This is a genomic window from Companilactobacillus sp. FL22-3 (genome assembly GCF_054881455.1).
This window is the reverse complement of record NZ_JBTYYZ010000005.1, coordinates 115,344-173,014: the sequence shown is the minus strand read 5'-3', so window position 1 is coordinate 173,014 and position 57,671 is coordinate 115,344. Positions and strand designations below refer to the sequence as shown.

Below are 57,671 nucleotides of genomic sequence, written 5' to 3'. Positions count from 1 at the left end.
TTAGAGATTAAAGACTTTGCTCAACAAGTTCATCCTAGCCTGATCAAACGTGGCGGTGGCGTCGTCTCGATTGTAGTCAATCAATTAGCTGAGTTCACGGAATTGGAACTGGAAATTGATACCGTCGATGCGATGGGAGCAAATATCGTCAATACGATTTTAGAAAAAACGGCTCACAAAGTGTCGGAATTGCTTAATGGCGATGTTTTGTGCAGTATTTTGTCGAATAGTGGAGCCGGTCAGATCATCAAAGTTCAAGCTAAAGTTGCGTTTGAACAATTGGCAACCAAAACGATGTCTGGAGCTGAGGTAGCTAGTAGGATAGCTAAACTATCAGACTTTGCCCAAAAGTCACTCAAACGAGCTGTTACGCACAATAAAGGCATTATGAATGGCGTGGATGCCGTACTCTTAGCAACTGGGAATGACTTTCGAGCTCAAGAAGCGGCTTGCCAGAGTTTTGCCTCCGATTCCGGAGTTTATCAACCTTTGAGTAAATGGGAGGTTGTTGACCAGCAATTGGTGGGTACCTTGGTGATGCCAATTGAGTTAGGGAGCGTTGGTGGTGCTATTAAAGCCTTGCCAATGGCACAGTTGAGTTTAGCGATTATGAAGATCAAGGATAGTCAACAGTTGCAATCAGTTGTTGGCGCTGTTGGTCTGGCCAATAATTTATCTGCCTTGAGGGCCTTAGTAACCACAGGAATCCAAGCTGGTCACATGGGCTTACAGAGTAAGTCACTAGCGTTATCAGCTGGAGCGGTTGGCAGTGAAATTGGTCAAGTAGCTGAAAAATTGAATCAGACTAAAAATTATACGTTAAAAAATGCAGAAGATATTTTAGAGGAGCTGAGAAATAAATAATGAATATTGGAATAGATAAGATCGGTTTTTATGTTCCTAAGGATTATATTGATATCGTTGAATTGGCTAAGGCTCGTGACGTTGATCCTAATAAATTTACGATTGGGATCGGTCAATCAAAGCAAGCTGTTCCTCAGCCTTATCAAGATGCCGTAACTATGGCCGCTAGTTCAGCCGATAGTATCTTAACGGACGCTGATAAAAAGGCTTTAGGTCTTTTGATCGTGGGTACAGAGAGTGGTGTCGATGAATCAAAGTCTACTGCTGCTTTTCTGATGGATCTCTTAGACTTGCCAGAAGATATTCGCGCTTTTGAAATCAAACAAGCTTGTTTTGGAGCAACTGCCGGTTTACAAGCAGCCTATGACTTTGTGAGTTTGAACCCTGGTAAAAAAGCCTTAGTAATTGCCAGTGATATTGCTAAATATGGAATCAAGACTCCTGGAGAAGTGACACAAGGGGCTGGGTCAGTGGCGATGTTGGTCAGTGAAGAACCACGTGTCTTGCGCCTTGATCACCAATCAGTTTATATGACGAGAAATGTCGGTGACTTCTGGCGTCCAACTTTTTCTAAAGTTGCTTTTGCACGAGGAAAGTTCTCCAATCAAGTGTATGTAGATTTCTTTACAACGCTTTGGGATAAATACCAGGCTAAGTACAATAAGACGGCGGATGACTTTTCAACGATGTTATTCCATATTCCTTACACGAAGATGGGTACCAAAGCCCTAAGAACTTTAGAAGGTAAAGTCTCAGAGGCAAAGTACGCTGAATTAAGTGATCATTATCAAGCTAGCATTAAATTCAGTCGAGATGTTGGTAACCTTTATACGGGTTCACTTTATTTGGGACTATTATCTTATTTAGTTAATGCCGCTTCCGCTAAGGAAAAAGTCTTATTGTTCAGTTATGGTTCTGGTGCCGTCGGCGAGATCTTTAGTGGCGAGATCCAATCTGGGTTTGAAAAAGTAATCGACAAACAGAAGATATTAAATTTACTTGAGCAACGAGAAAAATTAAGTATTGCTGACTACCAAAAAATGTATCAAATTGAATATACTGATGGTACAATCGTTGATCCAGAAGCAGTTACGGAGAAATTTTACTTGAGTGAAATTAAAGAGAACGAACGACTTTATCGAGTTAAAAAATAAGCATTGAAATCGCTTACACTTAATGTTATATTATAGATGTGGTAAGGATGAAATGTCAGGAACTGTAGCCCTAAAAGATTTAGATAAGAAAGTTTTATCGTTTCTAGGAGATGGTAGGATTAGTAAAACCCATAAATTGATAGGCATTACAGTTCAACGGCATTTTAGGAACTAGCGATAAAAGTTAACATAAGATCGACCTAATTAGTTAGTCGCACAAATCTCAATACATAATTCGCTAGGATCCTTTAGTTGAACATACTATAAGTTGTACACATTCATATTAGTAAGATATGTTTCAGGTAGTAAGATTCATTTAAGGTTTAGATTCATTTAACGTTGATGAAACTGCAGTAAATTTCATCTTACCACTTATATCTAACTAGGGACTCTCAATCATCGAGAGTCCTTTTTTAGTATTCAGATAGTATATAGTAAAACATTGTATCCGCTTTCGAAAGATGATATATTAAAGACGTGGTAAAGATGAAATGTCAGGAACTGTAGCCCTAAAAATATTTGCATATGAAAGTTTTATCGTTTTAGAGAATGGTAGAATCAGTAAAAACCAAAGGATTTAGAGTCTGTACAGTTTAAAGACATTTTGGGACTAGTGCCAAAAGTTAACATAAGATCGACCAAAAAAGTAGTCGCACACCCTCAACATATGTTGTGCTAGGCTCCATTAGCTAAACATATTACTAATCTTGGTAATATGCTTACGGTAGTAAGGTTCAGTTAATACTTAGATTCATTTAACGTTGATGAAACTACAGTGATTTCATCTTACCACTTAAGTTTTACCAGGAGAGTCCTCAAGTGTATGAGGGCTCTTTTTTTGTAGCAAAAAAGGATTGAATCCCCTCAGATTCAATCCTTTTTAATAGATAATTTTAGCCAATTACTTGAACAGTCACATTTTGGCGACCGAATTGTAAGGCTTGTGAATTTGGCATTGCGATATCCAATTGGTTAGGATTGCTGTAAGCAAACAAACCAGTATCATTAACTACACGGTCATATGTTTGACCATTGCTTGCAGTGATTCTTAAATGAGTTCCCTTAGGGAATTTTGATAAGTTAGCGGCCACGCCACTGTAACCCATGCTTGATCCAAGAACAGCAGGATCATAAGCAGTTGCTGACATTGTTAAAGTTTGTTTAACGTTGTCATTTGATAAGTATTGGCCGTTGACCCATTGGTTTCTACCAACATCATACCAAGTAGCACCATTGGCGTCAGTTTTACTTGCGTAAACGTGAACCATTGTACCACCAGTAATTGAATTACCATTAAAGTTACCATTTGGAGCGTCATATAGATTAACGCCACCATTGGCTTTAACGTACATATCTTTATCTAAAGAAACTGCTGGAGCTTGTGTAGTTACGTCATAGGCTGAAACCCATAGGTTAGTAGCAACTTGATAATATGTTGCACCTAAGACGTTAGCAATTTTGTTAGTCCGCCAACCAGATTTGCTTTGTAAACCAATTCCGGCAAGCTTCATATTTCCTTGGCTATCTGGAGTCGTGTAAAGTTGAGCTCCATTGGTATTTGAGACATAAATAACACTACTAGTATCTGACGTTGTAACTGATGCGGCGTCAACTGTTTGAGCTGGAATTACGAAACTATCTAAAGCAATTGAAGTAACGGCACATAGTGATGCAACAATTTTTTTGATCTTCATTATAAAATGATTCCCCCGAATTAAAAAACTCATAGATTTTATTAATTTTCTCAACGAGTGTAATCATATAACGTCTAGACCAGAATATGTTGAAAATAACCCAACTGTAAATTAGTTATAAAGTAACTGTAAAAAATATGTAATCGAATTGAAACGGAAATTTGTCAAAAAACAAAAAATTATTTATTGGAATATTTTTTGATACCTTCTAGCATATCATCAATATTATCGACCATCATGCCGTTCATCTTGATCAAACCGATAGTGTAATTGTTAATATAGGCGAAGGGGTTTTCACCGATATGCTTGACAGCTTCGAGTTTTTTAGGATTCTCAAAACCACTTTGGCGGAGGTCAGTATAGACTCCGATGATAGGAATTTCTTTACCAAAGGCTAATCCGATTTCTGAGGCTACACCATCATCCATTGTGTCACCATCGAGAATGGCAACAACTAAGTCAGAGGAGAACAATTCTTTGTTATCTTCTTGGGCGATCTTGATTGAATCGGCATAGTTCATTTTATCGTTGATATCACCATTTTCTTGGGGTAAATAAACTTCGATCGAACTATCCATTTTTCTAATTTTATCAACGACATATTCGTTGAACATCCGATCTGCTAAAGCAAATAAACCGTTGGCAAAATAAATTTTCATGTAAAAATCCCTCTTTCTATTAATATCTGCTAATATCTTATCATTCCTGCATTAGCAATACTAAGAAAACTTAAAGCATCAGATAAATATAATGATATATATCAGAAATCTATTGGCTTAGGAATGAGGTTTACCATAGAAAATGACTGATAAAATATTCCACTTTTGAATAATATTTTTTAATAATCTTGGATAACATTTTTTCCAGGAATAAATATATAATATTACTTGTAAGGTTTCAGAGATAATGTATCTCGGTTTATCAATTAGACGTTTTCAATAGAATACTCAACAATTCTGGGGGGACGGCGCTGATAGTGATTAAATCGACCACTTGAAAAACTGAGGATTTGAGGGCATTGTCGTGAATCTTACTACCTCATAGCCAGTTATAACACGATTCTTCCAGCTTACCCTTCTTTAGGATAATTTATGAGTGTTATAACTAATTTTCCCAATAATATGACGAAACACAAAAAAAGCTTAACTTCCCCGGTTAAGCTTTTTTATTTTGCTAAAATTTTCAATTATTACTCAACGACTTGAATCCAGCCCTCTGGAGCCTCAACGGTACCAAATTGAATTCCAGTTAAGGTATCGTAGAGCTTCTTGGTTATTGGACCAACTTCCGTTTCACTATAGAAGACGTGTAAGTTGCCGTTATGTTCCAAACCACCGATAGGTGAGATAACTGCAGCAGTACCACAGGCGCCGGCTTCTTTAAATTGATCCAATTGGTCGATATAAACGTCGCCTTCTTTAGCTTTGAGTCCTAAGCGATGTTCTGCTAGCCAGAGCAAGGAATACTTGGTGATACTTGGTAGGATAGAAGGTGACTTAGGTGTCAAGAAGGTGTCATCCTTAGTAATTCCAAAGAAGTTAGCGGAACCAACTTCTTCAATCTTCTTATGTTCGATAGGATCAAGGTAAACACAATCTGCGAAGCCTTGTTCGTGAGCTTTGGCCCCAGGATATAAACTGGCAGCATAGTTACCGCCAACTTTACTTTGACCAGTTCCTTTATGCGCTGCACGGTCATATTGAGAAGTGGTGAAGTTAACAGGAGTTAAGCCACCTTTAAAGTAATTACCAACCGGCATGGCAAAAATCGTAAAGATATATTCTGGTGCAGCGTGGACACCAATTTGTTCACCTGTTCCGATAATCAAAGGACGGAGGTATAAAGTTGCTCCGGAACCATATGGAGGAACAAAATCAGCATTAGCCTTGACTACTTCTTTGACAGCTTCGACAAACTTGTCTTCTGGGAAAACGGGCATCAATAATCTTTCACATGATTCTTTCATACGCTTGGCGTTACGGTCGGGACGGAACAATTGAATTTGACCTTGGGGATTACGGTAAGCTTTCATACCTTCAAAAGCTGCTTGACCATAATGCAAAACTGGTGAAGCCTCACTAATATGTAGCGTACTGTCTTCAGTCAGTCCGGCATCTTGCCACTGGCCGTCTTTCCAATGAGCTAGAAAACGATATGGTAAGTCCATGTAGTTGAAACCGAGATTGTTCCAATCGATTGTACTAGGGTCTGCTTTAGTCATATAAATATCTCCTTGGTTAAATTATTTTTAATAAGATAAGAAAACTTATTATTATTAAATTTATCTTAGTAGTCGCTCGACCAACTGTCAATGTCAAAAACTGATTAATAATTAAAAAATACTACTTGAAAATTTAAAGAGTTTTTCTTAGGGTAATTGACATTCAATCGTTACAATAGGTAGTAAAAGTGTAGGAGGGCAGCGGGATGCAAAAGAAAAAATTGAGTCTCTCGATTCTTTTAATAATTCTTTTAACCTTTGGGGGATTAGTCGCTTGCAGTAAGAATAATCAAGCTGTGGATTCCAGCAAGTACGTCCAGACTAATACACCAACACTCTTTTTCCATGGATTTGGCAGCAGTGTCAATGCAGAAACTCAAATGACCAATGCGGCCAAAGAGGCAGGCGTCACGAATAGAATCGTTCGAGTAAATGTCTCAGATAATGGCTACGCTAAGATGATTGGTTCAATTCCTAAGAGTGCCAAGAATCCAATCGTCGAAGTCAATTTTGACAACAATAAAATGGGTAATTCCTATAAAGCCAGTCAGTGGGTCAAGAATGTCATCACTTTGCTTCAAAAAGAGTATAAATTTGACAGCGTTAATTTCGTAGCACACTCAATGGGCAATATGGCGGTCAATTATTACATTATGGAGAATGCTGGGAAAAAAGGTACTCCTAAAATTAATAAAGTCGTCGATATCGCTGGTCACTTCAATGGTATCTTGGGCATGGGCGACAAGCCTAACCAGGTAAAGTTAGCTAGCGATGGCAAACCAGATAAAATGAATAAGTCTTATCAAGAACTTCTTCCTTTACGAGAAATTTATCCAACCAATACCGAAGTGTTGAATATTTTTGGTGATATTGAAGATGGGACTCATTCAGATGGCCGCGTCAGCAATTCCTCGTCACAGTCACTGAGATATTTGGTGGCCAACCGGGCTAAGTCATATCAAGAAAAGAAGATCAAAGGGAAGATGGGACAACATAGTCAATTACATGAGAATAAACAAGTTGATAAGTTGTTCATTAATTTTCTTTGGAAAAAGTGAACTTAGTATCATACATTAATATCCAACAGAGGCTGTGACAAAACAGTCTTGAAATTGAAAATACTCGATGTGAAATTGTAAAAATTCCCCATCGAGTATTTTTTTGAGACTTATGTCAAAACCCTTTTGATTGATTAAAATTTTAATGTTGAACAAAAGGATACCAACCGGCTAAAGCAAAGCCGATCAGGGCGGTGACTAGGCAAAAGACCACCACGATCCAAATTAAATTCTTATTAAGTCTCTGTTGATTTTTGCGTGCAAAGGCAATCTCAACTAGTCCGATAAAGACCAGAGCCACAATTATTTTGACGATTAACAAAGTGGGTTCGACTGACCAAGCACGAATAGCCAATTTTATTCCCGTAATGATGATCACTAAATAACCGATACGTGTAATCATTTCGTAAATTTTTGTATGCGAATTGGTGAATAAGGCTAACAAAATCATCAATGCCATAATCACCCAAGTTAATAAATGAGTCCATAACCAAATCATAATCTTCCTCCTAAAGCTCAATCATAACATTTAGATAGTGCTTTGACGAAAGACTAATTTGGTAGCTAATTCCATTCTTTTAGCGACATGGCGGGGATTATTCAACAGGTCTTGCATCAAATCGACCGCAGCCGCACCCATTTGTTCAGTCGCTACATCGACGGAACTCAATTCTGGGTTAACGTAACTGGCTAAAGCGGTGTTATTGAAACTGAAGAGACTGACTTGTTGAGGAATCTTGATATTAGCTTCTTGGAGAGCCTTTAAAGCTCCAGCAGCCATCAGATCATTTGAGATAAAGAAAGCTTGAGGCAGAGCTTTTTGAGCGGTTAGGGCTAATTTCATTTGTTGATAACCAGAATCTTTCGTGAAGTCGCCTTTGAAACATAGATCGGGGTCGAACAGCTGGTGCTCTGTCATCGTTTCCTTAAAACTTTGATAACGAAAATCAGGAATAACCCGCAAGTCATCAGTCGATTTCTCTTCACCATAAATGAGGCCGATACTTTTTAAGTTATGTTCGATAAAGTAGTCTATGACTTGTCTTAGGCCATACTTAAAATCAGTGACGATCGTATCGAAACCTTGAGGAAATTGGTCATCATCAATGAAAACGAGATTGTGGCTGATTGAAGTCATCTGATCAACTTGCGAACGACTGTATTTTCCGACTGCAATAATGCCATCGATATCGGCTGGAATCTGGTCTAATTCATTGTGAAAAATGCGACTGATCTCAAAACCGTAAGTCGGTGCTTGTTGTTCAATACCTTCACGAACAGTCATGTAATAGAGATCGTCTTGTTCTTTGGACTCAGAATACCATTGCACCAAGGCAATATGTTTGAGAAAACGGGCATTGTGGCGACTGGCCTTTTGGTAATTCATTTCCGTGGCGATCCGTAAAATATTGGCTCTTGTTTGGTCAGTAACTGATAAGGTCAAATCGTTGTTGAGTACTCGAGAAACTGTTGCGGGTGAGACTTGAGCTTTTTGAGCAATATCACGTAAAGTTGCCATTATTCTAAACTCCTAATAAATTTATCAAAGGCAGTTTGTCCGGATTGATCCCATTTGAAAACCCCAGCATCTTCTAAAACCCGAGCAAAGACTAAACCAGTTTCTTTTCTGACTAATTGAGAAACATTTTCAGCCGTAAAGTGGTATTTTTTAGCCAATTGATCAGCCCAAGTTTGATGATAATCAGCCATTTGATTAGGTTCATTCAATAAATATAGTTCGACTTGATGCAACTCGTTTTTCAGACGAGCTGGCAAAATTGCCCGGCCCATAACTTCAATCAAACCAATATTTTCTTTTTTAATATGCTGAACATCTTGATGGGGATGAAAAATACCATCAGGGTATTGTGCAGATGTTTGATTGTCACGCAAAACGATATCGAGCACATATTGGTCATTAACTCGATAAGCAATTGGTGTGACCGTGTGATGACGTGTTTCGTTAGAGTAAGCCTTGATCTGAACTGTTTCGTCGGAATAATTCATCCAATTTTCGTGAATCAAGTTGGCTGCTTTGACTAGTTGTTCTGGACTCTGGCTCGTTAGGCGAATAGTCGACATTGGCCACTTAACGATTCCCGCTTTGACTTGATCGACTGGTAAACTGATTTCTCGATCGATTGGGGCTTTCATCATTGGAAAGACATGCCGGCCACCTTGATAATGGTCGTGGCTAAGCATTGAGCCGCCCACAATTGGTAAATCGGCATTACTCCCGACAAAATATTGAGGGAAAATTCTGATGATTTCCAACAAATTGTTAAAAGTATGTTGATTGATGATCATTGGTTGGTGTTTTTGATTGAGGAAAATAGCGTGTTCCTTAAAGTAGGCATAAGGCGAATATTGAAAGCCCCAAGTCTGACCACCCAATAAGAAACGGATGACCCGATGATTGCTTCGAGCAGGGTAACCAAGGCGTCCCAAGTAGCCTTCGTTTTCAAGACAAAGTTGGCATTTAGGATAGCCAGTTTGAGCTTGACGACCGGCAGCAGCAATTGCTTTAGGATCTTTTTCAGGCTTAGAAAGGTTGATCGTTATTTCTAAATCGCCATAATCAGTGGTGACAGGAAAAGAGATATTTTTAGCAATTGCTTTGGTCTTGATATAATCGTTATCTTGACTCAAATGGTAGAAATAATTAGTTGCCGCTTCAGGACTATTTTGATAAAGATTCCAAAATTCTTGATTAACCTTTGAGGGCCGTGGAGTCAAAAAGTCCATCAATTGATCGTTGAGGATCTCTTGAGAAGTGACACTACCGTCAATTTTTTTATTTGTAATGGCAGTATCAATCAAGGCTTGTTTTAAGTCTGGGTTAGTCTGATGATTATCGTCGCCAACTAGGGCACAGATTCGATTATAAAGATAGATGCGGTCCAACGCTTGATAATCGTTGTCCGCAGTAATAATTTGTTCCACAAAATCGTCTACGCAAGACATTATTCTTCCACCTCGGTAAGAGCAATTTCTTTAGGTCCGTCCGCAATTTCAGCAATATAGAAGTCAGCTGCATAGCCAATTTTATCTTGATAAATTTGACCGACATTTTGTTTGAAGTCATCGAGTTGATCTTTTTGAACAAAAGCAATCGCACAGCCACCGAAACCAGCGCCAACCATCCGAGCTCCCAGAACTCCAGGCTGTTGCCAAGCTGCTTCAACTAAAGTATCCAGTTCAATTCCGGTAACTTCATAGTCATAGTGTAAGGAAATATGTGAGGCGTTGACTAGTTTGCCAAATTCAACCAGATTATTGTCCTTTAAATATTTGATAGCTTTTAGAGTCCGTTGATTTTCAAAGACAGCGTGACGAGCCCGACGCAACAAAATATCATCGTTGATCAAATATGAGTTGCGGTCGAATTCGTCGATCGAAAGGTCGCCAAGAGAATTGATATTTAATTTAGTTTGTAGACGAGCTAAAGCTTGTTCACATTCGCTACGGCGTTCGTTATATTTAGAGTCGGTCAAAGCTCTTTGCTTGTTGGTATTCATGATGACGATCACGTGATCCCCTAACTCAACTGGGGCATAGTGATATTCCATTGTATTAGTATCTAGTAAGATGGCTTGATTTTTTTTACCCATACCAACCGCAAATTCATCCATGATACCAGTATTGACACCGATATATTGATTTTCGTTTTGTTGGCCCATTTTGACGAGATTTAATTGGTCGATGCCTAAATTAAAGACATCGTTTGCAATGTTACCCATCAATAGTTCAATTGAAGCTGAAGATGATAACCCAGCACCGTCAGGTAAATTACCATAAATATAGAGATTGAAGCCGTGAGTCAATTCAAAGCCAGCTTTTTGTAATAAGTAAAGCATCCCTTTAGGATAGTTAGCCCAATCGTCTTCTTTTTTAAAACTCAAATCACTCAAAGAGACACTGATCACACCAGTATCAGGTAAATTCTTGGAATAAAGTTTTACTAATTGATCATTGCGAGCTCCATAAGCTGCATAAGTTCCTAAACTGATAGCACAAGGGAAAACATTGCCACCGTTATAATCAGTATGTTCACCGATCAAATTGATCCTTCCTGGTGAGAAGAAAAGTTTTTCGCAAGCTTCTCCAAAAGTTTCTTGATAGCCAGATAGAAGTTGTTTTTTATCCATAATTTCACTCCACTTTTACTAAATATTTACTTAACAAAAATGATAGCGCTTTCTAATGTGAAAAACAAGGCCTATAGATTTAATAATTTCAATAAAATGTTATTATTATAAGCATGAGCGACCACAATGTGGTATGAAGAGGAGAGATCGATGAAGACAGCAGTAGTTACTGATACGGCATCTTATTTAACACCAGAACAAATCGAGAAATATAATATTACTGTTTTACCAATTACCGTTATTTTAGGAGACAAGCAGTACAAAGAGACCGAAGAGTTATCTGATACCAAGTTCTTCGACTATTTGCGGACCGAACCGGAGTTACCAACTACCGCACAGGTTTCGATGGGACAAATTCAAGAGGCGTATGATCGTTTAGTTGCCCAAGGTTACGAAGCTATTATCTCGATTCATTTATCTTTAGGAATCACTTCGTTTATGGATAATTTGCGGATGTTTGTAAAAGACTATGATAAGGCTAAGATCTATCCATTTGATTCAATGGCAGCTAGTGCAGCTGAAGCAGATTTAGTTATGCTGGCCGGATCGATGGCTCAAAAGGGCCTTGATCCCGATGAGATCGTAGAGAAGTTAAAAGTTCAACGTGATTCGACTCAAGTTTATTTTGCAGTCGATGATTTAAAGCATTTGTCCCGGACAGGGCGTTTGAGCAATCGTTCAGCAGTTATTGGCAGTCTACTAGATGTTAAGCCATTATTGACTTTTGAAGATGGTAAAATTTATGCGATTGCTAAAGAGAGAACCATGCATCGAGCATTTCACAAAATTCAACTTGAAATTCAAAAATATACAGACGTACACCCAGATTGGCCAGTTCATATCACGATCGTGGACTCAAATAATCGTGAGATGCTTGAAAAATGGGCCACTGATTTTCAAACAGCATTTCCAAAAGCACGGGTTTCTACGAGTCATTTAGGACCAGCTATCAGTGTTCATACTGGAGAAAAGACGTTGGGTGTCGTTTGGGATAGGGATTTAATCAATGAAAACTAGAATTATGATTTATGTCGACGATGTTGATATGAGTGTGGCATTTTGGACCGATGAGTTTAACGCCACGGTGGTTGCACGCCAAACATTGAATGGTGGTTATCAAAATGTCATCGTTGGGATTTCGTCAGAAGTAGAACTGTCGATTTTTCCACGGGACTATATTAGAATCTATTCGCCAGAAGTTTCGGAAAATGTTCCTTCATTGATGTTTTTCTCAAGTGATTTTGACCGCTTACACGACGAAATTTTAAGTGCGGGTGAAATTACTGAAGTTAATGGTGTTTTGACCTTTAATTTTCAAGATCCAGAGGGCAATTATTTCGTCCTCGCTAAAGCAGCTGAGTAAAGGTATCTTGTTGTTAGATTGAGACTTGATTTTGAGTAATTTAAAAAATTTTGACCATATTAAAAGCCCCTTAGTTTGTTTGTATCCAGACTAAGGGGCTTATTTGGTTGGCTAGTTTTCTTCGTATAAAAATACTTCTTCAATGGTTCTGTGGAAAACTTTTGCTAGCTTGAAGCTCAGTTCAAGTGTTGGCTGCGAGCGACTATTTTCGATCGATACAATTGTTTGGCGCGAGACGTGAACTAATTGTGCTAGCTGTTGTTGCGAATAGTGATACTCAGCTCGTAGTTCTTTGACACGATTTTTGATCATCTTGAATACCTGATTTCTATCTTGTCTATGGTTTTAAGTGTAAAGCCAACCTGACTAAATATCAAAGAATTGACAGAGCTAAATATTTTTAGCTTTCATAAATTAATTTCTTAAAAAAACAAATTCAAAATAGTTTTAGATAATAAAATTTTAAATAAAAAACTCAAATTTTCGATTGATTATTTCAAGTATTATGACTTGACGATAATAAACTTCTTTGTTAATTTTAAGTCATAGCTATATAACTGACGGATGTAGAATTGACTACAAGGGAATATAGCCTGAAATCGTCGACCGTCTGGGCACCTCAATTAGCGAGGTGCCTTTTTTGTATCGTAAATAAAGGAGCTAACATGTATCGAATCAAGATAAATAATATGAAATTCCATTCCCACATTGGAGTTTATGCCGCTGAAAAACAATTGGGACAAAACCTGGAAATTGATTTGTCAGTTGAATTAAAAGAAGTTCCTTTAGATGATGACCTCAATAATACGCTCAGTTACGGGCAGTTTTATCTGACGGTCGAAAAAGTCGTTCAAGCAAGCCGAGTTGACTTGATTGAAACGTTAGTTCAAACAATCATTGCGCAGATAAAGGCTTTAGACCAAAGTAAGATTACCAAGGTAAAAGTCAAGCTTCGTAAGTTGGCAGTGCCAATCGATGGGATTTTTGACAGTGTAGAAGTTGAGATGGAGGGATAGTGATGCATGAAGTCTATTTAAGTTTAGGCAGTAATTTGGCCGATCGGGTAGGTAATTTAGAAGCAGCAATTTCACTGCTGAAAGATGATATAAAGATTGAGATTACAGCCATTTCGTCAGTTTATGAGACTTCACCTGTCGGCGGGATTGAGCAGAATAATTTTTTGAATCTGGTTATCGGTTTACAAACGACCTATTCTGCGACGGAATTATTGCAATTGATCCACCGAATCGAACAAAAATTACATCGAAAGCGAGTTATTCATTGGGGTCCACGGACTATCGACCTCGATATTTTATATTTTGATCAAGTAAAAATTGCAAGTAAGCAATTGACGGTTCCTCATCGAGAAATTGGTCAACGGTTGTTTGTCTTAATACCAATGCTAGAGATATCTCCGGCCAATTTTTATCAGCATGATTATTTGGTCAAACAAACCCGAAAATTGCTTCACACCGATCAAGAAATAACTAAAAAGGAAGATATGATAATTGGAAAGTGATATCGAGACTTCAGTAAAAAACATCATTAAAGCAACCGGCGATGACCCTGAGCGTGAAGGACTGTTAGAAACCCCAGCTCGAGTAGCTAAGATGTATCGTGAAATTTTAACTTATCAAGGCCAAAGCCAATTTACGGACTATAAGATTTTTAATACTGAGAAAACTAGTAATTCACAAATGATTTTGATCAAAGATATACCTTTTTATTCTATGTGTGAACATCACATGTTGCCATTCTTTGGTACAGCCAATGTCGCCTACATTCCCCAAAATGGACGCATTATTGGACTTAGCAAGATTCCTCGACTGATCGATTTTGTTTCCAAAAGATTGAGTGTTCAAGAAAACATTACTCGAGATACCGCTATTATTTTAGAAGAGATTCTTGATCCATTGGGGGTGGCTGTCGTCGTTGATGCACGTCACATGTGTGTTGAAATGCGCGGGGTTAAAAAGAATCACGCCGTGACCAGAACTTCCTTTTATCGGGGTATCTTTGATGATGACAGTACGAAAAGATTTGAGTTTTTACAAACTCTATAAGATAGGTGGAAATTATTTTGGAGCAGCAAGTCTTACATTGGGTGGGAAAGCGATTTGATTTTGATTTAACTGATGAACCCATTATTTATTCAATCATCAACTGCACCCCGGATTCTTTTTTTGACGGCAATAAGTATCCTGACTTAGCCGCAGTTTTGACACAGGTGTCGCAAGATTTAGCCAATGGTGCTCAAGTAATTGAGATCGGCGGCAAATCTACCAGACCGAATTTTCAAGAAATCGGTGCAACTGAAGAATTGCGACGGATTTCTCCGATCCTCAAAGCTGTTAAACAAGAGTTTCCACAAGCAATCGTAGCTGTTGATACGACTGACTCGGTGGTAATGAGAACAGTCTTATCCAAATTCAAAGTCGATATTATTAATGATATCAAGGGCTTTGAAACGACTGAGAAGTTAAGTATCATTGAACAATTTCAACCAAGCGTCGTGGTGATGAATAATGGCCGGGATACAACCAATTTGTTGGAAGATCAAATGGCTTTTTTCAAGCAAAAACAAACTCAATTACTGCAAGCTGGCTTAACAACTGCACAAATCGCAATCGACCCTGGAGTTGGCTTTTCGACTAGCCATCAAGTAAAAGAGAACCTTTTACGAGTAGAAATGACCAAGAAGTTAGCCAAACTTAATATGCCAGTGATGATTGCCATTTCTCAAAAGGGCTTTCTCAGTAAACTCTTTCAAGTCGCTGAAAAAGAACGGCTCATACCGACTCTCATCTTAGAATGTTTGATGATTCAAGACGGAGGGCGAATTTTACGGGTCCACAATTCACGGGAAACGAAATTATTATTAGACATTATGAAGTGTTACAAAATTTAGTTTGGAGAAGATCAATGGAACAATTAGTTAATGATTTACTGACCGAAACGGATAGTTTGGCTGAGACCGATCGCATAAAAAAAATCAAATCATCATTACGATTTTGGCAGCCTAAACTGTTACGATCGAATAATAATTTGATTCATCTTTCAGCAAGTTGTGTTATTAAACATAACCAAAAAGTTTTGTTTGTCGAACATCCTTATTTGAAAAAATCCTTGTTACCGGCAGGACATGTTGAGCCATTCGAAACGCCGTTGCAAACTGTTCTTCGTGAATTGACAGAAGAAACGGGTTATAACATCAAAGACATATCAAAGATAGAATTGGTGGATGTAAACTTGATTCGTATTCCAGCTAATCCGAAAAAACAACAACCAGTCCATGAGCATATTGACTTTCGTTATCAGATTGAGGGGACGTTGATACGAGAAACTCCAGGCGAACTGCCTAATTTTTGGCTTGAAAAGTCAAATGCTCCGGAAGAGTTTTGGAAGTACTTTTAAAGTTTAACGTCTGATTAACTTGACCACAGTTTCAACGTGTGGCGTTTGAGGGAACATATCAACTGGTTGGAGATAAACGACCCGGTATTCCTTAGTCAAAGTCACCAAATCTTTGGCCAACGTTGAAGGATTACATGAGACGTAAACCAGCTTATTAACAGGATGGCGGTTCAAAGCGGTTAAAAGTTTACCATCTAAGCCAGTTCGAGGCGGATCAACGACGATGGCATTGATATTTTTACCATCATTGAGCAATTGAGGATAGATTTCATCAGTTGAACCAACAAAGTAATCCGCATTTTCAACCTGATTCAACTTGGCATTTTCCTTAGCATCTTCAATAGCTTCGGGGATGATTTCAATTCCATAAATTTGCTTCACTTTGTCAGCCATGATGATACCAATCGTTCCAACTCCACAGTAAGCATCCAGTAAAACATCAGAGGCATTGGGTTCCAAAGCTTTTGTAACTAAGTCGTACAATTTATCAGTTTGTAGAGAATTCAGTTGTAAGAAAGCCCGTGGTGAAAAGTTGAAAATGTAGCCATTGATATCTTCTTGAAGATATTTTTCACCCCACAAAAGCTTTGTTGTCTCGCCCCAAACACCGGCTTTGTCTTCTTTGTTGATATTTTGAGAGATAGAGCTTACTTCTGGGATCTGTGCTTGAATCCGTTCCAGTAATTGGCGCTGTTTGATGAATTTTGGTGAGCGGGTGATAAAGGTGACTTGTAATTGATTGAATTCCACAGACTCGCGAATAACGATCATGCTCAAGATACCTGATTTAGTCTCAGGATTGAAAACAGGGATTTCTAAGTCTTTGATCAATTGGACGATTTTTCGCATAGCTTGCATCGTCAAATCCATTTGTGTGGGCATTTCTGTCAAGTTAACTAATTCTTGAGTACCAGTTTTGTACAGTCCACAGCGAATTTCACCATCGATTTCTTGAATTGGAAATTGAGCCTTATTCCGATATTTTTCTTGTTGAACCGAGCCAACCGTCGGCTTAATTAAATATTTATCGAAAGCATAAGGCTTATATTTAGCCAAAGATTCTCGTAAAATGTCAGCTTTGAAGTTCAGCTGATCCTCGTATTTAATGTGAGCGAATTCTAAGCCCCCAACCTCATTAGCCAATTTAGGTGTTTCTGGATTGCGATAAGGACTAGCTTTTCTGATTTTGTGAATGCGACCGTTCAAAAACCTGTCGTGGACATCAGTAATTTCACAGACAATCACATCTTCTGGAACTGCTTGAGGGACGAAGACAATCACATGTTTGAAAAAGCCAATTCCCTCACCATTGATACCGATTCGTTTAATTGTCAGTGGAAAACGGTCACCGACTTTTAGTTCTTGCGTAATATTATTTGTAGTCATAAATTTTTCCTTTGAATGTTTTTGCGATAAACTCATATTAGAGTATAACATGGTGAGGTAATCTATATTGGCAAAAGTAACGAAAATCCAAGCTCAGAAACGTAAGGGACGTTATAACGTTTATCTTGATGGTAAATATGCGTTTCCAGTTGCTGAGGCGACTTTGATTGAATTCAGATTGATGAACGATGTCGAATTAACTGACCAACAAATCAAAGAAATCAAAGACCACGAGAACGTCAACAAAGCTTATGGCGATGCCGTCAATTATTTAAGCTATCAACTTCGGACCAAAAAAGAAATCAAAGAATACTTATATAAGAAAGAATATCATCGTGATGCAGTTGACGAGGTAATTGCACGCCTAGAAGATTTGCATTATTTAGATGACGCAAGTTACGCAACTAGTTTCATCAACACTCAATTACGAACAACGGCTAATGGGCCCAAAATCATTGAGCAAAAATTACATCAAAAAGGCGTCCCCGAAAACATCATTCAAGACAAGATCTTTGAGATCAATCCTGATACCTTATTAGAAAATGCGACCGACTTTGCCATGAAACAAGCCCGAAAACAAAAAAGAGCTTCATTCAAACAAATGCTGACGAAAATTCGCCAGAGCCTTTATCAAAAGGGCTTTGATAATGAAACGATAGAGGCAGCAATCAAGAGCTTGGATTTGGAGCCAGATGAGGACGAAGAATTGGCCAAGTTACGCAAGTTAGTCGAAAAAGTTCAGCATCGTTATGATACACCAGCCAAATTGATTAATTATTTAATGACCAAAGGTTATCATTTTGATGAAATCAAAAAGGTTCTTAGTTCTTCGGAAAAATAAAGAATTTAATTGTTGATTGGTTGGTGGGTGGTTCACTGCCGGCTTACGTTCTGCTCTGAGGGGTCTGGAACGCCATGGGCATCGCTTTGAACCAATTGAAGTTCGCAATTGTTTCAAAGTCGAGCCTTGTTCTAAGTGCGCTTCGCCCACTAAGAACAATTTCATGGCTGAGACCCCTCAGAGCTCTCACTACAGCCTGGGGTGTTAAAACATGTTTGGATATCCCTCAAGGGAACAAGTTCAAGAGCAAAATATAAAGGTCAAAAACTTAAAAGCCTAAAAGCAAAATGAACTGATGATTTTAAATGGTTTGGTGGATGGTTCACTGCCGGCTTGCGTTCGGCTCTGAGGGGTCTGGAACGCCATGGGCATCGCTTTGAACCAATTGAAGTTCGCAATTGTTTCAAAGTCGAGCCTTGTTCTAAGTGCGCTTCGCCCACTAAGAACAATTTCATGGCTGAGACCCCTCAGAGCTCTCACTACAGCCTAGAGGATTAAAACATGTTTGGTTAACCCTCAAGTGAACAAGTTCAAGAGATAAAGCAAGTTTAAAGGCTAAAGATTAGAGTCAAAAACTTAAATCCTAAAAGATAAAATTAGCTGGTGCCTTAAAATGAATTAATACCTTTGATAGAAATTAAATAATGTATTGAGTTGATATAAAAATAAGTCAATTCAATACATTTTTTTGTCTTGCCCTTTATCTTTTGCCCTTAAGCACCAAGGCTTTCCAGCTTCCACTCCTACCAAGCACAGTCAAAAATGTAGAGTCCTCATATATATCATTAACAAAAAAATATGCAGAGGCCCTAGTCAGGAGCGGAAGTTCTGGGGGATATCAGTGGTGAAATTTTACTTAATTGGCGAACCATGCCAATTTAGTAAAAGGTCGAGCTTGAAGACAAGCGGTTTTCTTGGCTCCAAGTCGGCCCACCACGTTCCATATCCCCCAGAACTGGAGCGGATGACGGCAGTGAACCAAAACCACCGCCTCCACACCATCCCCACAAAAATTTTAAAACTAAATAAACCTCAAGATAGCTTTTATTAGTTTCACAGCTCTGTTATAATTTTTTTGGATAAGAATTAGGTATTAGAGAAAGCTGGTATGTTATGCAGATTCCTAAAGAAGGGGATTACGTAGCAATCCAGAGTTATAAGCATGATGGTCATTTACATCGTACTTGGCGTGAAACAATGGTGCTAAAGACAAGTGAGAACGAAATTATTGGTTGTAATGAGAATACTCTTGTCACTGAAGCCGATGGGCGTCGTTGGGTAACTCGAGAACCCGCTTTAGTCTACTTTCATAAGAAATATTGGTTCAATATCGTGGCTATGATAAGAGACAGCGGGGTTTCGTATTACTGCAATTTGGCGACACCATTTGCTTTGGACAAAGAGGCCATCAAATATATTGATTACGATTTAGATGTTAAGGTTTTCCCTGATGGGGAGAAGCGCTTGCTGGATGTGGATGAATACGCTGCACACAGTAAATTGTGGAATTATCCACCAGAAATAGACACAATTTTACATTATAATGTCGACGTTTTAATTGATTGGATCGATAAGGGTAAAGGGCCGTTTTCACAGGCTTATATTGATCTTTGGATGCAAAGATATAAGGAACTGTCACACCATTAGGATTGCTATATCCTAGAAGGCTGCCGCAAAGGTGGTCTTTTTTTTATTTATATTTTCACGAAATTATTAGTATACTAAAAATGTTTTAAAGTAATTAAATTTTCTATAGAAATAATTTCTTGGAAAAGTCGCTTGTTATACTAATAGGTAGACTTTAATAAAGGGGAATTATTGTGATTATTGATAATTTATTGTCTAACCTGCTACTCGTGGTTGCCTTGATGATGGCGTGCGACACGCGCATGAAGTCAAAAGACAAGGGCTTTGTGCCTTATCTGGCAATTACCTTAGCATTCGTCATTAAATTGGCCACTCAACCATGGTCGGCATTGGGGTATAACATTTGGTTAGTTTTGTTTTTAGTGATTTTGATTCAGAGCAATGCGGTGGTTCAAAATATGGTAATCAGTTTTCGAGCTGAATTAGGTTTTGGACCGTTTCTATTTGTAATTTTTGTCGGACTAGTAGGATTTAGTATCTTGTCTGAAATGGTGCGTTTGCTGTTACCATTGGCAATTATTATCTTGTTATTTTTCTTGATCAGCACCAAAAAATCCAGTCAACGTTAAATTGTTGGCTGGATTTTTTTAGTTACTTAGTGATCGTACTATCATCAAAAGTTATTCCTGAAAGGAAATCTCTAATTCTAGTGGTTGGATGATTGAAAAATTCATCTGGTGTGCCTTCAAAGAGGATCTCTCCGTCTTCCACAAAGACAATTTTATCGGCAACTGATCGTGCAAATTGCATATTGTGGGTAACGATGATCATCGACTGGTCCATCTTACTTAATTCTTCCAGAATTAACAAGACTTGCGTTTCTAGCTCAGGATCGAGGGCACTAGTTGGTTCGTCTAATAAAATATATTCAGGGTCCATTGCCAAAGCTCGACAGATGGAGATCCGCTGTTGTTGTCCACCGGATAGCTGGCTAGGATAACGATCAGCGTATTCAGCCAAACCGACTTGTTGCAAAAGTTTCTTTGCCTTGGCCTCTGTTTCAGCTTTCGGAGCCTTGAGGACGGTTAGCGGTGCGGTTGTGATATTTTGCAGAACCGTTAAGTTAGGGAATAAGTTCCAATTTTGGAAAACCATGCTAGTTTTCTTACGAATATCAAAACTCAATTTTTTAGAAACTGGTTTAGCGTAATCTAAGTTCAAGTCCTCAAAACTCAAAGTGCCACTTTCTGGTCGAACTAAGAGATCTAGTGAACGCAACAAAGTTGATTTACCAGAACCAGATGGTCCCAAGATTACAGTTGTTTTGCCATCAGGGAAGTCAACCGAAATATTTTTGAGAACTGACTTGCCATTGTATTTTTTAACGACATTCTTTAATGAAATCATTAAGCTTCACTTCCTTTAACGTATTTTGAAGTACGACGTTCTAGGTAATGTTGTAAGAGCGTGAGAAGTGAACAAATGATGGCATACAAGAAGGCGGCTAAAGAATACATCAACAGTGGCTGGAAGTTCTTCGCAGTGATCTGTTGACTGACTTGGAACATTTCCAGAATCGTAATGGAACTGGCCAAAGAAGTATCTTTGACTAAACCGATAAAGGAATTGGATAGTGGAGGTAAAGCGATTCTAACTGCTTGTGGCAACACGATCTTCATCAATGTTTGTCTAGTCGTGAAATTCAATGTAAAAGCAGCATCCCACTGATCCTGAGGAACTGACATCAAAGCAGAACGAATCGTTTCTGATGCATAGGCACCAGTATTTAAAGAGAAACCAATCGTAGCTGCTAAGAATGGCGCTAGTTGGATACCGGCATTTGGTAAACCAAAGAAGATGATGAACAGTTGAACCAAGAGTGGAGTAGAACGGAAAAGCCAGACGTAGAAGTCAGCAATTGCCCGCAAAACCATCCAAGGATACTTGATCAATTTATTTTCGCTTGGTTGAATGAATTTGATAAGAGCAGTCAATACGGCTAAGATCAAACCAAAGATAAAAGAAATGACGGCTAATGGAATTGTATATTGAATCATCGCCGAAAGCATTTCTGGTAATGACGTTATGATGATATGCCACATGAATTAAAAACCCTCCTTAATGAGTTAACGATTATTTTTTAGTAATATCCTCACCAAAGTACTTGATGGAAAGTTTCTTCATTGTACCATCTTTATAAAGTTCTTTGATAGCCTTATTTACACGGCCACGTAAGTGAGTTGACTTCTTATTATAGATAGGAGCAATCTTTGATGGAGCTAGTTTGCTATCAGGAATAGTGATGTACTTCAAATCAGTACTCTTGTGACTCTTCTTCCAATATAAGAAAGCTTCCTTTGAGTTAAAGGCACCGGCGACACGTCCTTCGTCGATCATTGACATGTCAGTTTGGAAATCAGCAGCAGGCACTACTTTAGCACCGAACTTTTCGGCATGGTTGTAATTATCTGTCCCAGTACCAGCCGCAATCTTCTTGCCTTTGATATCGTCGACGGAGTTAATACCTGTACCATCTTTAGTGATGATAACTGATTTTGAGTAAATGTAAGGTGTTGAGAAAATATAATGTTTCTGACGTGATGGATTTTCCGCCACGTTGTTTAGCACAACATCAAAGGTGTTTGAGTTCAAACCAGCAATCAATGAATCCCACTTAGTTGGGACAAATTTAGCTTTGAGGCCTAATTTCTTAGCAATATCTTTGCCTAGGTCAACTTCAAAACCTTTCAATTGACCATCATCACGGTATGAATATGGAGCATAAGTACCCTCAAGTCCAATTGTTAACGTACCGTCAGTCTTAGTGTCGCTTGAAGCTTTATTACTTGAGCAACCTGTTAAGACCAAGATAAGTGCTGCAAGTGTTGTTAAGATTAAAGCAATTCGCTTTTTCATTTTTTATAAATCCCCCTTAAAAAAATTACCATTGTCTATTTTCGCATAAATTAAAGATTGTTAGAAAGAATATGTCTCCTAAAACTTAAATAAATCAGTTGAAAGATATCTTTCGCCATTATCTGGGGCCACAGTAACAACTGTTTGACCTTTTTTTAGTTCTTTAGCTAGTTCGATAGCTCCAAAGATATTAGCTCCACTGGAAATCCCTGGTAGAAAGCCTTCTTTTTGACTGACAGTTTGAGCCATTTGGATAGCTTGTTCACTAGTTACTTCTATTATATTGGAGTAAGCCTTTTGATCGAGAGTATCGGGAATGAATCCCGCACTGATACCTTGAATCTTGTGGGCACCAGTCTTGCCATCCTTGAGTAGTGGTGATTCCGCTGCCTCCAAAGCATAGACTTTAATATTAGGATATGCTTTTCTTAGAGCATGGCTAACACCAGAAAGGGTACCGCCTGTACCAACTCCAGCAATAAAGCCATCGACTGGGGTTTCACCAAAGGCGTTGATGATCTCTTGACCAGTCGTCAATTCATGGATTTGAGGATTGGCAGGATTTTGAAACTGCATGGGCATGAAATAGCCATTTTCATTTGCTAAATCAGTGGCCTTTTGAATTGCTCCTTTCATACCCGCTGAACCTGGTGTGAGGATCAATTCAGTTCCGTACCCTTGCATCAATTTACGCCGTTCGATGCTCATTGTTTCAGGCATCGTGATAATCAAATGATAACCTTTAGCCGCAGCAACCAGTGATAAGCCGATGCCTGTATTTCCTGAAGTGGGTTCAACTAGCGTATCTCCCGGCTTGATCTTGCCAGCTTTTTCGGCGGCTTCAATCATGGATAGAGCAATGCGGTCTTTGATTGAACCGCCAGGATTAAAGAATTCTAATTTCACATATACGTCAGCAGCGTCTTCTGGTACAACGTGATTTAGCTTAACCAGCGGTGTCTGTCCGATTAGTTCGGTAATATTGTTTGCAATTTTAGTCATGATAATTTCTCCTTAGCAAGTAGTTAATTTATGTTCAGTCACGGTCTGTAACCAGTTTTGATAAAAGGCCCTTTGAGTTGACTGCCAACTAAAGAGTGGCCGATGATCTAATGGCGAGTAATAATTGGCAGCTGCAAAAGGATGCTTAACTTTAGGACTTTTAAGTTCACGATGATATTCATTATCTAAACCATTTCGTTGGTATTCCAAATGTGAAAAGATAAAAGCTTGATGTCGCTTCTTGGCTTCCACTAAAGTTAACAAGCCGTTGTTACTGACAGCAGATATTTCCAAGTTAGGCTCTTCGATGATTTGTTGATGATCCATTTCCGCAAAACGAGCGTGTGGAGCTGGGAAGTTATTACTGATGTTTGTTAATAGCGGTGACTGAGAAAGAATTTGGTTTTGAAAAATGCCAAATGTTTTATGCGGTAAAATTCGTTTGTCTATTTTATAAAAATGATTAAGGGCAGCCATGGCGCCCCAACAGACGTATAGTTGCGGGATGTTTAACTCGTCGAGCTTATCTAAAAGCTGATTGATTTCATCAAAGTAAGAAACTTGAGGAAAGGCGAGCTTTTCCACCGGACTGCCAGTAACGATAAAACCATCGAGTGTTGATAGATCATTTAAATCAAGTGGTGACATTTGTTCAGTGATGTCAGATGAGAGATGCCGGTTCACGTAACGAGTGGCCGAGTAGTAAAAATGTAATTCAACTGAATCATCGAACAAAGACTGGAAGTTATCGATAGTTTCCAATTTGTTTTGCATCAGATTCAAGATACCGATTTTAAGAGGTTCCACAAGTAACTCCTTTCTAAGTGGTCTAAACACAAAAAAAAGCGAAGCTGACTAATGTCAACTTCGCTTGATAAATTTAGGTTTAACTACTTGATTATCAATTGAGTGGGATTAGACATGCTGAAAAAGTATAGTAATGTTCGTTCATTACTACACAACAACATGATTCAACTTGTGATTGATTAAAATTCAACATGTCTAATTCCTCCTGCAATTAAGTTGTCTCAAATTTACAATTATTAAATTAATAAGTCAAGCATTATTTCTTTTTTTCATTGTAAATAGACAGTGATTCGAACTCCATATATGAGGCTAAAGTCAAAGAAATTACGAGTAATAAAACTAGCCATCCCAATGTCCGACCCAAAATAACTGTTAACGGTATAAACTTGGCAACCAAATAAATACTTGCAATTGAGAGACAGAAGTCGACTAAGAGATTAGCGCCGATAACAACTTTGCTCCGTTCCAAAATAAAGAAGTTGAGCAGCTCTTTTAACACTTTACCAGTCGAGGAACGATACATGATCAAAACTGGACGCTGAGCTATAACCTTGACTGCAAACATACCAAAAGCACCTACAATTCCGCCTACGACGATGCGCCAGGTAATTGCATGTAGGACCAAAGAGTTATATGCAACCCCAATAATCGATAAGCAGAGAATATATGGGATGATAAAGAAGAAGACGTAGATCACAGCAATTTTTTTGTTAGACATTTTTGATTACTCCCTGTATACTGATAGTCTTATTCTATCATTAAAAACGTTTATTGTTGAATACATTAACACCTGTTATAATTGTTTTGTTTATATTTAAGTTTACATACGAAAGAGAGTGCGAGTTAAATGAGTGGTGACTCTTCTGGAGCGTCGCTTTCCGGACAGCTGATTTTAATTATTGTTTTGACAATATTAAATGCTTTTTTTGCGGCTGGTGAGATGGCGATTGTTTCTCTCAATAAGACGTCAGTCGAGGAAAAGGCAAAGGATGGTAATCGCAGAGCCAAGAAGGTTCTAAAGATCATCAGTGAGCCAAATAAGTATTTGTCAGCGATTCAGGTCGCTATAACGGTGGCAGGATTCTTATCATCTGCTAGTGCAGCAATGAGTTTGAGTGCAGGTACCGAAAAATTGATTGGGGATTTTCAAGGTAGCCGTGAGATTGCTGTGATTATCATAACGATTGTTTTGTCGTTTATAACACTGGTTTTAGGTGATTTATATCCGAAGAGGATAGCGTTACAACGCCCGTTTCAAGTTGCTAGTTTTACGCAACCATTTATCAGTTTTGCCAACTGGTTTTTGAAACCTTTTGTGTGGTTAATGGATAAATTAAATAATGGACTGATGAAAATAACCCCGATCAATTTTGACCAAGAGCACAGTTCAATTACTCGTAATGAGATGATTGCAACTTTGAAAAAGTCCCGCAACAATGGAACGATCAATTCGGATGAATATCAGATGTTGCAAGGAATTATCAGTTTTAGTGATAAAACCGCTCGAGAGATCATGGTGCCAAGAACGGATACTTTTATGATCGATATTAACGAACCAGTTGATGACAATATCGATGAGATTCTAAGTCAGCCTTATTCGAGAATTCCCGTTTATGGTGGTGACAAAGATAATGTCATCGGAATCGTTCATATCAAAGATTTGTTGAAACGTTCGCGTGAAGTCGGCTTTGACAAGATCAATTTGAATTCGATCATGAAAGAACCACTCTTCGTTCCTGAAGCTACTAGCATCGATAGTTTATTATTAAAGATGCGCAGTACGCAGACTCAGATTGCAATGGTCGTGGACGAGTATGGGGGAATCGTTGGTTTAGCAACAATCGAAGATGTCTTAGAAGAGATTGTTGGTGAAATCGACGACGAGTACGATCCCGTCACAAAGAATTTCCAACGATTAGGTTCAAATAAATTCTCGGTCGTTGGTTTGATGACAATTGAAGATTTTGATGAATTATTTGAAGAAGACATTCACGTTGAAGATGTGGATACGATTGCTGGTTACTTGATTATGAACCTCGGTGAAATTCCCGACGCTAGACATCCGCAGTCGTTTACATTAAATGATGGAATTGTCTTGACTTCTGGGGAGCTGAACGGTTCAAGAATTGAAAATGTGATCGTGACAGTCCCTGATAGTAAGCTTAAAAATGTAACTACTAACATGTACAAGAAGAAATACTAAAGTGTATTTCTTTTTTTTCGAGGAAATAAGGTTATAAATATTCTTGGTTAAAAAGGCCAACTTAATATAGATTGAAAAAGGAGCACAACGGTTCAAAATGGATCAAAAACAATTAGAGCAAGAAGTTAACAAACGTAGAACCTTCGCCATCATCTCTCACCCGGATGCTGGTAAAACAACAATTACTGAACAAATGCTTTACTTTGGTGGAGTTATTCGTTCTGCTGGTACGGTTAAAGCTAAAAAGTCAGGTCAATTTGCTACCAGTGACTGGATGGAAATCGAAAAGAAACGTGGTATTTCTGTAACGAGTTCTGTGATGCAATTTCACTATCGAAATAAAGATATTAATATCTTGGATACCCCAGGACATGAGGATTTCTCAGAAGATACTTATCGGACTTTGATGGCAGTTGATGCCGCAGTCATGGTCATTGACTCAGCTAAAGGTATCGAGCCTCAGACTAAGAAATTATTCAAAGTTGTTAAAAAACGTGGCATTCCTATTTTTACTTTTATGAATAAATTGGACCGTGATGGTCGTGACCCGCTTGATTTGATCGCTGAACTAGAAGAATTGCTCAATATCGAAGGCTGTGCTATGAATTGGCCTATCGGTATGGGTAAGGAACTCAAAGGTTTATATGATATTCATAACAACCGCTTGGAATTTTATCGTAAAGATGGTGATGATCGTTTCTTGCCATTAGATGATGAAGGACAATTGGCAGAAGATAATCCAATCAAGGATGAGGGTGTCTATGAACAAGCTTTGGGTGAAGTTGATCTGATTAAAGAAGCCGGTAATAAGTTTGATTTGAGTAAAATTCAAGCTGGTGATCAAACACCAGTTTTCTTCGGCTCAGCCTTGACTAATTTTGGTGTCGAAACCTTCTTGAATACTTTCTTGGACATGGCGCCAGCTCCTAGTGAACATAAGCAAAAAGACAGTGAAGAAGTCGTTAAACCTGATGATCCAGAGTTCTCAGCCTTTGTCTTTAAAATTCAAGCTAATATGAATCCTAATCATCGAGATAGAATTGCTTTTGTTAGAATTTGTTCTGGCGAATTCGTTCGCGGCATGGATGTTACTTTACAAAGAACTGGTAAGGTAATGCGTTTGAATAACGCTACTGAATTTATGTCAGACCAAAGAGAAACCGTTAAAACAGCTGTAGCCGGTGATATTGTTGGTTTGTACGATACTGGTAATTTCCAGATTGGCGATACGATTTATACAGGTAAGAAAGCAGTTCAATTTGAAGACTTACCACAATTTACGCCTGAAATGTTTATGGAAGTTCAAGCTAAGAATGTCATGAAACAGAAGTCATTCCATAAAGGGATGCAACAATTGGTACAAGAAGGTGCCGTTCAACTTTATAAGAAATATACAACTAATGACTATATCTTAGGTGCTGTTGGTCAACTGCAATTTGAAGTCTTCCAATTTAGAATGAAGAACGAATATAATTGTGACGTCGTGATGAAGCCGATCGGTTCACGAATTGCACGTTGGGTCGATCCTGAACAATTGGATCAATCAATGTCATCGACTCGTAATATGTTGGTTAAAGATATGGATGATAATCCTTTATTCTTATTTGAAAACAAGTTTGCGGAAAATTGGTTTGCCAACAAATATCCAGATGTTAAGTTAACTTCAAAATTATAGGAAATCGCTGAATGGCGGTTTTTTTTATTGTAAAATTTTAGTGGTAGTGTAAAAGCTCACGAAAAAAGGAGGCGAAATCACACTCAATAAAACCGGTAAACAAGCAGTTAGGGGCTTGTTGGAATTGAAAAGAAGTAATTACTACCGTTTATTTAGCTTACGTTCGTTGCCGATAAATTGTTTATTTTGTTAAAAAATATTCAATATGGACTTTTTTGGCTGTTTAAATATTTAGAAAACTTTAGAATCTTAAGAAATTCTTAATGTCAAGCAACAAAAAATTACAATTTATTTTCGAATGTTTAATTCTTGTTACAATTTCCAGGTTTTATTGAAAGTGCTTTTTTTAAATAGTAGTCTATAACTAGATTATTTATTAAGGGGAAACTATTCTATGTCTAAAAAAAATCTATTAACAAGTGCTTTAGTACTTGGTACTCTAGCTGCAACCGCTACACCATCCGTAGTGTCAGCTGCAACAACTAATGACGCTGATTCTCCGGCAACTTCAAGTACCGAACAAGTGAATAATAAATCTCAAGACAATAATACAGTCATCGCTGGTTCTCAAGTTAAAAAAGCTGATACTACTGTTGCTAACTCAGCAACTGTGCAAGCTGCTAGTGAGTCAGTTAACAATGCTTTAAACACTTCTGCAATTATTCAAGCCGCTACTGGTGCAACTTCAGCTCAACAACAAGCCTTTTTGAATCAAGCCGTTCCAATGGCTCAAAAAGCTGCTTCACAATATGGCTTATATACATCAGTTATGTTGGCACAAGCTATTCTTGAAAGTGGATGGGGTACATCAACTCTAGCTACACAAGGACATAACTTATTTGGTATTAAGGGTGACTATAACGGTGCCTACGTTACAATGCCAACTTCAGAATGGAGTTCAACTCAAGGTTGGTACACGATTTATGCTAACTTCAGAAAGTATCCTAGTTACTATGAATCATTTGCTGATAACGGTGATAAGTTGCGTAACGGCGTTTCATGGGATTCAAGTTACTACAAGGGGACTTGGGTAGAAAATACTAAGTCTTATAAAGATGCTACTGCTTGGTTGCAAGGTAGATATGCTACAGCACCTAACTATGCTTCATCATTGAACAACTTGATTCAAACTTACAATTTGACTCAATACGATGGCAATGCTGAAACAAATGGTGGATCACAAACTAACAACAATGTTATCAAAGTTAATAATCCAAACGCTGGATATGTTAAGTTGGTAGCTTTTGGTAGTGATGGTTCAGCTAAAGATGTTGCTAACCGTGGTTTAGCTAACAACACACCTTGGTATACTGATCAAACAAGATCTTACAATGGTCACACATACTACCGTGTTGCTACAAACGAATGGGTTGAAGACACATATTTAGCTTAATATTTTTTAAGAAATGAGAGATGCGCATTTTCCAATCTTTGGAAGTGCGTATTTTTTTTGTAAAAATAGTTGTTCAATTTTACGGACTCCCTTATTATTATTAGATGGACTTTTTTTGAATGAGAGAGAAATATACATGAATGAAAAATTAACTTGGAAAAATCTATTTTTTATTGGCTCCATGCTCTTTGGACTTTTCTTTGGAGCTGGTAATTTAATTTTTCCAGTCTTTTTAGGTCAACAAGCAGGAAGCAATGTTTTATTAGCCATCATTGGTCTTTTGATCACGGGAGTCGGTTTACCGCTACTAGGTGTCGCCAGTATGGGATTGACGGGTAGTAATAGTGTCTTTGATTTGGCTGGAAAAGTTAACCGACCATTTGCTTATGTCTTTACAATTTTATTGTACTTAACTATGGGACCATTATTTGCGATTCCTCGATTAGCTACAATCTCATTTCAATTAGGTATTGCTCCTTTTGTTGCCCCAAAACAACAGAATTTTGTGCTCTTGATCTTTTCGGCAATCTTTTTCTTAATTACTTTTCTCTTAGCGAGGAAACCAAGCAAGTTGATGACTTATGTCGGTAAGTGGTTAACGCCGATCTTCTTAATTTTGTTAGGAATTTTAGTTGTAGCCGCTTTTGTCAAACCGATGGGGAATCTTAACTCATTGCCACAAGGACAGTACGCCAATAATCCAGTACTGACAGGTTTTACCGAAGGGTATAATACGATGGACGCCTTAGCTTCATTAGCTTTTGGCGTAGTAGTGATCGATACGATTAAGTCATTAGGAGTAAAAAATCCTAGTCAGATTGCAAAAGATACGATTAAATCTGGTTTGATCAGCGTAATTTTGATGGGAGTAATCTATACCTTTTTAGCCTTGATTGGAACAATGAGCGTCAATAAACTACCACTGGCTGCCAATGGAGGAATCACCTTGGCGCAAGTATTCCACTATTACTTCGGTTCATTCGGAAGCGTTCTGTTGGCATTAATTGCAATCATTGCTTGTTTAAAAACCTCAATAGGCTTAGCTTCAGCCTTTGGAGAAACAGCTACCGAAATGTTTCCCAAATTTAATTATCAGATAGTTTTAACTGTAGCCACCGGCTTGTCATTTTTAGTAGCCAATATCGGCTTAACAAAATTGATCAATTATTCAACACCCGTGTTGATGTTCCTCTATCCAATGGCAATGATTTTGATATTGATTGCAGTTATGAAACCAATAGTTGGTGAGTCTAAAGTAGTTTTTGGCCTGACAGCATTATTTACCGTTGTGCCCGCATTATTTGCCGGTATCAACGCTCTACCTAAGAACTTGCACAGCAACAATCTAGTTCATCAAGTTTTGTTGTGGAATAATCATTTGCCATTAGCCACTATGAGTTTAGGCTGGGTTGTTCCAGCGTTAATTGGACTGATTATTGGAGTGGTAATTAGTAAGTTTTCTAAGGGGGAGTTTTGAAGTATACAGGGTAATGGGTTCACTGCCGTCATCCGCTCCAGTTCTGGGGGATATGGAACGTGGTGGGCCGACTTGGAACCCCTCAGCAAGCTGACGGTCTTCAAGCTCGACCTTTTACTAAATTGGCAAAAACCGCCAATTAAGTAAAATTTCACCACTGATATCCCCCAGAACTTCCGCTCCTGACTAGGGTTACTGCATATTTTATTTTTTTGTGATATATATATGAATCCTACGTTCCTTATTTAGCTTGGTAGGAGTGGAAGCTGGAAAACCTTGGTGCTTAAGAGCAAAAGATAAAAAGCAAGACAAAAAAATGTATTGAATTGACTTATTTTTATATCAATTCAATACATTTTTTTAATTTCTATTAAAGATATTAGTTCATTTAAAGGCATTAATTCATTTTATCTTTTAAAGTTTTAAGTTCTTGACCTTAATCTTTAGCCTTTGAACTTGCTATTGCCCTTGAACTTGTTCACTTGAGGGATATCCAAACATGTTTTAATATTCTAGGCTGTAGTGAGAGCTCTGAGGGGTCTAAGCCATGAAATTGTTCTTAGTGGGCGAAGCGCACTTAGAACAAGGCTCGACTTTGAAACAATTGCGCACTTCAATTGGTTCAAAGCGATGCCCATGGCGTTCCAGACCCCTCGGAGCCGAACGGAAGCCGGCAGTGAACCATCCACCATACTACTCCACACCAATCAAGATTATAGTTCGGATAAAATCTTGTTAGCAGTGGGTTCATTCAAAATAATATCAGTGAAATAATCCCCCAATAGAGCAGCCTTTAGCGCCGATGACTTAAACTTATCATTAACAATACCAACTCGAGTGGGAACTTCTAGAACTTGAGCAAGAGTTATCCCAAAAACCTTGTCATCTTCCGGTCTAATCAGTTGATGACCGTCTTTGTCGATTGGCCGACCATAAACCAGTGCCGCAATAGAATTGGGATTAACTTTGGGAAACAGAACATCTTTGCTCGTATTCCAAGAGTCGATACTGTTGATCGAATCTAATGTCCCCACACTAGTGAAAATTAGATCCAATTGTTTAGCTGTAGCTAAACTCGGCTTAATGGCTGGCTCCAAGGCTAATAATCGTCTGACATCTTCATTGACGATATAAAGTGGGGCGTCGATCGTAAGATACTTTCCGTTATAACGGGTTGCAACTTTTTGAACCATCCGCATAGTACCAGCCAAAGAGTTATGCTTTCCGTTTTCACCGATAAATTGGGTGAAGACCATATTGTCTTTGGCAGTACTTTGAAATGAATCGATCACATTATAAATCGTGTCTCCCCAGGTGAGACCGATTATTTTTTTGCCCTCAATTAAATCTTGAAGATATTTTGCTGCGAATGAATAAAACCGATCGTTCTCATGTGCAATATCTTCGGTATTTTTTAAAACATAAAAGTTGGGATTAGGGAAATGGGTCTTGAGACGATTTTCCAAATCGTTACTTCGTGAAAAAGGTGAACTTATACTAATTGTAACAATCTTTTTGTCGACCGCTTCAGTTAAATATTTTGAAATTTTGTAACGGCTGATATTGTATTTTTTTGCAATATCGCCAAGGTTCAAATGGTTTAAATAATAGTCCTGAGCCAGGTCAACTAATAATGAAGTACTTTCTTCCTGTGGCATAGCGACTCTCCTTTGATATATATAAGTTACCTTATTTGGATAGGTATTTCAATTTTAAAAGTTTGTGAAATATGTGAAAGTATTTACAATATTTGAAAAAAAGCGTATCATTTGCTTTGAAAAATATTAAATATAAAGCGATATTTTTAAAAATTTAAAAAGGGGCGACGTTTATGGACAAAGAATTAATCAAAAAAATACATCAGGCTCATACCGGCGTTTTACAAATTGACGGAGAATTACCGGTTTCAACTATGGAGGAACTTGGCGAAGCGTATACGCCAGGGGTCGCAGAGATCAGTAAGATTATTGCGAAGGACCATGAACTTGCTCAAAAATATACTGTCAGTGGAAAATTAGTAGCAATCATTTCTGACGGTTCAGCAGTTTTAGGCTTAGGTAATATTGGTCCCCAAGGAAGTTTACCTGTGATTGAAGGTAAGGCTTTGCTTTATAAACGTTTAGCCAATGTAAATGCCATTCCTTTGGCAGTCGACCAAGTTGATGTGGATGAATTCGTGCAAACAATTGTCAACATCAGCAAGAGTTTTGCCGGGATTCATTTGGAAGACATTGCCGCACCAAAGTGTTTTGAGATTGAAAGAAAGCTCGCTCAAAAACTTGATATTCCCGTTTATCATGATGATCAAGAGGGGACAGCGATTGTAGTCTTGGCAGGTTTGATCAATGCAGCTAAAGTCGTTAATAAAAACTTGTCGGACCTAAAGGTTGTTATTAACGGAGTTGGAGCATCTGGTTTAGCTACTGCGGAACTATTATACAAATATGGTATCAAGAAGTTAATTTTAGTTGATCAAAAAGGTGTCATTGATAGTGAAGCAACTAGTTTGAATAGTTATCAATTTGAATTGATGAAGAAGATCAACTATCAAACGGATGCTAAAACATTGGCTGAAGCAATGAATGGAGCTGACGCTTTCGTTGGCTTGTCCGTAGGTGGAATTGTTACTTCTGAAATGGTTGCTTCGATGAATGATGGAATTATTTTTGCACTAGCTAATCCCAAGCCCGAGATCGAACCAGATTTGGCAAAGGCAGCAGGAAGTAAAGTTATTGCCACAGGTAGTTCACAACATCCTAACCAAGTTAATAATATCTTGGCTTTCCCAGGCTTATTCAGAGGCTTGTTGCAGAATCACGTGGAACATTTCAGTGCAGAAGTTGAAGCTAGTGTGGCTGAAAGCTTGGCTAATATGATTGCTGAACCAACACCCGAAAAAATTATTCCCAGAGTTTTTGATAAAAATGTTGTTAAAACAGTTTCAGACGCTGTAACAAACTTTGTGAGAAGTGAGGATTAAATTATGAAAATTGATTCGATGCCTGATGAAGATCAGAACAAAAATATCTTTCAAAAATTTATGGCTTTGAATATTGGAATAGTTCCAATGCCATTGTACGTTTTACTCTTGATTGCTTATGTTTTATTGACTGTGACTAATCAAATGCCTAACGACATGATTGGTGCTATCGGAATCATGACCTTGTTTTCTTTTCTACTAGAGGAAATTGGTAAGCATATCCCAATTCTTAATTCCTTAGGTGGAAAGGTTCTTGTGGTAACATTTTTGCCATCATTTTTAGTTTATATGAGTTGGTTACCCAAGAGTACGACTAAAGTAGTTACTAGTTTCATGAACAACAATAATTTTCTAGCCGTTTTTATTGCTTTATTGATTGTTGGTAGTATTTCAGCTATGAATCGGAAGACTCTGATTCAAGCTAGTATGCGGATCATCGTTGTTTTGTTGATTTGTGAAGTTGTTGGACCATTAGTTGGTATGGGAGTCGGAATGTTATTAGGACTTTCAGCTTATAAAGCTTACTTCTTCGTTGTTGCACCAATTATGGCTGGTGGTGTTGGTGAAGGTGCTTTGCCATTGTCACTTGGTTATGCCGCTATTATTTCAATGGGCCAACAAAATATTTTCGCCCAAATTTTACCTTGTGTTATGTTGGGAAGCCTAGTTGCCGTTATTGAAGCAGGAATTCTTAGACAAATCGGTATTTGGAGACCAAATTTGACTGGTAACGGTCGTTTAGTTGAATCCGATGGAGATTCTGATGAATTAGGCAGTCTTTCTTCGAAGTCAGATACAGCTAACATTACTAAGATGTTAGTTTCTGGAATTTTAGCTATTACACTTTATCTCTTAGGTGTTTACGTTAACTCAATTATCCATTTACCTGCACCAATCGTTTTATTGATCGTGGTTATGGTCGCAAAGATGTTGGGCTGGATTCCTGATTCCGTTCAAGAAGGTGGAAAATCACTTTACAGTTTGACAGTTGCTGGTATCTCACCATTATTGCTATTTGGTGTCGGTGTTGCGATGACACCTTGGAAGTCATTGATCACGGTCTTTACCAATATTCCAATGTTAGTGACGATCTTTATTACCGTTACGGCTATCGTTGCAGCAGCGTTCTTCAGTGCTAAATTCTTGCACATGTATCCTGTCGATACAGCCATTGCTGTTTCTTGCTGTTCCGGACAAGGTGGTACAGGTGCCTTAGCAATTCTAGCTGCTGGTGATCGGATGAACTTGATGCCTTTCGCCCAAGTTGCGGTTCGTTTAGGTGGTGCCATCACCGTTACACTTTCAATTTTCCTAATGAGAATTTTTGCTTAGAGGCGATATCTTGGAAACAACAACTTTAAACCTAAAAGATCCTTATTATTACAAGCAGTGGCAAACTTTGATTCAAAGTGAAGGTCTAGTAATTGAGAATTTAGCTGATATTTCTGAAACATTGGGAATCTATCAAGATGATCAATTGATTGCCACGGGCTCCTTTTTTCAAAATGTATTGAAATACTTGGCAATCGATCCTCAGTATCAAGGTGGTAATACTTTTAATAAGTTAGTTTCTGACTTGATCAACGATTTGGCTGCTCAAAATATCTTTCATGTTTTCGTCTTCACGAAGCCAAATTATCGCCAAAGCTTTGAGTATTTAGGCTTTCAAACTATTGCTCAGACTGATTCAGCTGCATTGTTAGAAACCGGTGATTACTCGATCGAGCAATATTTAGACACGGTGCCAAAAGTTAATGGCAAAAAGATCTCAGCCATCGTTATGAACGCTAATCCGTTTACTCTGGGCCATCGTTACTTAGTTGAACAAGCCGCTAAAAAAAGCGATTACGTTTATCTCTTCGTAGTTGCTCAAGATGCATCGTTATTTACCACGGATGAACGTTTAAAATTAGTTCAGCAAGGGACAAGCGATTTGTCGAACGTGATCGTGGTCAATGGTGATCAGTACATGGTCAGTTTTGCCACTTTTCCATCCTACTTTATTAAGAGTCGAACCCAAGTAGTCGATTATCAGACACAACTAGACGCACAGGTTTTCAAGCGCATCGCTCAAGCGTTACATATCACGAAGCGCTATGTCGGCCAAGAGCCATTCTCTCCAACAACCGAGATTTATAATCAAACTCTGCAACGAGTGTTGCCACCTGAGCTTAAGTTAGAGATTATAGAGCGAAAGGCAGTGGCAAACCAGATTATCAGTGCTACCAAAGTTCGTCAGGCGATTGAAAAGAATGACCTTGAACTGATTCAAAAATTTGTTCCAGCAACAACTTTTAACTTTATCAACAATAATTTAAGCAGTTTACAAAGGAGGATTCACGATGGAAATTAAACACACAGCCTTAGCAGGTACATTGGAATCAAGCGATATCCAATTTACTTTATCCAAAGGTAATGGAATTGAAATCAATTTAGATTCACAAGTAGAAAAGCAATTTGGTAAACAGATTCGAAAAGTGATTACGGATTTGTTAGCGGAATATGATATTAAAGATGTCAATGTCCGTGCCGTCGACAAAGGGGCCTTAGATTGTACGATCAAAGCTCGTTTGATTGCCGCCATTCAAAGAGCCACAGATACTCAAAATCAACCAAATTGGGAGGTATTGGGATAATGGAACGATTAAGAAGAACGATGATGTTTGTTCCTGGTAATAACCCTGCTATGATCAAAGATGCTGGTATTTACGGGGCTGATTCAATTATGTTTGACCTAGAAGATTCAGTTTCAATCACAGAAAAAGATACTGCCAGAATGCTAGTCTTTGAAGCTTTACAAAATGTTGATTATGGTAATTCGGAATTAGTCGTTAGAATCAATGGTCTTGATACTGATATGGGTAAAGCCGATATTTATGCCATGGTTAAAGCTGGAGTTGAAGTTATTCGTTTGCCTAAGACAGAAACTCCGGAGGATGTCGTTGAAACAGAAAAGGTCATCGCCGAAGCTGAAAAGTTCTTTGGCATTGAAGTGGGTCGGACACATATGATGGCAGCTATTGAAAGTGCTGAAGGTGTTTTGAATGCACCAGCCATTGCAAAAGCTTCTGATCGTTTAATCGGAATTGCTTTGGGAGCTGAAGATTACGTCACAATGATGAAGACTCGTCGTTATCCTGATGGAGCTGAGTTGTCATTTGCTAGAAATATGATTTTGCATGGAGCACGTGCAGCTGGAATTGCCGCCTTTGATACTGTTTATTCAGATGTTGATAATACTGAAGGCTTTAATCATGAAGTGGAAATTATTCATGAACTTGGTTTTGATGGCAAGTCAGTTATCAATCCTCGCCAAATTCCTTTGGTCAATGCAATTTATGCACCAACTGAAAAAGAGATTCGTAATGCTAAAGATGTGTTGAATGCCATTGAAGAGGCCCACAAGAAGGGCTCAGGAGTTATTTCCTTACGTGGTAAGATGGTCGATAAACCAGTTGTTGCCAGAGCTCAAAGAACCATGGCTTTAGCTAAAGCTTCACACTTAGTTGATGAGGAGGGCAATCTTTATGCTGAATAAAGTAAATCGTGAAATACCTGATGATATTTTGAAAGAAAAGAACTACAAACCATTTGAGACTACTGAAATTGGTCACCCAGAGACAACTTACGTCAGTCACCAAGTCAGAGTTTCCCAAGGAACGGATAAATTAGTTGATTCAATTCCTGATGTAATTGCTAAAGCTGGTTTAAAGAACGGAATGACGATTTCTTTCCACCATCATTTTCGTGAAGGTGACTTTGTCTTCAACATGGTGATGCAAGAAATTATCAATGAAGGATTCCAAGATTTAACCTTGGCTCCAAGTTCTTTAACTAATGTGATGAATGATATGGTTATCAAAGCCATTAAAGCCGGAACAGTTTCACACATTACTTCTTCTGGTATGCGTGGCAGCTTAGGAGACTTCATTTCACACGGCGGTTTGAAAGATCCCGTTGTCTTACGTTCACACGGTAATCGGGCACGTTCGATTGAAAATGGCGACATCAAGATCGACATCGCTTTTCTTGGAGTTCCGAATGCTGATGCCGCTGGTAATGCTAATGCAATTCATGGTGATGCTGTTTTCGGTTCAATGGGTTATTCATTGATGGATGCGAAATATGCAAATAAAGTTGTATTGTTGACTGATACAATCATGCCATATCCTAATACGCCAGCAAGTATTGAACAAACACAAGTCGACTATGTTGTAAAAGTTCCCAAAGTCGGAGATCCTGACAAAATTGGATCAGGGGCAACTCGTTTTACAAAGGACCCCAAAGAATTAAAGATTGCTGAAATGGTTAACCAAGTTATTACACATTCACAATATTTCAAAGATGGCTTTAGTTTCCAAACTGGTTCTGGTGGTGCTGCTTTGGCCGTCAGTCGTTATTTGAGAAATTCAATGTTGGCAAAGAATATCAAAGCTTCATTTGCTTTAGGTGGTATTACTAAGCCAACAGTTGATTTATTGGAAGAAGGACTTGTTAACAAGATCTTAGACGTACAAGATTTTGATAAAGGTGCTGCCGCAAGTATGGCTAACAACGAGAATCAACAAGAAATCGATTCTTCTTGGTACGCTGATCCTTATAATAAAGGGGCTGCGGTCAATCAATTGGACGTCTGCATCTTGTCTGCCTTGGAAATCGATACTAAGTTCAATGTTAACGTTATGACGGGTTCAGATGGAGTTTTGCGTGGCGCTATTGGTGGTCACCAAGATGCTGCTAATGCAAAATTGACAATTATTTCAGCTCCATTGGTTCGTGGTAGAATCGCTACTGTCGTCAATGACGTTACAACCGTTGTAACGCCTGGTGATAGTATTGACGTTCTGGTTACAGAAGTGGGTATTGCCATCAATCCTAAACGCCAAGATTTAATTGACGCCTTGAAGAATATCCCTGGTGTACCAGTTTATACGATCGAAGAATTACAAAAGAAGGCTCAAGCCATTGTGGGTAAGCCAGAACCACTAGAATTCACCGATCGTCCTGTAGCTTTGATCGAATATCGTGATGGAAGTTTGATCGATACAGTTTATCAAGTAAAAGATTAGGAGTAGATAGATGGTTGAAGTATTTTCAAACGGAGTCAAACAAGACATTGCCCAAGTATTACGTAATCGTGATGCCCGCGTTATGGAACAAAGTCGTTTGGCCCAAATAGTCCAAAAGCATCAATCATTGATCAATGCTAAGTTGAATATTCCTGGACCGATTAAGAATAACTTTTATTTAAGCCGTGTTTTTCAAAAAGGTGTAGCTGATTTTTTGATCAATCATATGGTTGATTGGCAATTGCTGTGGGATGTTGCAACAGGACCGGAAATCTTTGCCATCGTTGAAGGTGAACCTACTAGCGTGAAAGAAAAGGCTATTAAGTTTGAGAATAATGACGCCTTAGGTAGACTGTTTGATATTGATATTTTAGAGTCAAAAGATGGGATGATGGTTCCATTGAGCCGCAGCCGTTTTGAACTGCCTGAACGCAAGTGCTTGATTTGTGATCAACCCGCTAAAGTTTGCGCAAGGAACCGAACTCATTCTGTTCAAGAAATGCAAGCTTATATCAATCAACTTATCAACCAACAATTGGAGCTTTCATGAAACTAGAGATAAAATTAGCAGATATTGCCTTGAAATCGTTACTATATGAAGTCGATGTCCAACCAAAGCCTGGTTTAGTCGATCCAGTCGACCACTCAACGCACTCAGATATGGATGTTTTTACTTTTATTGATAGTGCAGTGGCTCTTAGACCATACTTTGTTCAGTTTGCGGAAGCAGGAGAAAAATTTAGAGGAAATGATTTGACCAAATTATTTCAGTTGATCCGCCCCATGGGAGTTGAAGCTGAAAAAATGATGTTTTTAGCTACTGATGGAATCAATACCCATAAGGGAGCAATCTTTTCTTTAGGAATCTTGTTAGCCGCAACTGGCTTTGACCGCACTGATATACGTAATACTGTCACGCAGATGTTGCGTGGGTTAACTAAGAATGATTTTGATAATCTGGAAAGTAAGACTCACTTATCGAATGGCGAAAAGCTATATTTGAAATATGGAATCACTGGAATACGTGGCGAAGCTGAAGCAGGTTATCCAGTCGTTTTCGAAAAGGCTTTACCTTATTTAAAAACTCACTTTGACGGCGATTTTAACAGTTCACTTTTGGATACTTTGATGGTGATTATTGCTGAGTCTGATGATTCAAATGTCATTAAACGAGGTGGTCCAAAGTCACTAAAACAAATTCAAAGTTATGCCCAAGAGATCTTAGATGCAGGCGGTTGTAGTCAACCTAAAGGGCGAGAGCTTTTGGGAACAATGAACGCTTATTGTAATCAACACAATTTGAGCCTTGGTGGTAGCGCTGACCTGCTGATTATTACGATTTTTCTATTTTTAATTTAAATAATAATGTAAAAATAGCCTCTGATTTTTTTATCAGAGGCTATTTTTTGTAAGGATACTATTTTTCCACCGTTACGTTAGATGCTTTGACGAATTCGTTCTTGCCAACTTTATAATAGTTGCAGTTCTTAATATTCTTCTTTTCAGAAGTTTTCTTCGTTGTACCTTTGGTTAGACAGCGAGATAACTTTTTACCTTTTTCATTATACAATTGAGCCTTTGCTTCCTTAACCTTGATTTTGGTGGAAGCTATTTTTTTGACCGAACTGGTAGCAGCATCAGCTGTTATCGTGGCAGTCACTGTTGGGACAGCTGCACCGGCACCGACTGTTAACATTGATACTAATAAAAGGCTCTTTTGAATTAACTTCATGATATTATTTTTTCTCCTTTGTCTGACAAACGTACATTTTAAATCGTGATAACAATGCATTTTTAAATTAATAATTTGTTATCGATATAATAGTAACCTAATTTTAATTTTTGATGTTGTAGAGTAGATAGCCGTTATGTATATTGAATTATCAATTGATAAAGCAAGCTTAGACTTCACTAGAATCGTCGACCGGGACCAATTTACCATCGGAGGCCCGATAATAAGTACGTTGCATGAATGTACCTTCGCCGCCTAAATCATAAATAGTGTCTTTTGACAGTTTGCGGTGAACTTTTTTACCGGCAAGATTGTACAATGGGGCATTATTTTTAACGACTATCAAACGAAAAGTATTCGGAACTTCCGTTTGAATCATTCCTGAGTCTGTTTCTTCATTTTTGTAAAGAATATTGATATCGTCTGCTTTGACAAAACGATTTTTTGAAATACGATAGTAAAAATCTTCAGCGTTCAAATTAGTTAGATCATTTGATGAGGCCGCTTGAACGATGCCATTGCCTGCAGTAATTGCGGGAATAGTGGAAATTCCCATTCCCAATCCTAAGAGTGCAGCGGATAAAAGACTTTTTTGATATAATTTCATGTTGATTATCTCCCTAGATTTCAATGTACCAATGGAGAAATCTATTTTTGTCATTGATAACAAGAGATCATTAATATTCTGCTATCGAAAACATAATAATATATCCTAGTTAGGCTGTCTTATTCTTTGTGTAGCCATTGTGTATAAGGAAAACAGTTGATGTAGGGCAAAATAATACCCTCTGATTAGGCGTCAGGGGGTATCAATGTTAATTTCTATTTTTAATTAGATGTTTAAAGAAGACGAACAACATAATCAAGAAACCACTGATCATCAAAGCTAAACCATTTGCGTCACTAGTCTGTGGGAACTTTCCAGCGCTGAATTCGATGTCGAATTACTTGCACTGCCATTGACCTGAGGAAGTACACCAACGGTCTCTGGAACAGGTTCATCACCTGATGCTTCAGGGTTAACTGGAGGGATCAAGTTACCTGGTTCAGTTGGAGAGATTGGTTTGCTTGGTTCAGTAGGTAATTCAGGCTTACCGGGTTGAGGGACAATCGGTTTGACTGGAGGATTTGGCTTACCAGGTTGAGGAACAGTTGGTTTAACCGGAGGATTTGGCTTACCAGGTTGAGGAACAGTTGGCTCAACCGGAGGATTTGGCTTACCAGGTTGAGGGACAGTCGGTTCAACTGGAGGTTCAGGTTTACCAGGCTGTGGCTCGGTAGGTTTAACTGGTGGTTCAGTCGGCTCAACTGGGGGTCCAGGTTCATTAGGTTCAACTGGAGGATTTGGTTCAGTTGGCTTTGGCTGATCTTTTGCCTCTAAGTCGCTGACGATATCTTTACTTACGGTAAAGTTGATTGGAGTTTTGTCCAATTCGTAGCCTTCAGGGGCCGCGATTTCAACAAAGGAATAGTTTCCAGCTTCAAGGTCAGTTACTGTAATTTGACCGTTCGCATTAGTCGTTAGACCAGTTTCAATAACCTTGCCGTTACCATCCAAAAGTTCAAAGATGGCTCCAGGTAAGAGTTTATTGAGTGTTGCGTCAACTTTGGTTAAGACAACATTACCTGTATTTGGAACAACAGTTGTGGCAACGTTGAACTTTTCCAATTCTACTGGAGTTGTTTGACCAGCAACAACAGTGAATTCAATTGGTGTTGTGTTGAGATCATAACCTGCAGCAGGTTGGGTTTCCACAAATTGATAAATACCAGCAGGTAGGTCGCTCACAGCAATTTCACCATTGTCATTGGTTACAAGACCTTCTTTAACAAGCTTGCCATTTTGATCCAAAAGATTGAAGGTTGCTCCAGAAATTGAATCTTTAGTATCGGGATCAATCTTTTTCAAAACTACTGCGCCGGCTTCTGCTTGATCCTTTTGAGTTGAGGTGATATCAACTGACGAATCAGAGATCGTGAAGCTGATTGGGGTTGAATCTAGGATGTAACCATTAGGAGCTTTGACTTCTGTCAAAGTATAATCGCCGTAAGGTAGGTTTGTTAGAACGATTTTACCGTTTTGATCGGTCATGGCATTGGAAATCAATACTTTCCCTTTGCTATCTTTGAGCTCATATTCGGCACCGGCAAGTAGTGCACCAGAGACTCCATCAGTCTTGGTAAAGGTCATTGAGCCAACTTTTTGGCCTCCAGTACCAGTACCAGAACCTCCCCAAGAAGTTTCAGTATCGACTTGTTGATTACCTTCGCTAGAAGCCATGGTTGCGTGGTTAGTCCAAGTTGTCGTACCACTGGCTGAAGTTCCAGTAACTTTGACACGATAATAAATATCAACTGCAGTAGTAATATTACCAGGGAAACTGATAATTACTTGATTGCCGTTAGTTGTCACTTCGGGAGTCAATTGATGACCATTGCTCTCGAAACCACCAGGGCCATAAGAACCAGCAATGGCAGTGAGTGAACCAGGGATATACTCTTCATTAGGTCCTAAAGTATCAGTAATGACAACGTTTGTTAAATTATGGAGGTTAGGATTGAAAGCGATGTTCCAAGTTAATTGGTCGGGAATACCAGTCGTAGGATCATAGCCAGAAACCCAGCCATTCTTGTTAAACATCCAATTCTGACCTTGATTGCCATTACCGTTATTAGTACCTTTAGCGATGAAGCTTAAAGTGCCGTGACGGTCGATGGTCGTTTCACTCAAAACGTCATTAAAGGTAATTACACCTTTGGCCTCGCCATTTTTAATCGTGGCATTCCCAATCTCGACTCCATTGGAATCATAAATTGGGAAGGATAGATCACCTGATGAAACTATTCCGGAAGGTAATTCAAAAGGAATAGTATCGCCAGATTCGATTTTGACATTATCAGGGATGCTCCAATTATAACTAACATTAAAATTTAACCAGCTGTACAAGTTATCAGATGGTTGAATCAAAACGCCGTTCATATCGGTAATTTTTGCATCACTGCCAGTTAATCCGTTGACAGTAAGTTCAGCTTTAGGTTCAATCGTGGAATTTGATTGAACAGTTGAACTAGTCGTCGGTGGGGCAACGGTTGCAGCATCAGTAACTTGTGTCGGTGCCTGAAAAACAAACCACAACGCTATAAATGCTCCAAGCATTGATGCAACTATTAATAATCTTTTTAACAGTTTCATATTTAAGCCTCCAATAAGTAATGGAGTTATTTGTTTAATTGAAAACAGTGTAATAAACTTGTTCGTTATTACGACCTCAGTATATGGCCCTGAACCTGCGGAGTAAAATAAATAGACCATTGAGTTACTAATGTTGACATATCATCTACTTGTATGTATACCAATAAATAATGAAGTTGTTTTTTATTAGCAAATTAGACTAATTAATTAATGATAAAGTTATAAATACAATCATATTTTGATAAAAATGTGCTATAGTTTGAGGCAAATAAACCAAAAATCGAAAATATCAGACAATAGAAGTGGAAAAATGAAAAAAGTTGATCGCAGAGTTCAGAAAACCAATCAAGCCCTACAAAAGGCCTTTCAAGAACTGGCCCAAGGCCAAAACTATCATGATATTACTGTTAAAGCTTTAACTGAAAAAGCACAGATCAATCGCAAGACTTTTTATTTACATTATGATTCGATCGATGACTTTGCGGATATGGTTGCACATGAGATTGCTCAACGGTTATTTGCTTCAATTATCGAAACGCCGCTCGATCAAAGTCTGCCAGTCTCAGGGTATATCTTTGATCGTTTCTTTGATTTTTTTGAAAAATCTCGGCAATTTTATACGTTCTTAATGACTTCAAATGAGTATTCGTTTCTGGCTCGAAAAGTTGAAACTGAAGTATCGGTGCAATTAGCGAAAGAATTTAACGATAAATATGAAATATCGCGTCTGGATGCTTATATCTGTGCTAATTTTATCTGCCGGAATACTTTGACGCTCTTTCGAATTTATCACCAAAATAGTCTGGACATTGATCGGAGCCAATTTAAGAATCGGTTGATTAGATTAAACACGACAGGGATAACAACCTTTATTGCAAAGAAATCTGTTCCTAAAAAATTTTTAGAAGAATAAATACAAATTTTGTAAAAAGCGCTATCATTAATATGATAGTTAATTTGGAAGCCTTTTCATTTTTCGGAATGAATAATCTTCAACAATTTAACTAATGGAGGGAGGGTAAATAATGAAATTACAAGAAACTTTAAATCAAAAACAAGTTCAAGGAATAACTTTGACACAAGGAATGCGACAATCAATTTTGATTTTGCAATCGGATGCGATCGACTTGGCAGACTACTTAAACGAGCAAAGTTTAGAGAATCCTTTATTCGATGTGCGGATGAATTTAGATATGCCATTCGTAAGTAATGATGTGAGGAATTATCAAATAAAAGATGAGCAACAATCGCTGTTTGATTATTTATTGGATCAAGTTCAATTAACGATGCGTAAAACACCTTTGCGGGACTTGGTAGTCTATTTGATTGAGCAGTTAGATCCTAATGGTTATTTAACGTTGTCTGATGAGGAGATTTATCGAGAATTACCAGATATTACGCCCATCATGCTGTTGGATGCTAAAACTTTGCTGCATCAATTAGACCCACCTGGGATTGGAGCCAAGGATCTAAGAGAATGTCTTTATTTGCAAGCCGAAGCTGATTCAGCTAATCCAGCCATTCTCTCAATGCTGAGTGATAACTTTGAACTGTTCGTTAAGCATGAATGGAAAAAGTTAAGAAAGGTTTTGAAGTTGTCAAACGCTGAATTACAGGCTGATGCCGACTTCATTCAATCTCTGTCGGCAAATCCTGGTCAAAGATACACTTCGCAAAATGAGCAGTATGTTGTGCCAGAATTGGCTGTCAAAAAAGAAAATGATAAATTAACTTTAGCAGTCACAAAGTATGGACAACCCCAATTGATCTTCGCACAAGAAACATATGACAATTTGAGTTCATCAAATGATAGTGAAGTTCAAGAATACATTAAACGTAAGTATAATCAATACAAGACTTTGGAATACAACTTGCAACGTCGAATCGATACGATTTCCATAATTGGTCGCTGTATCGTTAAGTCCCAATATAAATTCTTTATGCAAGAGAGCGATTCTTTGGCACCACTATTGATTAGAGATGTGGCTCAAAAATTGCAAGTCAGTGAGTCAACAGTTAGCCGTACGATCAATGGTAAGTACATTCAAACTGACTTTGGTATTTTCGAATTGAAGAAATTCTTCTCCCGTCGCAGCAAAGTTACAGTGGGTCAAGATCAATCAGTTGATCAAGTCAAAAATAAAATCAAGATCATCCTGAATGATGAGGATAAATCTAAACCTCTGAGCGATCAAAAGATTTCCGATATTTTACAAAAAGATGGTCTCCAAATAGCACGACGAACAGTAGCAAAGTACCGTGAAGAATTAGGCTTTCCAGCCACTAGTCGTCGTCGAATTTAAAAAGCGTCCTTTTTGAGGGATGCTTTTTCTTTTGGAGAGAATTATTTGTATAATTAACTAATTGAGGGGAGTAACTAAATGAATATCGGACAATTAGTTAATCAAATTGTGTTAATGTTTGGCTTGATGATGATCGGGGTATTGATCAATAAACTTGGTTTCATGCATCCCCAGACTTCCAGCGACTTAACCAATGTTTTATTGTATATTGTATCGCCATGTTTGATCATCAATGCCTTTGAGCAGCCTTATTCGAGTGATCGTTTGCGAATGTTTATGCTCGCAATCCTGGCAGTCTTTTTGCTGTATATCATAGAAATCATTGTGGTCAAAATAGTTTTTCATGGTTTAAAGGATACTAATTTGAAGCAAATCGCTCAGTATGGCAGTATTTATTCCAATGCTGGTTTTATGGGAATACCGTTGATCAGTTCACTTTTTGGTGCCACGGGAGTTTTTTATGCCGTCGTGTCATTGGCAGCTTTTAATATTTTTAGTTGGACGCAGGGGGTATCACTGTTCAAGAACAACGATCAGACAAACGAATCGGCCGACTGGCGCGAAGTTTTACTGAATCCAAATATCATTGCGATTATTCTTGGAATCGTGATCTTGGGTTTTTCTTTTAATTTAGGTGGTTTTCCAAAAGAAATTATTAAGTATGTTGGATCGATCAATACGCCCTTATCAATGATTGTGATTGGGAACAGTCTGGCTAACATCAAATTTAGTCGGCAAATGTTAAATAAGTCCTTATTAATGACGATTTTATTGCGAAATCTACTTTTCCCGATTATTGGGATCTTTTTAATGAAGATAATTGGTGTGACTGGTGTAGCTTTTTATACGACGTTAGTTATGGCCGCATGTCCGGTCGCAGGACTAGTTGTTTTGTTTACGCTACAGGCAAAAGGGGAAACAACTCCGGCAGTTTCTGTGATGAGCTTATCAACTGTTTTGAGTTTAATCACGATTCCTATCGTTTTTGCACTAGGAAGTATTTAGGTTATTAGTTTTGGAAAAAGTAAAAACCCTTGAACGACTAAGTAATAGTCATTCAAGGGTTTTATTTTTCATACACGATATTAGCTTGACTAACTAAAGTATCAACTACCAATTCTTTAGTCTGTATATTGCTGGCAGCTGACTCAATTAATTGGGAGATCTCCTTATTATCAATGCAATTCATGAATTCAAGGCTCAACCAGCGTGTCTTAGTTTCATCTAAAGTCGCTAAATAATATGTGACATCCTGACTTTTTATCGCTGAATAAATTTCTTGTTTAAAAGTATCAGCCGTTTTTTCAGTAAGATCAAAGGTCGTCAATCTCAATGAATAATCATTTTTACCATTGACAATTAGTTCTTGCCGATTTGTTTGTAAATATTGTGGATATAATTCTTGAAAATCCTTCTCTTGCACAACTTTTTTAGCCACTTGTCCATAGTTTTTAAATTGAGGAGAAGCAGCATGTATTTGATATGCCGATTCATTTTGGTAAAGTTCAAAGACATAATTATCGGTACCGGTTTTATCCAAATGTGTTGCATACATCGCAAAGGTACCGGGTTCAGACTGATGTGAAGTTAGTAGATTATGAACACCAGCTTCGACAAAAGTGTCACGTTGAGACGAATCAATTGTTAGATGATACATTCTAAAAATTGGTAACTGCGTTAATTTCATGACCATTTCCTCGCTTATTAATCTAGCGGTGCCAATTGTTTAATGATTTTGGCTGGTACACCGCCAACGACACTATTATCAGGTATATCTTTCACGACCACAGCTCCAGCACCGATAATGACATTATCTCCAATATGAACGCCACCAATAATTGTCACGTTGCCACCAATCCAAACATCGCTACCAACTGTGATTGGTTTCGTATGAGTGATTAGATAATGACTGCCATCTGAACGAGTGCCAAAACGTTGTCTAGCATCGAGGGCGTGTTGTCCGCAGTAAAACTTTGTATCAGGAGCGACAATGACACGGTCGCCAAAAGTAATTAAATTGGAATCTTGGAAAAAACAGTTGCCATTGATAAAGTCATCATCACCAAAACTAATATGTTTGCCATAGATTGCTTCGAAACGACCATTGATAGTCAAATTTTTGCCAACGTTTTGAAATAATTGTTGAGTTATAGCTTTCTTTTCACTTAGATTTGTTGTTTGGTTGAGTCGTTGAACCAACTTTTGACCATCATGCAACATCTCCTGTAGCATTGGGTCACGATAATCATAATCTTCGCCAGCTAATAGCTTTTCATGTTCAGTTTTTGTCATTTAAAACTTTTCCTTCCCATTATCTTATTTCTCTAAAGACCTCTATTCACAATTATCATAAAATTGTTCTGACTCACTGTAAAAGACTCATAATGAATACCTATTCATGCGTAAAAGTTATAGCAGAAAAGATTATCGCTTTAACAATTAAAAAACTGGAATCTCTTGGACTGAAAAGTATCTCCAAGAAACTCCAGTTTATTCTAAATGCTTAAACTACCAAACCAGGCAGACCTTGATGTGAGGGGCAGTAATTGAAAATTACTTTCTGATTTAATACTAGTTCTTAAGGATGTCATGCCAAAAGGCAAGAATTAAATCCAAGATTGGTTTGACGATGGCTAGTCCCATTAATCCTAAATCTACTAACAATAATTTGATCATCCAGGCAATTGATAAGTTGGTGGTGAAGTGAAAGTAGAGGGCAAAGATACTCAAAAAAACAGCCACGAAGGCGAAGATATAGATCACGACTAAGCCAATTAGTTCTTCAGTTTTATTTTCTTTAGTTTCCATACAATCACTCCTTTTGTATACGCTTTCATTATAACCCTAGCTTGGTTTTGAAAAAAGCTCGAAATAAAAAGAACCTAATCTGAAATCCGGATTAGGTTCTTTTGCTTAAAGATTTAAATATTTACTTTCAATGTAATAACCGTCATCCAATTTGGCCCAGACGCTGTAGTTATCTAATTGAACTAACTTTTGTACATAAACTTGTTGTTCGCCATGAAAGCGGTGATTATCCATATCGCCGTAAGGTGTTTTCCAAGCAGTGATATATTGATCGGCATAATACATGATTTTGACTTCACGATTGATATTCATTTGGTCGATCACTGAATAGGTATAGCTAATATTGTTAGCATTTTCAGTCAAGGGACTGTTTAATAGTGCTTTACGTAAAGAAGGCTGTTTGATAATAGTAGTTTTGACTGCTTCAGTATTTGGAACCCAAATGTTTCCCCCCAAGTTGTACCAAATTCTACTATTATATGTCTCCTTCATTGCACGATAAATTTTCCAAGTCGTTCCAAAGGGCAAGGTTTTTTCCAAAGGAACGTTGCTCAGTGGTTCATTGAAGACGTGTGCGTTGTTGATGGTTTCAATATAGAGGTTATCTTCAATTTTAATTGTTTTGATCGGAGTGACATTATAAATATATTCCACTTCTTGTACTTCAGAAGTAAATTTACCAGTTGAAGATTTAGGTGCTTTTGTCAGAAAGCGGCTAGCTTCTTCTAGAGGATGAGTATCGAATTTTTGGTTGAGTTTACCTTCGAGATACTCAGGATCAGAAATCAAATTACCATCAGTGTTTCGATGATAAACGATCACTGGAGCCGACAATTGACTGGAGTAGACTAAATAGATCCCATCATCGTTGGGAATAAAAGTTTGTTGGAAATTGTTAACTGATGACAAAACATAACCAGGGACTTCTTTCCAGGGGATTTCAAGCTTATCCAAGTAATGTCCTTTGATTGTCGTTGCTGGTAGGATATCGTTCCCCAATGAGTCGACGTAGTTAACTTTGATCTCGATATCGTCACGAGCTATTTTCTTTATTTTAGGTGAGAGTACATTATTGTCCATAGTTCTTTCCCCTTTGTGAGAAATATTATGTTTTCTTGCCATAATAATTTCCTTCTAACATTGAATTAAAGCCATTCTAACATGAAAAAAAAGGCAAAAGCCTTTTATATAGGTATCTTAAAGATAATTAAGAAAAATTTAAATTATCTTATTTTTTAATATTTTTTTATAGAAGGATTCGATTATTTAACACGAAAAGTTATTCAATATTGTAAAAAAAAAATTGTTGAATATGAACAATGTGGCCATTAAACAGATGATATAATTCATGTGTAATAATAAGAAAGGGGTTACATCATGAGAAATGCAAAGGTTCGGTGGTTACTAGTAATCATCTCTATTTTCATTTTGTCAGCCTCCACGTTTAATAGAAGGTACAAGGATGTTAATGCTGATGATGCAACAACTGAAGTAAAACCTTATAAAACCCCTAGTGGGAATGCAGCTTATTTTATTGGTTTTCGTACTCGTAGTGGATATATCCAGCAACCTGCTAAGGACACATATATTGAAATTAATAAAACAAAAAATATTTATGCTGATGCTAGACGTTCCGTTGGTGATCAACTACTTGGGGCTGCCTTAACAAGTAGAAACTATCAATGGTATGAATCTAGTGATGGTCAAAATTGGTCAAAAGTAGATAAAAAAGCTGGGGGTACTAAGAAAAACCTCCCATTAACTCCGAACGCAGTTGGAACCAAGTATTATCAATTGGAAACATACTGGTCAGATTTGTTTGGACTGGTTAAAGGCTTCTACCTATATTCAGATGTTGCGGCAGTTCATTGTGTACACGGTCCCACAGATGCTACCGATGGTTCAGTGACAACAGATGATGATTATCTGTATAATTCTAGTAATGATCTTGTCAATACAGATACTTATGCTCGTGCTATTCCAATTCCAGAATACTTTACAGGTTATGTAACTTGGAGTGTTGATAATACTAACTTAGCTACGATTGATTCTGAAACGGGATTACTTGAAGCTAACACTAAACGTATATCAGGAGTAGTGAAAGTCATAGGTACTTTCCATAACCCATCAGGTTCAACGTTTGAAAGAGAAACCACGGTAACTATTGGTGAGGGATTGGAGGATCAAACAGTTCATGCTGGAGAAACTGCAACCTTTAAATTTATGGGAAATATTGGTGAATTAGATGAAGATGATGAAACTTCGTATACTGTTAAATGGTACAAAGAAGATCCAATTACGCATGTAAGAACTCAAGTTCAAAAAGATTCACCAAAGGCATTATCCTACTCAATACCAGACACCACTTTGGATGACGATGGGATGATTGTATTGGCAATTATTTCCATCAAGTATAATGGTAAAACTTATTCATATACTACAAATGAAGCTCTGTTACACGTAATACCAAATGGGGGACCGGATTTATCTTTCACTAATACTTTGAGTAACGAAACTTATAATGATGGGACTAACACAGATAATTCCCTTTATGGTGTCATAAACGGTGATACAGTCAAGTATAAGGATAAAGTAACCAATCAAAGTACTAGCGGGACTCTAAAGAATGGTATATATACGATGCCATTACGCAAAGGAACGACAGTTTCTAATGTTTTAGTAGACGGACAAAGTACTACAAATTATCAAGTGGCAGATGATGATCAAACTGGCAATACAAATGTCACGATACCTGGTCTTGATTTTAAAATAAATCAGAGCCATACGATTGAAATTGATACAAAGGTCAACGGGATTGTCTCCAGAACTAGTTATTCTTCAGTTCCGTATGTTACTGGAACAAATGATAGTAACGAAGATTACAGGGCATTTGGACAAACTGATATCCTGAATTATACGACTGATACAGCAGTAATTGAGAATGTTCAAGATATTGATTATGGAAACGTTGAATCTTATGGAAGGGCTAAACTTTTATCCCGGGCAAATCCGGACTCAAGTTATCCTAATAATGGAATTACAATCGATGATATGAGACGTTACAAGGACCCAATTCAACTAACAGTGAAACAAGGGCAGGCATTGGTTAATTCAAATGGTACCCAATTTGCCGGAGAATTACGCTACTATAACAGCAGCGGATATCAAACACTCGGATCTCAGCCGGCTATTATTACCACTACTACAGCTAATCAACCACTAGATTCGATGAGTTGGAATGCTAATGATGGGCTCTTGCTCTATCAGTTTGCTGGTATGAAAGAATCAGGACTGTATACGGGAACTGTCGACTGGACAATTACCCAAAGCATACAATAATAGTTACAAAAAAAGGCTCCTAGTAATCATTAATTGATTACTAGGAACCTTTGTCTTTGCACCACTAATTATTCTTCAGTATCAGGTGCACTATACTTAGAAACTTTAATTTCGTCTTTATCAAGGTGTGCCTCTAGCTGTTTATCCTTAGGATGATCTAAGAAGTAATCAGCTACTTTGTCTTCAATCTGCTCTTCAATCACACGACGGAGTGGACGGGCACCCATTTTTGGATTATAACCGAGGTCAACCAATTTATCTTTGGCATCCTTAGTTACGTGGATACTTAAGCCTTGATCAGCAATCATCTTATTGGTATCGTCTAACATCAAATCAACGATCTTCAGGAGATTATCCTTCGTTAATGAGTTGAACTCGACAATACCATCGAATCTATTCAAGAATTCTGGTTTGAAGAATTCTGACAAGCGATTCAAGATCGAGTTCGTGGTACCACTTGCTTCAGCACCGAAACCGACATTAGCTTCCTGCAAACCTTGTCCAGCATTTGAAGTCATAATAATGATCGTATCCTTGAAACTTACAGTCCGACCTTGAGAATCTGTCAAACGTCCATCATCAAGAATTTGCAAGAACATATGCATAACATCGGGATGAGCTTTTTCAATTTCATCCAAGAGTACTAGGCTATATGGATTACGACGAACTTGTTCAGTCAATTGTCCAGCTTCTTCATAACCAACATACCCTGGAGGCGAACCGATCAACTTAGAAACTGAATGCTTTTCCATGTATTCAGACATATCGAATCTGATCATCGAGTCCTCTGAACCAAATAGTTCTCGTTCTAATTGTTTAGCTAGTTCTGTTTTACCAACACCAGTAGGTCCAACGAATAGGAAGGAACCAATTGGACGACCAGACTTGTTAAAACCAACTCTGTTACGACGAATGGCTCTGGCAACATCAGCAACAGCTTTATCTTGTCCAATAATGTGGCCCTTTAAATCGGATTCCAAGTTTTTTAGTTGAGCTTGTTCATTCGATTGAAGTTCACCTACAGGGATGTTAGTCTTCTCTTCGATAATCTTTTCAATTTCTTTATCTGTGACAATATTTTGACCCGCAGGTTCGTCTTTATTGTCGTTCTTCATGTTCTGATATTTAGTTACTTGATCACGATAGTAAGCTGCTTTTTCGTAATCTTCATTGCGTAGGGCAGCTTGTTTTTGAACTTCAGCATCAGAGATCTTATTATCTAAATCGGCCATATCAACGTGATTGATCTGCAAATTCTTTTTAGAACCAGCTTCATCGATCAAGTCAATGGCTTTATCAGGTAAGAAGCGATCTTGAATATAACGTGCTGATAATTCAGCTGCAGCTTTAATTGCTTCATTAGAATATTTTACATGATGATAATCTTCATATTTAGGTTGAAGACCCTTGAGAATTTGGACAGTCTCCTCAACGGTTGGTTCATTAACTTGGACAGGTTGTAGACGACGTTCCAAAGCTGAGTCTTTTTCAATTGTGCGGTATTCATTCAAAGTTGTTGCACCGACAAGTTGAAGTTCGCCACGAGCTAGGGCAGGTTTCAAAACGTTACCTGCGTCCATGCCGCCTTCCGCATTACCGGCTCCAACAATTTCATGAATTTCATCTATAAATAGGATGATATCTGTTTCTTTTTGTAATTCATTGATCAACTGTTGCATTCTTTGCTCAAATTGTCCACGTACGCCAGTTCCTTGAACCAGTGAGACTACATCCAAACGGATGACCCGTTTGTGCTGCAGTTTTTCTGGAACATCGCCATCAACGATCTTTTGAGCAAGACCTTCAACAACAGCTGTTTTACCAACACCAGCTTCACCAATTAAAACTGGATTGTTTTTTGTTCTTCTATTAAGTATTTCTATTACACGACTAATTTCCTTGTCACGACCAATAACAGGATCGATTTGGCCCTTTTTAGCAAGAGCAGTCAAATCAACGCCATATTGATCTAAGACTCCGTTACCTCTAGGTCTGCGACCATTACCGCCACCATTGCCGGTTTGAGTTTGGGGACCTTGTTGTTGGAAAGCATTTGGTTGTTGTCCACCATTCAAGGCGTTGAACAAGTCTTCAAAACTAGAAAATCCGCCGTTTGGATTTTGTGCCATATTATTCATACCTTCGTTAGCTTGATTTCTTAATTTTTGATAACAGTCTTGGCAGAGGTTAATTTCTGTTCTTTGACCATTAACACTAGTGTATAGATGAATTGTAGCTTCATTTTTATGACAATTCTGACATAACATTCGCACCCCACCTTTCCTTTATTACAGGATACAACGGTAGTATATAATTAGCACTCGAGTAATGCAAGTGCTAAGTCTTGAAAATTGAATTTTTGTCTTTTTTAAAAATTTTAAAAAAATTTCTTTCAAATCTCTGTGAAAAAGCATTGTAATATAAACGCTTTCAGGCTGTAGCGATGTAAGCGTTAAACGTCTTATCGTACTTGGCTTATTTGAATATTTTTAGTTCAAAGCACTTGTGAAAATTAATAGATAATGGTAAATTAATTAGTGAATATTTGTAGTTTTACTACAGAATTTTATAATTATATGGTGAGGTATTATTATGGAAAAGAAAGATTTTCACATTATTGCAGAAACAGGTATCCACGCACGTCCAGCTACTATGTTGGTACAAACAGCAAGTAAATTCAGTTCAGATATCAACATTGAATTCTCAGGTAAATCAGTAAACTTGAAGTCAATCATGGGTGTTATGTCACTTGGTGTTGGCCAAGGTGCTGACGTTACTATTACTGCTGATGGCGATGACGCTTCAGAAGCTATCGTTGCTATTTCAGACACTATGACAAAAGAAGGTTTGGCAGAATAATGGTTAAGACTATTAAGGGAATTGCAGCTAGTGATGGTATCGCTACTGCAGAAGCATACCTTTTAGTTCAACCAGATTTGTCTTTCACAAAAAAGAGTATTTCAGATGCTGATGCCGAAGTTAGCCGTCTTAAAGATGCTATTTCAACATCAGATGACGAATTAACAAAGATCAGAGATATCGCTAAAGAATCTCTCGGTGAAGAAGAAGCTCAAGTTTTTGATGCTCACAAGATGATTTTGGCTGATCCAGAATTTACGGGTGCAGTTGAACAAGAAGTTAAAAACAATAGTGTTAATGCTGAACAAGCATTGCACGATGTTTCAGACAACTTCATTTCTATTTTTGAAGGAATGACAGACAACCCATATATGCAAGAGAGAGCAGCCGATGTACGTGATGTTACAAAACGTGTTATGGCCCACTTGCTAGGGGTATCACTTCCAAATCCAGCATTGATCGACCATGATGTCGTTATTGTTGCACATGATTTGACACCAAGTGATACAGCACAACTAAATAGTTTCGTTAAGGGATTTGTTACTGATATCGGTGGACGTACAGCTCACTCAGCTATCATGGCACGTTCACTTGAATTGCCAGCTGTTGTTGGTACAGATACTATTACTAGTGATGTTAAAGAAGGCGATACAGTTATCGTTGATGGTTTGAACGGTGCTGCTGTCGTTGATCCTTCTGATGAAGATATCAAACATTACCAAGAACTAGCTACAAACTTTGCAGCTGAAAAGGCTGAATGGGAAAAATTAAAGAACGAAGCCACAGTTACTGCTGATGGCAAGCACTTTGATATTGCCGCAAATATCGGTACACCAGATGACCTTCAAGGGGTTATTGATAATGGTGCCGAAGGTATTGGCCTTTATCGTACAGAATTCTTGTACATGCAATCAGATAGTCTTCCAACAGAAGATGATCAATTCAAGGCCTATAAGAAAGTTCTTGAAGGTATGAAGGGTAAGCCAGTTGTTGTTCGTACAATGGACATCGGTGGCGACAAGCATTTACCATACTTGCCACTTCCTGAAGAAATGAACCCATTCTTAGGTTATCGTGCTATCCGTATTAGTTTGGATAGACAAGAGATCTTCAGAACACAACTAAGAGCTTTGCTTCGTGCTTCAGCTTTTGGTCAATTACGTATCATGTTCCCAATGATCGGTACTTTGCAAGAATTTAGATCTGCAAAGAAGATCTTTGAAGAAGAAAAGGCTAAGTTAGTTAAAGACGGTGTTGAAGTTTCCGACAACATTCAATTAGGAATGATGATGGAAGTTCCTGCCGCTGCTGTTCTTGCTGACCAATTTGCCAAAGAAGTTGACTTCTTTAGTATTGGTACAAATGATTTGATTCAATACACAATGGCCGCTGATCGTGGTAATGAACATGTTTCATATCTCTATCAACCATATAACCCATCAATTTTAAGATTGATCAAACACGTTATTGAATCAGCTCATAAAGAAGGCAAGTGGGCTGGTATGTGTGGTGAAGCAGCTGGTGATAATACTATGGTTCCATTGCTTTTGAGCATGGGTCTTGATGAATATTCAATGAGTGCAACATCAGTTCTACGTGTTAGAAGTTTGATGAAGAAATTGAGTACCGAAGACCTCGCTACACTAGCTGACCTTGCTGTTAACGAGTCAATTACTAACGAAGATAATAAGAAACTTGTTGAAGAATACATAAACAAATAATAAAGCTGAGAGTGAACCTAAACGTTCAACTTTCAAATTAAAAAAGTATCCCCTGAATCCAGATGGACTCAGAGGATACTTTTTTTGTTGCAGAAATAAGTAGTGATTTTTTTATAGGCCACCGTGTAAAAGAGCAGTTAAATATTGATCTGCATCTTTGGAGGTAGTTTCTGGATCTTCGAAAAGACACCACTCGAGCATGACGATAATAATATCGCTGTAAAAGTTAGCCAGCAGTTTTCGCGGAACTTTACAGTTGCCTTGTGAAGAATAGTTAATAAAAACGATTTGATTAGCTTCTTCTTTGAGGTATCCAGCCATATTTCGCCATAAATGGGAATCAACTCCGTTATTTTGTTTGATATTGGTGAAGAGTTGTCGATTATCATTAAAGAAGCTTAGAAGGCTGTTAAAAGTTTTGATCAAGCCTTCTTCGTTACTCTCTACTGGTGGAACTGTTTGGA

General features: G+C 38.0%; 54 protein-coding genes, 1 pseudogene and 1 riboswitch (2 of these 56 cut by a window edge). Of the genes and pseudogenes, 30 read left to right on the top strand and 25 right to left on the bottom strand.

Annotated elements, in window-relative coordinates; genetic code table 11:
- Both ACYT32_RS06305 and ACYT32_RS06300 read left to right on the top strand, forming a co-directional pair.
- Positions 1-864 carry the 3' portion of a hydroxymethylglutaryl-CoA reductase, degradative gene (locus tag ACYT32_RS06305; protein WP_395265205.1) on the top strand. The gene continues 378 nt to the left of window position 1, outside the view, so the window shows 864 of its 1,242 coding nt (coding positions 379-1,242); its start codon lies beyond the left edge, outside the window; its stop codon occupies positions 862-864.
- Positions 864-2,018, top strand: coding sequence for a hydroxymethylglutaryl-CoA synthase (locus tag ACYT32_RS06300; protein ID WP_395265204.1), 1,155 nt, complete (start codon positions 864-866; stop codon positions 2,016-2,018). The genes ACYT32_RS06305 and ACYT32_RS06300 overlap by 1 nt, the downstream gene beginning before the upstream one ends.
- Positions 2,019-2,911: 893 nt before the next feature.
- Here ACYT32_RS06300 and ACYT32_RS06295 read toward each other — a convergent pair.
- The 3 genes from ACYT32_RS06295 to ACYT32_RS06285 all read right to left on the bottom strand — a co-directional run bounded on the left by ACYT32_RS06295 (position 2,912) and on the right by ACYT32_RS06285 (position 5,933).
- On the bottom strand, positions 2,912-3,712 hold the full coding sequence (locus ACYT32_RS06295; protein ID WP_395265203.1) for an SLAP domain-containing protein: 801 nt from the start codon (positions 3,710-3,712) through the stop codon (positions 2,912-2,914).
- 179 nt (positions 3,713-3,891) lie between these two features.
- A complete protein-coding gene (locus tag ACYT32_RS06290) occupies positions 3,892-4,371 on the bottom strand; it encodes a nucleoside 2-deoxyribosyltransferase (protein ID WP_395265202.1) in 480 nt (159 codons plus the stop codon).
- A gap of 530 nt (positions 4,372-4,901) precedes the next feature.
- Complete coding sequence (locus tag ACYT32_RS06285) at positions 4,902-5,933, bottom strand: branched-chain amino acid aminotransferase (RefSeq protein WP_395265201.1); 1,032 nt, start codon at positions 5,931-5,933, stop codon at positions 4,902-4,904.
- Between the two features lie 206 nt (positions 5,934-6,139).
- Between ACYT32_RS06285 and ACYT32_RS06280 the strand changes: the two genes are divergently transcribed.
- Positions 6,140-6,991, top strand: a complete 852-nt coding sequence (locus ACYT32_RS06280) for an alpha/beta hydrolase (protein ID WP_395265200.1) — start codon at positions 6,140-6,142, stop codon at positions 6,989-6,991.
- A gap of 142 nt (positions 6,992-7,133) precedes the next feature.
- Here the strand turns inward: ACYT32_RS06280 and ACYT32_RS06275 are convergent, their stop codons facing one another.
- Genes ACYT32_RS06275 through ACYT32_RS06260 form a run of 4 tightly spaced genes read right to left on the bottom strand, consistent with a single transcriptional unit; the run spans position 7,134 to position 11,139 of the window.
- Positions 7,134-7,490 (bottom strand): YisL family protein, encoded by a 357-nt coding sequence (locus ACYT32_RS06275; protein WP_395265199.1) that lies wholly within the window; start codon positions 7,488-7,490, stop codon positions 7,134-7,136.
- Between the two features lie 30 nt (positions 7,491-7,520).
- Complete coding sequence (locus ACYT32_RS06270) at positions 7,521-8,513, bottom strand: LacI family DNA-binding transcriptional regulator (RefSeq protein WP_395265246.1); 993 nt, start codon at positions 8,511-8,513, stop codon at positions 7,521-7,523.
- Positions 8,510-9,955 carry a UDP-glucose--hexose-1-phosphate uridylyltransferase gene (locus ACYT32_RS06265; protein ID WP_395265198.1) on the bottom strand — a complete coding sequence of 482 codons (1,446 nt, stop codon included), beginning with the start codon at positions 9,953-9,955 and terminating at the stop codon, positions 8,510-8,512. Before ACYT32_RS06265 ends, ACYT32_RS06270 begins: the two co-directional genes overlap by 4 nt.
- Positions 9,955-11,139: a galactokinase gene (locus tag ACYT32_RS06260; protein ID WP_395265197.1), complete on the bottom strand. Its 1,185-nt coding sequence runs from the start codon at positions 11,137-11,139 to the stop codon at positions 9,955-9,957. Before ACYT32_RS06260 ends, ACYT32_RS06265 begins: the two co-directional genes overlap by 1 nt.
- A 150-nt stretch (positions 11,140-11,289) precedes the next feature.
- On the opposite strand from ACYT32_RS06260, the gene ACYT32_RS06255 reads away from it, so the two are divergent.
- A complete protein-coding gene (locus ACYT32_RS06255; protein WP_395265196.1) occupies positions 11,290-12,156 on the top strand; it encodes a DegV family protein in 867 nt (288 codons plus the stop codon).
- Positions 12,146-12,502, top strand: coding sequence for a VOC family protein (locus ACYT32_RS06250; protein WP_395265195.1), 357 nt, complete (start codon positions 12,146-12,148; stop codon positions 12,500-12,502). The genes ACYT32_RS06255 and ACYT32_RS06250 overlap by 11 nt, the downstream gene beginning before the upstream one ends.
- A 111-nt stretch (positions 12,503-12,613) precedes the next feature.
- On the opposite strand, the gene ACYT32_RS06245 is transcribed toward ACYT32_RS06250, so the two are convergent.
- Complete coding sequence (locus ACYT32_RS06245; protein WP_395265194.1) at positions 12,614-12,814, bottom strand: helix-turn-helix transcriptional regulator; 201 nt, start codon at positions 12,812-12,814, stop codon at positions 12,614-12,616.
- A gap of 231 nt (positions 12,815-13,045) precedes the next feature.
- Positions 13,046-13,125, top strand: a riboswitch (ZMP/ZTP riboswitch).
- Positions 13,126-13,167: 42 nt separating this feature from the next.
- Here ACYT32_RS06245 and folB point away from each other — a divergent pair.
- The 4 genes and pseudogenes from folB to ACYT32_RS06225 all read left to right on the top strand — a co-directional run bounded on the left by folB (position 13,168) and on the right by ACYT32_RS06225 (position 15,916).
- On the top strand, positions 13,168-13,518 hold the full coding sequence (gene folB, locus ACYT32_RS06240; RefSeq protein ID WP_395265193.1) for a dihydroneopterin aldolase: 351 nt from the start codon (positions 13,168-13,170) through the stop codon (positions 13,516-13,518).
- Positions 13,519-13,520: 2 nt separating this feature from the next.
- Positions 13,521-14,565 (top strand): annotated as a pseudogene (gene folE / locus ACYT32_RS06235) (GTP cyclohydrolase I FolE).
- Positions 14,566-14,582: 17 nt separating this feature from the next.
- Positions 14,583-15,410: a dihydropteroate synthase gene (folP, locus tag ACYT32_RS06230; RefSeq protein WP_395265191.1), complete on the top strand. Its 828-nt coding sequence runs from the start codon at positions 14,583-14,585 to the stop codon at positions 15,408-15,410.
- Positions 15,411-15,424: 14 nt separating this feature from the next.
- Positions 15,425-15,916: an NUDIX domain-containing protein gene (locus tag ACYT32_RS06225; RefSeq protein ID WP_395265190.1), complete on the top strand. Its 492-nt coding sequence runs from the start codon at positions 15,425-15,427 to the stop codon at positions 15,914-15,916.
- A gap of 3 nt (positions 15,917-15,919) precedes the next feature.
- Here the strand turns inward: ACYT32_RS06225 and rlmD are convergent, their stop codons facing one another.
- Entirely contained in the window at positions 15,920-17,302 is a 1,383-nt protein-coding gene (gene rlmD / locus ACYT32_RS06220; RefSeq protein ID WP_395265189.1) for a 23S rRNA (uracil(1939)-C(5))-methyltransferase RlmD, read from the bottom strand.
- 67 nt (positions 17,303-17,369) lie between these two features.
- Between rlmD and recX the strand changes: the two genes are divergently transcribed.
- From recX to ACYT32_RS06205, 3 genes are all read left to right on the top strand, one after another.
- Entirely contained in the window at positions 17,370-18,143 is a 774-nt protein-coding gene (recX, locus tag ACYT32_RS06215; protein WP_395265188.1) for a recombination regulator RecX, read from the top strand.
- A gap of 1,113 nt (positions 18,144-19,256) precedes the next feature.
- Positions 19,257-19,790, top strand: coding sequence for a nucleoside tri-diphosphate phosphatase (gene ntdP, locus ACYT32_RS06210; RefSeq protein WP_395265187.1), 534 nt, complete (start codon positions 19,257-19,259; stop codon positions 19,788-19,790).
- A 173-nt stretch (positions 19,791-19,963) separates the two neighbouring features.
- Positions 19,964-20,359, top strand: coding sequence for a hypothetical protein (locus ACYT32_RS06205; protein WP_395265186.1), 396 nt, complete (start codon positions 19,964-19,966; stop codon positions 20,357-20,359).
- A 22-nt stretch (positions 20,360-20,381) separates the two neighbouring features.
- Here the strand turns inward: ACYT32_RS06205 and ACYT32_RS06200 are convergent, their stop codons facing one another.
- From ACYT32_RS06200 to ACYT32_RS06175, 6 genes are all read right to left on the bottom strand, one after another.
- Positions 20,382-21,137, bottom strand: a complete 756-nt coding sequence (locus ACYT32_RS06200) for an amino acid ABC transporter ATP-binding protein (protein WP_395265185.1) — start codon at positions 21,135-21,137, stop codon at positions 20,382-20,384.
- Positions 21,137-21,832 (bottom strand): amino acid ABC transporter permease, encoded by a 696-nt coding sequence (locus tag ACYT32_RS06195; RefSeq protein WP_395265184.1) that lies wholly within the window; start codon positions 21,830-21,832, stop codon positions 21,137-21,139. Before ACYT32_RS06195 ends, ACYT32_RS06200 begins: the two co-directional genes overlap by 1 nt.
- A 31-nt stretch (positions 21,833-21,863) precedes the next feature.
- Positions 21,864-22,646 carry a transporter substrate-binding domain-containing protein gene (locus tag ACYT32_RS06190; RefSeq protein ID WP_395265183.1) on the bottom strand — a complete coding sequence of 261 codons (783 nt, stop codon included), beginning with the start codon at positions 22,644-22,646 and terminating at the stop codon, positions 21,864-21,866.
- Between the two features lie 78 nt (positions 22,647-22,724).
- Complete coding sequence (gene cysK / locus ACYT32_RS06185; protein WP_395265182.1) at positions 22,725-23,648, bottom strand: cysteine synthase A; 924 nt, start codon at positions 23,646-23,648, stop codon at positions 22,725-22,727.
- A gap of 12 nt (positions 23,649-23,660) precedes the next feature.
- Positions 23,661-24,455 carry a homoserine O-acetyltransferase/O-succinyltransferase family protein gene (locus ACYT32_RS06180; protein WP_395265181.1) on the bottom strand — a complete coding sequence of 265 codons (795 nt, stop codon included), beginning with the start codon at positions 24,453-24,455 and terminating at the stop codon, positions 23,661-23,663.
- A 256-nt stretch (positions 24,456-24,711) separates the two neighbouring features.
- Positions 24,712-25,173, bottom strand: a complete 462-nt coding sequence (locus ACYT32_RS06175) for a hypothetical protein (protein WP_395265180.1) — start codon at positions 25,171-25,173, stop codon at positions 24,712-24,714.
- A gap of 129 nt (positions 25,174-25,302) precedes the next feature.
- On the opposite strand from ACYT32_RS06175, the gene ACYT32_RS06170 reads away from it, so the two are divergent.
- From ACYT32_RS06170 to brnQ, 4 genes are all read left to right on the top strand, one after another.
- Positions 25,303-26,658 carry a hemolysin family protein gene (locus ACYT32_RS06170; RefSeq protein ID WP_395265179.1) on the top strand — a complete coding sequence of 452 codons (1,356 nt, stop codon included), beginning with the start codon at positions 25,303-25,305 and terminating at the stop codon, positions 26,656-26,658.
- Between the two features lie 97 nt (positions 26,659-26,755).
- Positions 26,756-28,333, top strand: coding sequence for a peptide chain release factor 3 (locus ACYT32_RS06165; protein ID WP_395265178.1), 1,578 nt, complete (start codon positions 26,756-26,758; stop codon positions 28,331-28,333).
- Positions 28,334-28,727: 394 nt separating this feature from the next.
- Complete coding sequence (locus tag ACYT32_RS06160; protein WP_395265177.1) at positions 28,728-29,726, top strand: glycoside hydrolase family 73 protein; 999 nt, start codon at positions 28,728-28,730, stop codon at positions 29,724-29,726.
- Positions 29,727-29,862: 136 nt separating this feature from the next.
- A complete protein-coding gene (gene brnQ / locus ACYT32_RS06155) occupies positions 29,863-31,203 on the top strand; it encodes a branched-chain amino acid transport system II carrier protein (protein ID WP_395265176.1) in 1,341 nt (446 codons plus the stop codon).
- 713 nt (positions 31,204-31,916) lie between these two features.
- Here the strand turns inward: brnQ and ACYT32_RS06150 are convergent.
- Entirely contained in the window at positions 31,917-32,861 is a 945-nt protein-coding gene (locus tag ACYT32_RS06150) for a sugar-binding transcriptional regulator (protein ID WP_395265175.1), read from the bottom strand.
- Between the two features lie 173 nt (positions 32,862-33,034).
- Here ACYT32_RS06150 and ACYT32_RS06145 point away from each other — a divergent pair, with 173 nt between their 5' ends.
- From ACYT32_RS06145 to citG, 8 genes are read left to right on the top strand one after another with little or no spacing between them, the layout of a single operon-like run.
- On the top strand, positions 33,035-34,183 hold the full coding sequence (locus ACYT32_RS06145; RefSeq protein WP_395265173.1) for an NAD(P)-dependent malic enzyme: 1,149 nt from the start codon (positions 33,035-33,037) through the stop codon (positions 34,181-34,183).
- Positions 34,184-34,228: 45 nt separating this feature from the next.
- Entirely contained in the window at positions 34,229-35,515 is a 1,287-nt protein-coding gene (locus ACYT32_RS06140) for a 2-hydroxycarboxylate transporter family protein (RefSeq protein ID WP_395265245.1), read from the top strand.
- Positions 35,516-35,525: 10 nt separating this feature from the next.
- Positions 35,526-36,536: a [citrate (pro-3S)-lyase] ligase gene (gene citC, locus ACYT32_RS06135; protein ID WP_395265172.1), complete on the top strand. Its 1,011-nt coding sequence runs from the start codon at positions 35,526-35,528 to the stop codon at positions 36,534-36,536.
- On the top strand, positions 36,526-36,819 hold the full coding sequence (citD, locus tag ACYT32_RS06130) for a citrate lyase acyl carrier protein (protein ID WP_395265170.1): 294 nt from the start codon (positions 36,526-36,528) through the stop codon (positions 36,817-36,819). Before citC ends, citD begins: the two co-directional genes overlap by 11 nt.
- Entirely contained in the window at positions 36,819-37,721 is a 903-nt protein-coding gene (gene citE, locus ACYT32_RS06125; protein WP_395265169.1) for a citrate (pro-3S)-lyase subunit beta, read from the top strand. Before citD ends, citE begins: the two co-directional genes overlap by 1 nt.
- Complete coding sequence (gene citF / locus ACYT32_RS06120; RefSeq protein ID WP_395265168.1) at positions 37,711-39,252, top strand: citrate lyase subunit alpha; 1,542 nt, start codon at positions 37,711-37,713, stop codon at positions 39,250-39,252. The genes citE and citF overlap by 11 nt, the downstream gene beginning before the upstream one ends.
- A 10-nt stretch (positions 39,253-39,262) precedes the next feature.
- Positions 39,263-39,802: a citrate lyase holo-[acyl-carrier protein] synthase gene (gene citX, locus ACYT32_RS06115; RefSeq protein ID WP_395265166.1), complete on the top strand. Its 540-nt coding sequence runs from the start codon at positions 39,263-39,265 to the stop codon at positions 39,800-39,802.
- On the top strand, positions 39,799-40,611 hold the full coding sequence (citG, locus tag ACYT32_RS06110; protein WP_395265165.1) for a triphosphoribosyl-dephospho-CoA synthase CitG: 813 nt from the start codon (positions 39,799-39,801) through the stop codon (positions 40,609-40,611). The genes citX and citG overlap by 4 nt, the downstream gene beginning before the upstream one ends.
- Before the next feature lie 58 nt (positions 40,612-40,669).
- On the opposite strand, the gene ACYT32_RS06105 is transcribed toward citG, so the two are convergent.
- From ACYT32_RS06105 to ACYT32_RS06095, 3 genes are all read right to left on the bottom strand, one after another.
- A complete protein-coding gene (locus tag ACYT32_RS06105) occupies positions 40,670-40,984 on the bottom strand; it encodes an SLAP domain-containing protein (RefSeq protein WP_395265164.1) in 315 nt (104 codons plus the stop codon).
- Between the two features lie 169 nt (positions 40,985-41,153).
- Positions 41,154-41,591: an SLAP domain-containing protein gene (locus tag ACYT32_RS06100; RefSeq protein ID WP_395265163.1), complete on the bottom strand. Its 438-nt coding sequence runs from the start codon at positions 41,589-41,591 to the stop codon at positions 41,154-41,156.
- A gap of 279 nt (positions 41,592-41,870) precedes the next feature.
- Positions 41,871-44,177: a SpaA isopeptide-forming pilin-related protein gene (locus ACYT32_RS06095; protein ID WP_395265162.1), complete on the bottom strand. Its 2,307-nt coding sequence runs from the start codon at positions 44,175-44,177 to the stop codon at positions 41,871-41,873.
- A gap of 310 nt (positions 44,178-44,487) precedes the next feature.
- Between ACYT32_RS06095 and ACYT32_RS06090 the strand changes: the two genes are divergently transcribed.
- The 3 genes from ACYT32_RS06090 to ACYT32_RS06080 all read left to right on the top strand — a co-directional run bounded on the left by ACYT32_RS06090 (position 44,488) and on the right by ACYT32_RS06080 (position 47,485).
- Positions 44,488-45,090, top strand: a complete 603-nt coding sequence (locus tag ACYT32_RS06090; protein ID WP_395265161.1) for a TetR/AcrR family transcriptional regulator — start codon at positions 44,488-44,490, stop codon at positions 45,088-45,090.
- A gap of 112 nt (positions 45,091-45,202) precedes the next feature.
- Positions 45,203-46,480 (top strand): RNA polymerase factor sigma-54, encoded by a 1,278-nt coding sequence (gene rpoN / locus ACYT32_RS06085; RefSeq protein ID WP_395265160.1) that lies wholly within the window; start codon positions 45,203-45,205, stop codon positions 46,478-46,480.
- A gap of 78 nt (positions 46,481-46,558) precedes the next feature.
- Positions 46,559-47,485 carry an AEC family transporter gene (locus ACYT32_RS06080; RefSeq protein WP_395265159.1) on the top strand — a complete coding sequence of 309 codons (927 nt, stop codon included), beginning with the start codon at positions 46,559-46,561 and terminating at the stop codon, positions 47,483-47,485.
- Between the two features lie 61 nt (positions 47,486-47,546).
- On the opposite strand, the gene ACYT32_RS06075 is transcribed toward ACYT32_RS06080, so the two are convergent.
- The 4 genes from ACYT32_RS06075 to ACYT32_RS06060 all read right to left on the bottom strand — a co-directional run bounded on the left by ACYT32_RS06075 (position 47,547) and on the right by ACYT32_RS06060 (position 50,410).
- Positions 47,547-48,167, bottom strand: coding sequence for a putative quinol monooxygenase (locus ACYT32_RS06075; protein ID WP_395265158.1), 621 nt, complete (start codon positions 48,165-48,167; stop codon positions 47,547-47,549).
- 17 nt (positions 48,168-48,184) lie between these two features.
- Positions 48,185-48,772 (bottom strand): sugar O-acetyltransferase, encoded by a 588-nt coding sequence (locus ACYT32_RS06070; protein WP_395265156.1) that lies wholly within the window; start codon positions 48,770-48,772, stop codon positions 48,185-48,187.
- Positions 48,773-49,051: 279 nt separating this feature from the next.
- Positions 49,052-49,288 (bottom strand): hypothetical protein, encoded by a 237-nt coding sequence (locus ACYT32_RS06065; protein ID WP_395265155.1) that lies wholly within the window; start codon positions 49,286-49,288, stop codon positions 49,052-49,054.
- A gap of 105 nt (positions 49,289-49,393) precedes the next feature.
- Positions 49,394-50,410, bottom strand: a complete 1,017-nt coding sequence (locus ACYT32_RS06060) for a MucBP domain-containing protein (protein WP_461793374.1) — start codon at positions 50,408-50,410, stop codon at positions 49,394-49,396.
- Positions 50,411-50,665: 255 nt separating this feature from the next.
- Between ACYT32_RS06060 and ACYT32_RS06055 the strand changes: the two genes are divergently transcribed.
- Complete coding sequence (locus ACYT32_RS06055) at positions 50,666-52,627, top strand: hypothetical protein (protein ID WP_395265152.1); 1,962 nt, start codon at positions 50,666-50,668, stop codon at positions 52,625-52,627.
- A gap of 68 nt (positions 52,628-52,695) precedes the next feature.
- Here ACYT32_RS06055 and ACYT32_RS06050 read toward each other — a convergent pair whose 3' ends face one another.
- Positions 52,696-54,894 (bottom strand): ATP-dependent Clp protease ATP-binding subunit, encoded by a 2,199-nt coding sequence (locus ACYT32_RS06050; protein WP_395265151.1) that lies wholly within the window; start codon positions 54,892-54,894, stop codon positions 52,696-52,698.
- 325 nt (positions 54,895-55,219) lie between these two features.
- Between ACYT32_RS06050 and ACYT32_RS06045 the strand changes: the two genes are divergently transcribed.
- Together ACYT32_RS06045 and ptsP are read left to right on the top strand one after the other, a co-directional pair.
- Complete coding sequence (locus tag ACYT32_RS06045) at positions 55,220-55,486, top strand: phosphocarrier protein HPr (protein ID WP_395265150.1); 267 nt, start codon at positions 55,220-55,222, stop codon at positions 55,484-55,486.
- Complete coding sequence (ptsP, locus tag ACYT32_RS06040) at positions 55,486-57,207, top strand: phosphoenolpyruvate--protein phosphotransferase (protein WP_395265149.1); 1,722 nt, start codon at positions 55,486-55,488, stop codon at positions 57,205-57,207. Before ACYT32_RS06045 ends, ptsP begins: the two co-directional genes overlap by 1 nt.
- Positions 57,208-57,318: 111 nt before the next feature.
- Here the strand turns inward: ptsP and ACYT32_RS06035 are convergent, their stop codons facing one another.
- On the bottom strand, positions 57,319-57,671 hold the 3' portion of the coding sequence (locus ACYT32_RS06035) for a TetR/AcrR family transcriptional regulator (RefSeq protein ID WP_395265148.1). It continues 223 nt past the right edge of the window; 353 of the gene's 576 nt are visible here — the last part of the coding sequence; its start codon lies off the right edge, out of view — the gene reads right to left on this strand; its stop codon occupies positions 57,319-57,321.

What these genes read in the sequence shown, in the direction of transcription:
- ACYT32_RS06300 (WP_395265204.1), top strand. Translation starts at nt 864, where the DNA reads ATGAATATTGGAATAGATAAGATCGGTTTTTATGTTCCTAAGGATTAT.
- ACYT32_RS06295 (WP_395265203.1), bottom strand. Translation starts at nt 3,712, where the DNA reads ATGAAGATCAAAAAAATTGTTGCATCACTATGTGCCGTTACTTCAATT.
- ACYT32_RS06290 (WP_395265202.1), bottom strand. Translation starts at nt 4,371, where the DNA reads ATGAAAATTTATTTTGCCAACGGTTTATTTGCTTTAGCAGATCGGATG.
- ACYT32_RS06285 (WP_395265201.1), bottom strand. Translation starts at nt 5,933, where the DNA reads ATGACTAAAGCAGACCCTAGTACAATCGATTGGAACAATCTCGGTTTC.
- ACYT32_RS06280 (WP_395265200.1), top strand. Translation starts at nt 6,140, where the DNA reads ATGCAAAAGAAAAAATTGAGTCTCTCGATTCTTTTAATAATTCTTTTA.
- ACYT32_RS06275 (WP_395265199.1), bottom strand. Translation starts at nt 7,490, where the DNA reads ATGATTTGGTTATGGACTCATTTATTAACTTGGGTGATTATGGCATTG.
- ACYT32_RS06265 (WP_395265198.1), bottom strand. Translation starts at nt 9,955, where the DNA reads ATGTCTTGCGTAGACGATTTTGTGGAACAAATTATTACTGCGGACAAC.
- ACYT32_RS06260 (WP_395265197.1), bottom strand. Translation starts at nt 11,139, where the DNA reads ATGGATAAAAAACAACTTCTATCTGGCTATCAAGAAACTTTTGGAGAA.
- ACYT32_RS06255 (WP_395265196.1), top strand. Translation starts at nt 11,290, where the DNA reads ATGAAGACAGCAGTAGTTACTGATACGGCATCTTATTTAACACCAGAA.
- ACYT32_RS06250 (WP_395265195.1), top strand. Translation starts at nt 12,146, where the DNA reads ATGAAAACTAGAATTATGATTTATGTCGACGATGTTGATATGAGTGTG.
- ACYT32_RS06245 (WP_395265194.1), bottom strand. Translation starts at nt 12,814, where the DNA reads ATGATCAAAAATCGTGTCAAAGAACTACGAGCTGAGTATCACTATTCG.
- folB (WP_395265193.1), top strand. Translation starts at nt 13,168, where the DNA reads ATGTATCGAATCAAGATAAATAATATGAAATTCCATTCCCACATTGGA.
- ACYT32_RS06225 (WP_395265190.1), top strand. Translation starts at nt 15,425, where the DNA reads ATGGAACAATTAGTTAATGATTTACTGACCGAAACGGATAGTTTGGCT.
- rlmD (WP_395265189.1), bottom strand. Translation starts at nt 17,302, where the DNA reads ATGACTACAAATAATATTACGCAAGAACTAAAAGTCGGTGACCGTTTT.
- ntdP (WP_395265187.1), top strand. Translation starts at nt 19,257, where the DNA reads ATGCAGATTCCTAAAGAAGGGGATTACGTAGCAATCCAGAGTTATAAG.
- ACYT32_RS06200 (WP_395265185.1), bottom strand. Translation starts at nt 21,137, where the DNA reads ATGATTTCATTAAAGAATGTCGTTAAAAAATACAATGGCAAGTCAGTT.
- ACYT32_RS06195 (WP_395265184.1), bottom strand. Translation starts at nt 21,832, where the DNA reads ATGTGGCATATCATCATAACGTCATTACCAGAAATGCTTTCGGCGATG.
- ACYT32_RS06190 (WP_395265183.1), bottom strand. Translation starts at nt 22,646, where the DNA reads ATGAAAAAGCGAATTGCTTTAATCTTAACAACACTTGCAGCACTTATC.
- cysK (WP_395265182.1), bottom strand. Translation starts at nt 23,648, where the DNA reads ATGACTAAAATTGCAAACAATATTACCGAACTAATCGGACAGACACCG.
- ACYT32_RS06175 (WP_395265180.1), bottom strand. Translation starts at nt 25,173, where the DNA reads ATGTCTAACAAAAAAATTGCTGTGATCTACGTCTTCTTCTTTATCATC.
- ACYT32_RS06170 (WP_395265179.1), top strand. Translation starts at nt 25,303, where the DNA reads ATGAGTGGTGACTCTTCTGGAGCGTCGCTTTCCGGACAGCTGATTTTA.
- ACYT32_RS06165 (WP_395265178.1), top strand. Translation starts at nt 26,756, where the DNA reads ATGGATCAAAAACAATTAGAGCAAGAAGTTAACAAACGTAGAACCTTC.
- ACYT32_RS06160 (WP_395265177.1), top strand. Translation starts at nt 28,728, where the DNA reads ATGTCTAAAAAAAATCTATTAACAAGTGCTTTAGTACTTGGTACTCTA.
- brnQ (WP_395265176.1), top strand. Translation starts at nt 29,863, where the DNA reads ATGAATGAAAAATTAACTTGGAAAAATCTATTTTTTATTGGCTCCATG.
- ACYT32_RS06150 (WP_395265175.1), bottom strand. Translation starts at nt 32,861, where the DNA reads ATGCCACAGGAAGAAAGTACTTCATTATTAGTTGACCTGGCTCAGGAC.
- ACYT32_RS06145 (WP_395265173.1), top strand. Translation starts at nt 33,035, where the DNA reads ATGGACAAAGAATTAATCAAAAAAATACATCAGGCTCATACCGGCGTT.
- citD (WP_395265170.1), top strand. Translation starts at nt 36,526, where the DNA reads ATGGAAATTAAACACACAGCCTTAGCAGGTACATTGGAATCAAGCGAT.
- citE (WP_395265169.1), top strand. Translation starts at nt 36,819, where the DNA reads ATGGAACGATTAAGAAGAACGATGATGTTTGTTCCTGGTAATAACCCT.
- citF (WP_395265168.1), top strand. Translation starts at nt 37,711, where the DNA reads ATGCTGAATAAAGTAAATCGTGAAATACCTGATGATATTTTGAAAGAA.
- citX (WP_395265166.1), top strand. Translation starts at nt 39,263, where the DNA reads ATGGTTGAAGTATTTTCAAACGGAGTCAAACAAGACATTGCCCAAGTA.
- citG (WP_395265165.1), top strand. Translation starts at nt 39,799, where the DNA reads ATGAAACTAGAGATAAAATTAGCAGATATTGCCTTGAAATCGTTACTA.
- ACYT32_RS06105 (WP_395265164.1), bottom strand. Translation starts at nt 40,984, where the DNA reads ATGAAGTTAATTCAAAAGAGCCTTTTATTAGTATCAATGTTAACAGTC.
- ACYT32_RS06100 (WP_395265163.1), bottom strand. Translation starts at nt 41,591, where the DNA reads ATGAAATTATATCAAAAAAGTCTTTTATCCGCTGCACTCTTAGGATTG.
- ACYT32_RS06095 (WP_395265162.1), bottom strand. Translation starts at nt 44,177, where the DNA reads ATGAAACTGTTAAAAAGATTATTAATAGTTGCATCAATGCTTGGAGCA.
- ACYT32_RS06090 (WP_395265161.1), top strand. Translation starts at nt 44,488, where the DNA reads ATGAAAAAAGTTGATCGCAGAGTTCAGAAAACCAATCAAGCCCTACAA.
- rpoN (WP_395265160.1), top strand. Translation starts at nt 45,203, where the DNA reads ATGAAATTACAAGAAACTTTAAATCAAAAACAAGTTCAAGGAATAACT.
- ACYT32_RS06080 (WP_395265159.1), top strand. Translation starts at nt 46,559, where the DNA reads ATGAATATCGGACAATTAGTTAATCAAATTGTGTTAATGTTTGGCTTG.
- ACYT32_RS06075 (WP_395265158.1), bottom strand. Translation starts at nt 48,167, where the DNA reads ATGAAATTAACGCAGTTACCAATTTTTAGAATGTATCATCTAACAATT.
- ACYT32_RS06070 (WP_395265156.1), bottom strand. Translation starts at nt 48,772, where the DNA reads ATGACAAAAACTGAACATGAAAAGCTATTAGCTGGCGAAGATTATGAT.
- ACYT32_RS06065 (WP_395265155.1), bottom strand. Translation starts at nt 49,288, where the DNA reads ATGGAAACTAAAGAAAATAAAACTGAAGAACTAATTGGCTTAGTCGTG.
- ACYT32_RS06060 (WP_461793374.1), bottom strand. Translation starts at nt 50,410, where the DNA reads ATGGCAAGAAAACATAATATTTCTCACAAAGGGGAAAGAACTATGGAC.
- ACYT32_RS06055 (WP_395265152.1), top strand. Translation starts at nt 50,666, where the DNA reads ATGAGAAATGCAAAGGTTCGGTGGTTACTAGTAATCATCTCTATTTTC.
- ACYT32_RS06050 (WP_395265151.1), bottom strand. Translation starts at nt 54,894, where the DNA reads ATGTTATGTCAGAATTGTCATAAAAATGAAGCTACAATTCATCTATAC.
- ACYT32_RS06045 (WP_395265150.1), top strand. Translation starts at nt 55,220, where the DNA reads ATGGAAAAGAAAGATTTTCACATTATTGCAGAAACAGGTATCCACGCA.
- ptsP (WP_395265149.1), top strand. Translation starts at nt 55,486, where the DNA reads ATGGTTAAGACTATTAAGGGAATTGCAGCTAGTGATGGTATCGCTACT.